Genomic DNA, 55,679 nt, shown 5'->3' with positions numbered 1-55,679 from the left:
CGCCGCCCACAACGGCCCGGCCGCCACGGTGATCTCCGGCCCGTTCGAGGAGATCACCACCGTCCTGACGGCCGCCAAGGCCCAGGGGGCGCGGACCCGCACCATCGACGTCGACTACGCCTCCCACAGTCCCCACGTCGACCGCATCCGGGAGGACATCCTCACGGCGCTGGACGGGCTGACCCCCACCGCGGCGGAGGTGGCGTTCTACTCCACCGTCACCACCGAACGCCTGGACACCACCGGCCTGGACGCCGACTACTGGTACACCAACCTCCGCCAGCCCGTCCGCCTCACCGACACCCTCACCACCCTCCTCACCGCCGGCCACCGCCACTTCATCGAAATCAGCCCCCACCCCGTCCTCCTCCCCGGCATCCAGGACACCATCGAAACCGCCAACACCACCACCGCCGCCACCATCCCCACTCTCCGCCGCGACCACGGCGGACCCCACGACTTCGTCCAAGCCCTCGCCCACGCCCACACCACCGGCCTGGCCGTCTCCTGGGCGTCCTGGTTCACCACCACGCCGCCCGCCGCCACCGACCTCCCCACCTACCCCTTCCAACACCAGCGGTACTGGCTGCCCGACGAGCTGGCGGACGCGCCGCCGCCGGAGGCGGACGAGGAGGAGGTCCGGTTCTGGAGCGCCGTCGAGGCGCAGGACCTCCCCGCCGTCTCCGAGACGCTGGGCATCGGTGAGGAGGACGAGCGCCGCTCGTCGCTCGACGCGATGCTGCCGACGCTGTCGCGCTGGCACCGGGAGCGCCACGAGCGGACGACGGTGAACTCCTGGCGCTACCGGATCGGCTGGCGTTCCGTGCCCGACCCCGGCCCGGCGGCCCTGGCGGGCCCGTGGCTGCTGGTCGTGCCGCCGGAGGGCGCCGAGGCGTGGGCAGACGCCTGCGAGCGGGCCCTCGCGGCCGGCGGCGGCGAGGTGCGGCGGCTGGTGACGGACGGGCGGGCCGATGCCGCCGAGCTGGCCGCCGAGTTGCGCGCGCTGGTCGACGGGGGCCCGTCCCCGGCCGGGGTGTTGTCCCTCCTGCCCCTGGACGAGCGCCCGCACGAGGCGTTCCCCGCCGTGGCCGGCGGCGCGACGGGCACCCTCCTGCTGCTGCGGGCCCTGCTCGCGGCCGAGTGGGAGGCGGCGCCCCTGTGGTGCGCCACCCGGGGCGCGGTGGCCGTCGCCGACGACGAACGGCCCGACGCACCCGCGCAGGCCCAGGTGTGGGGTCTCGGCCGGGTGGCCGCGCTGGAGCACCCGGCGGCCTGGGGCGGGCTGGTCGACCTGCCCGCCACGCCCGAGGACCTTGCCCCCGAGCTGCTCTGCGCAACGCTGGCGGGGCGGGACGGCGAGGACCAGGTGGCGCTGCGACCGCAGGGGGCGTTCGTACGCCGACTGCTGCCCGCGCCGCTGGACGCGGAGGCTCCGGCGGGCGCGTGGACGCCCCGGGAGGACGTCCTGGTCACCGGCGGCGGCGTCGCCGGTCCCGCGGCCCACGTCGCGCGGTGGCTGGCCGCGGGCGGCACGAAGCGCGTCGTGCTGCTGGCGCCGGGCGGCCCGGCCGCGCCCGGGGCCGCCGAGCTGGTGGCCGACCTGGCCGAGCTGGGCGCGGAGGCGACGGTGGTGGACGGAGTGCCGTCCGACCCGGCCGACCAACGCGCGCTGGCCGACCGGCTCGCGGAGGCGGGGGCCCGGATCCGCACGCTCATCCACACCGGCGGGCCGGGCGGCCTGGCGCCGCTGGCCGACCTCACGCCGGACCTGCTGGCCGAGGAGCTGTCGACCACCGTGAGCGGTGCCGACCGGCTCGCGGAGCTGTGCGGCCTGGAACCCGACGACTCCGTGGTGGTCTTCTCGTCCGCCTCCTCGGTCTGGGGTGCCGGCGACCACGGCGCCCGAGCCGCGGCCGACGCCTACCTGGACGCGGTGACGCGGCGGCGCGAGGCGGCCGGCGGGCGCGTCGTCCGGGTGGCGTGGGGCGTGTGGAAGGACGTGGCGGGCCAGGGGGCGGTGGAGCGCTCCGAGCGCCACGGCCTCCCGGTCCTCGACCCGGCGCTGGCGCTGTCCGCGCTGCGGCGGACGCTCGACCGTGCCGAGGACGGCGACGAGCACGCCCTGATCGCGGAGGTGGAGTGGGAGCGCTTCGTCCCGCTGTTCACCATGACGCGCGCCAGCCGCCTCTTCGACGAGATACCGGCGGCCCGGCGGGCGGGCCAGGCCGGGCCCGACGTCGTCCCCGACGCCGACGGAGCGGAGAGCCGGACGGCCCTGCGGGACCAGCTCGCGGCCCAGCGGCCCGAGGCGCGCGCCGGTACGCTGCTGGCGCTCGTCCGCACCCACGCGGCGAGCGCGCTGCGCCATCCGACGGCGGAGGCGGTCGATCCCGACCAGCCCTTCAGCGAGCTGGGCTTCGACTCCCTGACGGCCGTCGAGTTCCGCAACCGGCTCCGGAAGGCCACCGGCCTGAGCCTGTCCCCCACGCTGGTCTTCGACTACCCGACACCGACCGCGCTCGCCGGGTACCTGGTGTCGCAGGTGCTCCCCGAGGAGCTGGCCGCGGACCCGGCCGCGGCCCACCTCGACGGGATCGAGGAGGCGCTCGCCGCGCTGGACCCGGACGACCCGCGGCGTGACGGGCTGACGCACCGGCTGCGGGTGCTGCTGTGGCGGTACGCGGACGGGGACGGCGCCGCAGCCGAGCCCGGCGAGGGCGCGGGGACGAGTGAGGGGACGGACGAGGGGGACCTGGAGACGGCGTCCGCCGACGAGATGTTCGCCCTCATCGACCGCGAGTTCGGGCAGTCCTGACGACCCCGGAGGAAGCCCCGAGAAGCCCGGAGCCCTTGACCTGAAGGTCAAGGGCTCCGGGCTTTCTTCTCGGGCTTTCTTGTCGGGGTTTCTTCTCGGGGTTTCTTGTCGTCAGGGCGCCGGTCAGGACTTCCCGAACTCGGTGGTGATCAGGTCGAAGATCTCCTCCGCCGTCGCGCCTTCCAGGTCGTCGTGGGACCCGCCGCCGTTCGCGGAGCGCTCCGGGTCGGCCCACTTGTCGGCCAGCAGCCGCAGCCGCGCGGCGATCCGGGAACGGGCGGCCTCGTCCACGGCGTCCGGCGCGTGGGCGGCGTCCCAGCCGTCGAGCTGCGCCATCACCTGCTGTTCGCCCGAGGCCGCGTCGTCGACGAGCAGCCCGTGCAGGTGGCGGGCGAGCTCCTCGGCCGACGGGTAGTCGAACAGGACGGTCGTGGGCAGCCGCAGGCTGGTGCTGGCGTTGAGCCGGTCCCGCAGCTGGACGGCGGTGACCGAGTCGAAGCCGAGCTCCTGGAACGGCTTGGTGGGCGGCACGTCGTCGGCGGCGGCGTGGCCGAGGACGCCGGCGGCGTGCGCCTGCACGTGCCGCACGAGGATGTGGTGCTGTTCAGCCGGCGTGCCGCCGGCGAGCTTCCGTCTCAGCTGGTCCGTCTCCTCCGCCTCCGGGCCCGTCTCCTCGGCGCGCGCCTCGGCCGCCTCGGGCAGGTCGCCCAGCAGCGGGCTGGGGCGCAGCGCCGTGAAGCTCTCCAGGAAACGCCGCCAGTCGACGGCCGCGATCACGGTGCTGGTCTCGCCGCGTTCGATCACCTGCCGCAGGGAGGCGATGGCCAGCCGCGGGTCCAGGGCGTACAGGCCGCGGCGGCGGAAGAAGGCGAGGTCGTCGGAGTCGGTGGCCATGCCCACCTCACCCCACAGACCCCAGGCCACCGAGGTGGCGGGCAGGCCGAGGCCGCGGCGGTGGTCGGCGAGGGCGTCGAGGTAGGCGTTGGCGGCGGCGTAGCCGCCCTGTCCTCCGCTGCCCCAGGCGGCGGAGACGGAGGAGAACAGCACGAACGCCGAGAGGTCCAGATCCCGCGTCAGCTCGTGCAGGTGCCAGGCCGCCAGCGCCTTCGGCGTAAGCAGCCGGTTCAGGTGCGGGGCGTCCACGTCGGCGACGTAGTCGTGCTCGCTGACACCCGCGGCGTGGATGACGGTGGACAGCGGGTGCTCGGCGGGGATCGCCGCCAGCACGGCGCGCAGGGCCTCCCGGTCGGCCGCGTCGCAGGCCGCGATGGTCACGTCTGAGCCCAGCTCGCGCAGCTCGGCGGCGAGTTCCCCGGCGCCGGGCGCGTCGGGGCCGCGGCGGCTGGTGAGCACCAGGTGGGCGGCGCCCTGTTCGGCCGCCCAGCGGGCCAGCTTGCCGCCGATGCCGCCGGTGCCGCCGGTGATCAGCACGGTGCCACGGGGCCGCCAGTCCCGGCCGGGTCCGGCGTGCCCGGCGGGGGCGTGCGCGACGCGGCGAGCCAGCGTTCCGCTGTCCCGGATCGCCACCTGGTCCTCGGGCGGGCCACCCGCCGGCGTGCCCGCCAGCACGGCCGCCAGCCGGGCCGGGGTCCGCTCGTCGGGGGCGGTCGGCAGGTCCACCAGGCCGCCCCACCGCTGGGAGTGCTCCAGCGCGGCGACCCGGCCCAGGCCCCAACTCGGCGCCTGGAGGGGGTGCGGCAGCGGGTCGTCCCGCCCGGTGGACACCGCGCCCTGCGTGAGGCACCACAGCGGCGCGGTGAGGTCCGCGTCGCCGAGCGCCTGGATGGCGGCCGTGGTGGCGGCGAGCCCCGCGGGCACGGCGGGATGGTCGGGGTGGGGGTCCTCGGCGAGCGCCAGCAGGCTGAGCACGCCCGCGAACGCCCCGGACGGCGAGGCGCCGTCCGGGAGGAGGGCCGTCAGGGCTTCGGCGAGCGCCTGGCGGCCGGTGGCGGGGTCGACGAGACAGGTGGTGGCCTCGGCGCCGTGCCCGGTCAGGGCCCGCGTCGCCGTCCGCACCGCCGGGTGGTCCTCGTGGCCGGCGGGGACGAGCAGCAGCCAGGTGCCGCTCAGCGCCGGCGGTGCGGGCTCGGGCAGCCGCGTCCACTCGATCCGGTGGCGCCACGACGCCAGGGTGGCGTCCTCGCGGTGGCGGCGGCGCCAGGCGGCCAGCACGGGCAGGGCCGGCCGCAGCGCCTCGACGTCCTCCGCTCCGGCGGCGGGCTCCGGCCCCAGCAGCCGCGCGAGCGTCTCGGCGTCCTGCTCCTCGATGGCATCCCACAGCTCGGCCTCGGCCGGATCCTGCGCCCCGTCACCACCGGCCGGCCGGGCCGGCGTGAGCCAGTAGGGCTGGCGTTGGAAGGGGTAGGTGGGGAGGTCGAGGGTGGGAGGTGGGGGGGTGGGGTACCAGGGGGTCCAGTCGATGGAGGTGTGGGTGTGGAGGCGGGCCAGGGCGTGGGCCAGGGCCTCGGTTTCGGGCTGCTTGCGGGTGAGGGTGGGGATGAGCTGCGGCTGCTGGGACTGCCCTTCCAGGGCATCGAGGGTGTCGAGGGTGGTGCGGGCAGGGGGCAGCAGGACGGCGTCGGGGCCGATTTCGAGGTAGGTGGTGGTGTGAGGGGCGGTGTGGGCGATGGCGGGGTGGAAGTGGACGGCCTGGCGGATGTGCCGGGTCCAGTAGTCGGGAGTGGTGATCTCCTCGCCCGCCGGCCGGCCGGTGAGGTTGCTGATCAGAGGGGTGTGCGGGGCGTGGAAGGCGAGCTGGCCGATGGCCTGCTGGAAGCCGTCGAGGGCGGGCTCCATCAGCGGGGAGTGGAAGGCGTGGGAGACGGTGAGGGCCTTGGCCTTGCGGCCGGTGTCCTTCCAGGCGGTGGTGATCTCCGCCACCAGCTCGGCGGGGCCGGAGACGACGGTGGAGGTGGGGGCGTTCAGCGCGGCGATGGCGACCTGGCCCTCGTAGGGGGCGATGGCCTCGGCCGCTTCCTCGGCGGTGGCTTCCAGGGCGGTCATGGCGCCGCCGGGGGGCAGCGCGCCCAGTGCGGTGGCGCGGGCGGCGACCAGCCGGCAGGCGTCATCGAGGGAGAAGACGCCGGCGGTGTGGGCGGCGGCGATCTCGCCGATGGAGTGCCCGATGACCGCGTCGGGCCGCAGGCCGGAGGCGTTCAGCAGGCGGGCCAGGGCGACCTGGACGGCGAAGAGCCCGGCCTGGGTGTAGGTGGTGTGGTGGATCAGCTCGGCGGTCGCCGCGTCACCGGTGGCGAAGACGACCTCGCGCAGGGGATGCTCCAGGTGCGGGTCCAACGCCGCGCACACCTCGTCGAAGGCCTGCGCGAACACCGGGAACCGGGCGTACAACTCGGCGCCCATACCCGGCCGCTGACTCCCCTGACCCGAGAACAGCCACACCGTCTGACCGGCGCCGGACGAAGCGACGGTGGACCGCACGAGCGCCGGGTGCTCCTCACCGGCCGCCAGCGCGGCCAGGCCCGCCCGCAGCATGCCGGCGTCCCGGCCCACGACCACCGCCCGGTCGGGGAGCGCCGCGCGCGTGGTCGCCAGCGACCAGCCGACCGCCTCGGGATCGGGGTCCTGGGCCGTCGCGTGGAGCAGCCGCTGGGCCTGTGCGCGCAGCGCCGACGCGCCGCGCGCCGACACCACCCACGGCGTGGCCCGGGCCGCCGGCCGCTCCCCGGCCGCGTTGCCCTCCTGGGGGGCGGGTTCGGGCGCCTCCTCCAGGACGACGTGCGCGTTCGTCCCGGAGAAGCCGAAGGAGGACACGCCCGCGCGCCGGGGGTGCTCGGCGCGGGGCCAGGCGGCGGCGTCGTGCAGCAGGCGCAGGGCGCCGCCGCTCCAGTCCACGTGGGGGTTGGGCTCGCCGATGTGGAGGGAGCGCGGCAGCGTCTCGTGACGCATCGCCATGACCATCTTGATGACGCCCGCCACGCCGGCGGCCATCTGGGTGTGTCCGATGTTGGACTTGATCGAGCCCACGAGCACCGGCCGGTCCTCGGGCCGGTCCTGGCCGTAGGTGGCCAGCAGCGCCTGGGCCTCGATGGGGTCGCCGAGGCTGGTGCCGGTGCCGTGCGCCTCGACCGCGTCCACGTCGGCCGGCGCGAGGCGGGCGTCGGCCAGCGCCCGCTGGATGACGCGCTGCTGGGAGGGGCCGTTCGGCGCGGTCAGCCCGTTGGAGGCGCCGTCCTCGTTGACGGCGGAGCCGCGGATGACCGCCAGCACCCGGTGCCCGTTGCGGCGGGCGTCCGACAGGCGTTCCAGCAGGACGATCCCGGCGCCTTCGGAGAGGGTCATGCCGTCGGCGTCCGCCGAGAAGGGCTTCGACCGCCCGTCGGGGGCCACGGCGCCCATGTCGCTGAAGCCGACCAGCGGTGCCGGCGAGGACATGACGCACACCCCGCCGGCCAGCGCGAGCTCCAGCTCCCCGCGCCGCAGGGCCTGGCAGGCCAGGTGGATCGCGACGAGCGAGGAGGAGCACGCGGTGTCCAGCGTGACCGCGGCGCCCTCCAGGCCCAGGGTGTAGGCGACGCGACCGGAGGTCACGCTCGGCGAGTTGCCGGTCGTCAGGTGGCCGGCCGCGCCCTCGGGCACCTGGAGGGAGTTGAGGAAGTAGTCCAGGCCGTCGCAGCCGAGGTAGGTGCCGGTGGCGCTGCCGTGCAGGCTGTGCGGGTCGATGCGGGCGTGCTCGATCGCCTCCCAGGCCACCTCCAGCGCCAGCCGCTGCTGCGGGGCCATGGTGATCGCCTCGCGCGGGCTGATCCCGAAGAATCCGGCGTCGAACTGGTCGGCGTCGTAGAGGAAGCCGCCGCCGCGCACGTAGCTGGTGTCCGAACGGGCGCGATCGGGGTCGTAGACGGTGTCGAGGTCCCAGCCGCGGTTGGTGGGCAGCTCGCCGATGCCCTCGCGGCCGGCGTCGACCAGCTCCCACAGCTCCTGGGCGGATCGCACGCCGCCGGGGTACCGGCAGCCGATGCCGACGATCGCGATGGGCTCGTGGTGGGCGTACTCGACGTCCTTGAGCCGACGCTGCGCCTCGCGCAGGTCGGCCGTCACGCGCTTGAGGTAGTCAAGGAGTTTCTTGTCGTCATTCGCCATATCAGGACCGTTCCGACAGCGGCTTGTCGACGATGCGTGCCAGGTCGAGCAGGTCGTTGGCCACCCGCTCGGGCTGGTCGGCGTGGAGGCTGTGGTCGCCGCCGATGTACCAGCGGGACTCGGCCTGCGGCATGGCGGCCTCGGCCTCCTCGACCCAGGTTCGCGACGGCATGCCCAGGGTGGGGGCGTAGGGGGGCTGGGCGTTGAGCATCAGGACGGGCACCCTGATGGCGGGATACCAGCGCGCCGGCGGGTCGTTCCACATGCTGTCCGCCAGCGCCAGGTAGTACTCCTTCGGCAGCCGCTGCACGAGCAGCCCGTCGGGCCCCTCCTCCAGGTCGGCCATGCTCGCGGCGACGGCCGTCTCCGACCAGTGCGGGTGGATGGCCTGGTGGAGCTCCAGCATGGTCTCCTTGGTCATGCCCGTCTGGTCGGGGCGGAACCAGCCGAGGTTCGGCGCGCTCTTCTCCCCGTCGGAGGTGTGGACGGCGCGGATCCAGCCGCCGTCCACCAGCCCGAGGCCGGCGACCAGCCCGGCGTGCTCGGCCGTGAGCCGCACCGCGACGTTCCCTCCCCAGGAGTGGGCGGCGAGCAGCACGCCGCTCAGCCGCAGCTCGCGGCAGACGGTGACCGCGTCCGCCACGACGGTGGCGTGGTCGTAGCCGTGGTCCGGCAGGTCGGACTCGCCGTGCCCGCGCGCGTCGAGCGCGTAGACGGGGTGGCCGGCGGCCTGGAGCCGCTCGGCGACCTCGTCCCACATCCGGGCGTTGGACCCCAGCCCGTGAAACAGCAGGAACGGGCGGCCGTCGCCGCCCGGCCGGTGCCGCACGTTCAGCGTCACGCCGCCGGCTACCGCGATGGACAGCTTCATGACGTCTCGTAGGTCTCCGCGAGGAACTTGCCGAGCAGGGTCGGGGTGGGGTGTTCCACGATCGCCACGAGGGGCACCTCGAGCCCGGAGTTGTTCATGAGGCTCTTGGAGAGCTTCAGTGCGCTGAGCGAGCTCAGGCCGTTCTCCAGGAAGTTGCTCTCCTCGTCCAGCTCCGCGCTCTCGAGGATCTGGGACGCCTCCCGGACCACCAGGTCGGTGAGGATCTCCTGGCGTTCCTCCGGCGTCGCGGCGGCGAGGCTCGCGACCAGCTCTTCGTCCACGGCGGACGCGTCGATCGGGGATTCCTCGTTGGGGGATTCTGCGGTGGGTTCCACGGCTGGACCTTTCTCGGTGTCGTGTCGGCGGGTCAGTCGAGCACGCCCCTGGCGGCGACGCCGGACGGCTTGAGCCCGACCATCTCCAGCTCGCCGGGGCGGAACGGCGGTTCGACGAGCTCCGGGTAGGTGGTGTCGGTGCGCAGCAGCGACAGGAAGCCGGCCTCGCCGAGGGCCTTCTGGGGCGCGTTGAGGCTCAGCACGCGGGTGGCCACCTCGGAGACCTTCGGCGAGCGGATCGACTTGCCGGAGATGAAGTCGGCGAACCGCAGCATCTCCGCGGTGTCCGGGCCGGTGAGCCGCGGGTCGGTGGAGAGGTTGCGGCAGTTGACGAACTGGATGTCCTTCAGGCCGGCCATGATCCACGGGTCGTCGACGACCTCGCTCAGCGCCCGCTGGACCTGCCGGGTGCCGCCCTCGGCGAAGCCGTCGCGCGCCAGCTCGGCGTCGAGGGCCTCGGCGGCGCGGGCGGCTGCGCTCATGCCGTGGCCGTAGACCGGGTTGAACGCCGCCAGCGAGTCGCCGATGATCAGCAGGCCCTCCGGCCACTTCGCCATGCGCTCGGGGTAGAGGCGCCGGTTGGCGCCCGAGTGCGACTGGAAGATCGGGCTGACGGGCTCGGCGACGCCGATGAGGTCCCTGACGATGGGGTGCCGCAGCCCCTTGGCGAACGCCTCGAAGTCGCCCTCGTTGGTGGGCAGCGGGGCGCCGCGTGTGCAGGTCATGGTGATCAGCCAGCGGCCGCCCTCCTGGGGGTAGACGACGCCGAAGCGGCCGGGCTCCCGGGTGGTGTGGTCGGCGGCGACCTGGACGGCGGGGAAGGCGTCGCCCGCGCTCTCGGGCGCCTTGAACATGCGCGTGGCGTAGCCCACGCCGAGGTCGACCACGTCCTGCTGCACGGCCGGCAGGCCGAGGGCCGCCAGCCAGCGGCCCAGGCGCGAGGCCCGCCCGGTGGCGTCCACCACCAGGTCCGCCTCCAGCAGCCGGGGCTCGCCGCCGTCCGCGTCGCGCACCCGCACGCCCGTGACCCGCGAGCCGTCCCCGGCCAGGTCGACGACCTCGGTGCCCTGCTCCACCCGGATCCGGCCGCCCGCGAGGATCGCCTCCCGCACGGTGAAGTCCAGCAGGGGGCGCGTGCACATGATGGCGTACGCGGCCGCCGGGAAGCGGTGCTGCCAGCCCGCGGCCGTCAGGGTCACCAGGTCGCTCTGGAATCCGATCCGGCGCGCGCCGGCCTCCAGCAGCCGCTCGGTGGTGCCCGGCAGCAGGTCCTCGACGATGCCCGCGCCGCTGGACCACAGCACGTGGACGTGGCGCGCCTGGGGCTGTCCCTTGCGGTGGTCGGGCCCGTCGGGCAGAACGTCGCGCTCCACCACGGTCACGGATTCCAGGTGACGGGCCAGCACGTGGGCGGTCAGCATGCCGGCCCATCCGCCGCCCAGCACGACGGCACGCGTCGGTGTGGTCATAGCACGAAGTCCCTTCGAAACGGGCGCGCCCGAAATGGCATTTGGTCGTGGCCTTGGACACCCGTCGTCAGGGTGTCCCGAACGTCTTAAGTGCGTCTTTCGATGCCCGGCCGATCCACGGCGCCGGACGGGTGCCGGACGGCGATCAGGGATCCTTGTGGGCGTCGTCCCCGAAGGTCGTGTCCGTGATTCCCCAGAAGCCCTGGATGTGGACGCCCAGGCCTTCCTCGTTCAATTCGCAGATCGTGATCATGCGCATGCGCATCTTCTCCGGCACGAAGATCCGCGCGTCGCCCCGGATCACCACGAACCGTCCGTCCATCGACGAGACGGGCTTCGCGAGGATCTCGTTGACCTTGCCCGCCGAGCCGTGGCCCACGTGGGTGCGCAGGGCGTCCTTGCCCCGCAGCTTCATGCGGCCCACCGGGTCCTCGAAGACGACGTCCTCCGAGAACAGGGCGACGGTGCCCTCCACGTCGCCGGCCTCCAGCCGCCGCGCGTAGGTGTAGGGCAGCTGCCTGAGGGCCGCCTCCCGGGCGGGAAGGGTCTCCAGGCCGCGGAACGACCCCGCCCTGCCGTCGGTTGAGACCTCGAGGTCGGGCCGGCCCCAGAAGGCCCGCATGTCCTCGATGAGGCCCGACTCGCCGACGCGGAGGAGCAGCGCGTAGCGGCAGCGCATGCCGGCGGGCTCCGTGGCGTCCGAGGTGGGCAGCCACCCGCGGTCGGCGTACACCGGGCCGCGGGGGCGGTAGTCCATGACCGCGGTGATCTGGGCCAGCACCTGCTCGCCGTCCTGCGCGACGACCACGTCCTCCACGGTCTCGCCGGCGTTCCCGGCCACCGCGGTCGCGAGGTGCGCGCGCAGCGCCTCGTGCCCGGAGAGCGCGCCGGTGCCGACGGGGTCCTCGAACGTGGCGTCCTTCGCGTACAGCTCCAGAAGCGCCTCGATATCACCGGCGCTCAGGCGCTCGCTGTGTTCGCGTGCGATCTTCTTGCGGGTGCGCTCGCTGATCACGTTGTCCTCCCTCAGTGCGCCTCGACGACGACGGGGAACTGCTTCAGCGCGGCCACAAGGGGATTGGTGTAATACACCACCTCCCGGCCGGGGTCCGGTCGCAGCTCCGGGTACCGGGTCAGCAGCTGCTCCAGCATCACCCTGGTTTCGAGCCGGCTCAGCGCCGCGCCGATGCAGTAGTGGATGCCGAGTCCGAATGCGAGGTGTGCGTTGGGACGGCGGTGGATATCGAAGACGTCGGGGTCGGTGAAATGGCTCTCGTCCCGGTTGGCCGACCCGAGCCAGACGGTCACGAGCTGCCGTGCGGGAATCCGCTGCCCGGCCAACGTGACGTCGGTGGTCGTCATCCGGTGCAGCGAGGCGAGCGTCGGCTGATAGCGCAGGACCTCTTCTGTCACCTTCGGCAGCAGGCCCATGTCCTTGCGAATCTCCGCCATCGTCGCGGGGTGCTCGCAGAGCAGTCGCACGGTATGCGACATCACCATCGTCGTCGAGAACAGCCCTGCGCTGAACAGCAGGCGGGCGAAGCTCGTTATGTCGTCGTCGGACAAGGGCTGACCGTCGATGTCCAGGGTGGTCAGCCGGGTCAGGAGGTCGTCGCGCGGATCGGCCCGGCGAGCGGTCAGATGGCCGTGGAGATAATCCAGGATCTCCATCCCTCCCGAGACCGCCTTGGTTTCGTAGAACTTCTGCCCCGCCTCCGGGTCCAGGGACAGCAGGCTCTCCACCCACGCGTGAAAGCGGCCATGATCCTCGGCGGGAAGACCGAGTAACTCCAGAGTCACCATGATGGGGAACGGGTACAGAATGTCCGCCACGAGATCGGCACGCCCGTCGGTCGTGAGGGTGTCCAGCAGCTCGCCGGCGATTCGGGTGATCCGCGACTCCAGTCGCCCCACCGCGCGGCCGGTGAACTCCGTGCCGAGAACGCCGCGCAGCGCGCGATGGCGCGGCGGGTCCGTCGTGTCGAGCTGCCTGGCGTTCAGCACACCGGGCAGCATCTTCGACCAGTCCGAGGAGAAGGTCGCCGGATCCCTCAGGACCTTCGCCACGTCGGCATAGCGGTACACCATCCAGGCTCCCGTCACCGGATCCCGGTGCACCGGCTGTTCCTTCCGCATCAGCCGCCACCAGTCGATCACCGCGGGATCACTGACGGGCGGCTGGCGGTCGGCCGTTTTCAGTGGATCGCTCATGGCGAGGCTCTCCTGGTGCGTGGTGCCGGAACGGGCGGAATACCTGAGCGGGCCATCGGGCTATTCGGGCACGCCCTTCGCGGCGATGCTGGACGGCTCGAGCCCGACCATCTCCAGCTCGCCTGGGCGGAAGGGCGGTTCGAGCAGCTCCGGGTACGTCTCGTCGGTCCGCAGCAGCGACAGGAAGTGAGAGTCGCCCAGGGCCTTCTGGGGCGCGTTCAGGCTGAGGACGCGGGTGGCGACCTCGTTGATCTTCGGCGACCTGATCGACCTGTCGGCGATGAAGTCGGAAAACCGCAGCCGCTCCGCGGTGTCCGGGCCGGTGAGCCGCGGGTCGGTGGAGAGGTTGCGGCAGTTGACGAACTGGATGTCCTTCAGGCCGGCCATGATCCACGGGTCGTCGACGACCTCGCTCAGGGCTCGTTGTATCTGGCGGGTGCCGCCCTCGCCGAAGGCGCCGCCCGCCAGCATCCCGTTCAGGGCCTCGGCGGCGCGGGCGGCGGCGCTCATGCCGTGCCCGTAGACCGGGTTGAACGCCGCCAGTGCGTCGCCGATGACCAGCAGGCCCTCCGGCCACGTCGCCATGCGCTCGGGGTAGAGGCGCCGGTTGGCGCCGGAGTGCGACTGGGAGATCGGGCTGATGGGCTCGGCGACGCCGATGAGGTCCCTGACGATCGGGTGCCGCAGCGTCTCGGCGAAGCCGGTGAACTCGTCCTCGTGAGCGGGCAGCGGGACACCGCGCGTGGTGGTGAGGGTGATCAGCCAGCGGCCGCCCTCCTGGGGGTAGACGACGCCGAAGCGGGCGGGCTCCCGGGTGCGGTGGTCGGAGGCGACCATGACCGCGGGGAAGGTGCCGCTCGCGCCCTCGGGCGCCTTGAACATGCGCGTGGCGTAGCCCACGCCGGCGTCGACCACGTCCTGCTGCACGGCCGGCAGGCCGAGGGCCGCCAGCCAGCGGCCCAGGCGCGAGGCCCGCCCGGTGGCGTCCACCACCAGGTCCGCCTCCAGCAGCCGGGGCTCGCCGCCGTCCGCGTCGCGCACCCGCACGCCCGTGACCCGCGAGCCGTCCCCGGCCAGGTCGACGACCTCGGTGCCCTGCTCCACCCGGATCCGGCCGCCCGCGAGGATCGCCTCCCGCACGGTGAAGTCCAGCAGGGGGCGCGTGCACATGATGGCGTACGCGGCCGCCGGGAAGCGGTGCTGCCAGCCCGCGGCCGTCAGGGTCACCAGGTCGCTCTGGAATCCGATCCGGCGCGCGCCGGCCTCCAGCAGCCGCTCGGTGGTGCCCGGCAGCAGGTCCTCGACGATGCCCGCGCCGCTGGACCACAGCACGTGGACGTGGCGCGCCTGGGGCTGTCCCTTGCGGTGGTCGGGCCCGTCGGGCAGAACGTCGCGCTCCACCACGGTCACGGATTCCAGGTGACGGGCCAGCACGTGGGCGGTCAGCATGCCGGCCCATCCGCCGCCCAGCACGACGGCACGCGTCGGTGTGGTCATGGCTCGAAATCCCTCCCATCGTCTTCCGCCCAGGACACGGACAGGGTTTATGTGTCCGTGCCGGAGGCGTCGTCCCCGAAGGTCGTGTCCGTGAGCCCCCAGAAGCCCTGGATGTGAACTCCGCGGCATTCCTCGTTCAGTTCGCAGATCGTGATCATGCGCATGCGCATCTTTTCCGGGACGAAGATCCGCGCGTCCCCCCGGATCACCACGAACCGTTCGTCCATCGACGACACGGGCCGCGCCAGAATCTCGTTCACCTTGCCCGCGGATCCGTGGGCCACGTGCTTGCGCAGTGCGTCCTTCCCCCGCAGCTTCATGACGCCCACTGGGTCCTCGAAGACGACGTCGTCCGTGAAGAGGGCGACGGTCCCTTCCACGTCGCCGGCCTCCAGCCGCCGGGCGTAGGTGTAGGGCAGCTGCCTGACGGCCTCCTCCCGGGGAGAAAGGGCCTCACAGCCCCGGAAGGACCCCGCCGCGCCGTCGGCGGAGGTCTCGACGTCGGGCCGTCCCCAGTACGCCCGCATCTCCTCGATGAGACCGGACTCGCCGAGGCGGAGCAGCAGCGCGAAGCGCCGGCGCAGGACGGACGGCTCCTCGCCCTCCGGCGCGGGCAGCCAGCCGCGGTCGGCGTAGACCGGGCCGCAGGGCCGGTAGTCCATGACCGCGGTGATCTGGGCCAGCACCTGCTCGCCGTCCTGCGCGACGACCGAGTCCTCGATGGTCTCCCTGGCGTTCGCGGCCACCAGGGTCTCGAAGTGCGCGCGCAGCGCCTCGCGGCCTGCCTGGCCGCCGGCGCCGACGGGATCCTCGAACGTGGCGTCGTCCGCGTACAGTTCGAGAAGTCCGTCGATATCGCCCGCGCTCAGGCGCTCGCTGTGTTCGCGTGCGATCTTCTTGCGGGTGCGCTCGCTGATCACGTGCCCTCCCTGCGTCACCCTCGGCTTGTCTGTTTCGACGCCGCAAATTCCGGCTCAGTCTTGCCGGATGCTCTTAAGCAGACCTTTCCGGCGTTCGTCATTGCGGGACGGTTGCTCATCTCGATACGGTGCACGAGAACATTCGAGACAACGTGTATTCAGGTGCTTTGAAAGGCCCTCGCGATGGTGACGCACACCCTGGTGTTTTCGTTCCCAGAGACGATGTCCGGGCCGGACCGCGAGCGATTCTTCAGCGAATTGGCCGATACGATCCGCGGCACAGGTCTGGCAGAGTCGTTCGACCACCGACCGCACCTTCCGCTGCCGAGCGACACCCATGCTCCGGTGTTCGTCTCCTCGGCGATGGCGGAGGTGAGGTGTGCCGACCTGGCCGCGCTGAAAAAGCTGTCCGTCCATCCGCTGCTGGGCGAGTTCGTTCTCCGGTGGCACGACAGGTTTCCCTACCAGGTCGTGTGGATCAACTCCGACGCCACGTCACCCCTCGCGTAGCCGGCTCAGATCGAACTCCGCACGCCAGTAGCGTGCGCGCTGGAAGGCGTACGTGGGCAGCTCGACGCGGTGGGCGTCGGTGCCGGCGTAGACGGCCTGCCAGTTGACGGCGGTGCCGTGGGCGTGGACCTGGGCGAGGGCGGCGGCCATGGCGGTCACCTCCCCGGCGCCGGGCGGCAGCGCGGCCACCGCGTGCAGGCCCTCGCCGGCGAGGGTGGCGGCCACCTCGTGCCCGCCGAGTTCGAGGTAGACCGTGCCCTCGCGGGCCAGCGCGCGGGCCTCGGCGGCGACGTCGCGCGCGGCGTTGGCCGGGTCGGGCGGGCCGGTCAGCGCCGCGCAGGCGTCGGGCAGCGACAGCCGTCCGCCGACGTGGCCGGCGGCGAGCCCTCCGACGCCCTGGCCGCGCACCGCGCCGGGCCGCGCCCCCCACGACTCGACCAGGCGGAACAGCGCCACCTGGATCACGAAGTCCCTCGCCGGGCCGACGGCATCCGCCGAGGCGGGGCCGGCGCCGATGAGCATGGCGTCGCGGGGCGGGAAGCCCGGGTGGGCCTCGAGAGCCGCGCAGACGGCGTCGAAGGCGCCGGCGAACGCCGGGAAGGCGTCGTACAGCTGCTTGCCGGTGCCCGGCGGGAGGGCGTTGCCGGTGAGGAGGACGACGAGCCGGTGGCGGCGTCCCAGCGCGCCCCGCGCGAGGTGGGGCGAGGGCCGCCCCTCGGCCAGCGCCCGCAGGCCGTCCAGCAGTTCCTGCCGGCTGCCGCCGACGACCACGCCGCGGTGTCCCAGGGTGGCCCGGGACGTCGCCAGCGACCAGCCGACGTCGGCGGGCCGCAGCTCGCCGCGCCGGTCGAGGTGGTCCAGCAGCCTGGCCGCCTGCGCGCGCAGCGCGTCGGCGTCGCAGCCCGAGACCGGCCACAGCACCGCGCCGGCGGCCGCCGGCCCCCGGCCCGCCTCCGCCGGCGGGGAGGGGGCGGGCGGCGCGTCGTGCGGGGCCTGTTCGAGGATCACGTGCGCGTTGGTGCCGCCGAATCCGAAGGAGGACACGCCGGCCCGGCGCGGCCGGTCCGTGTCGGGCCAGGGGGTCGCCTCGCTCGCCAGCCGGATGCGGCCCTCCTCCCAGAGGATGTGCGGTGAGGGCGCCTCGGAGTGCAGGGAGCGCGGCACAACGCCGTGGCGCATGGCCTGCACCATCTTGATCAGCCCGGCCATGCCGCTGGCGGCCTGGCTGTGGCCGATGTTGGACTTCACCGACCCCAGCAGCAGCGGCCGGCCGGCGGGGCGGCCCTCGTGGTAGACGGCGGCGAGGGCCTTGGCCTCGATCGCGTCGCCGAGCATGCCGCCCGTGCCCTGGCCCTCGACGACGTCGACCTCGTGCGGCTTGAGGCCGGAGCTGACCACGGCCTGCCTGATCAGGCGTTCCTGGGCGGGCCCGTTGGGCGTGTTGGGGCCGCTGGCGCCGCCTTCCTGGCCGACCGCGCCGCCCCGCACGACGGCGAGCACCGGGTGCCCCTGTGCGCGGGCGGTGGACAGGCGCTCCAGGAGCACCACGCCGGCTCCCTCGGCGAAGGCGATCCCGGCCGCCTCGTCGGCGAAGGAGCGGCAGCGGGCGGCGACGGGCAGCCCGATGCCCTGGCCCGATCCGACGAACCGGTTCGGGCTGGCCATCACGGCGACGCCGCCGGCCAGCGCCATGCCGCACTCGCCGTCGCGCAGCGCCCGGCATGCCAGGTGCAGCGCGACCATCGAGCTGGAGCAGGCGGTGTCGATGGTGGCGGTGGGCCCTTCGAGGCCGAAGGTGGCCGCGATGCGGCCGGAGAGCGCGGCGGCGGTGCTGCCGGCGCCCATGTCCTCCAGCAGCTCGTCGGGGACGCTGGTGATGTTCTGCGTGTAGTCCTGGCCGCTGGTGCCCATGAAGACGCCGTACCGGCTGCCGCGCACCGACCGCGGGTCGATGCCGCCGCGTTCGAACGCCTCCCACGCGGTCTCCAGCAGCAGCCGCTGCTGGGGGTCCATCACCGACGCCTGCCCCGGCGAGATCCCGAAGGGCGCCGGGTCGAACGCGCCGGCGTCGCCGAGGAATCCGCCCTCCGAGACGGCGCTGCGCAGCACCGGGTCGGCGTCCGGCCCGCAGATGGCGTCCAGGTCCCAGCCCCGGTCGTCGGGGAAGGCGGTGATGGCGTCCCGCTCCTCGGACACCAGCGTCCACAGGTCCTCCGGCGACGCGACGCCGCCGGGGTAGCGGCAGGCCATCGCGACGATCGCGACGGGGTCGCGGGACGCCGCGCGCAGCTCGTCGTTCTCCTTGCGCAGCCGGTCGAGCTCCAGCAGCGAGGTGCGCAGGGCCTCGACGACCCGGTCGTCGGCCACGGTCATGACTCTCCTCCGAGGGGGTGGCGCACGTCAGGACTCATCGCTTCGCAGGGCCACGTTCACCAGCTGCTCCAGGTCCATCGAGGCGATGTCGGCCGCGTCCTCGCCCGGGGCGGCCCCGGCGTCCTCGGCCGTCGCCTCGCCCAGCCGCAGCAACGCCTCCAGCAGGCCGGCCTGCTCCAGGCGCCGCAGCGGGATGGTCGCCAGCATCTGCCGGACCTGGCTCTCGTCGGCCTGACCGGCGGATCCCGCCTCCGTGGGCTCGGAGGGCTCCGGGGGAGCCGTGGGCCTCGTGGGCTCCGTGGGCTCCGTGGACTGCGCGGAGTCCGTCGGCTCCGGGGCTCCGGCGGGCGGCGCGAGCTGCGCGCGCAGGTGCTGGGCGAGCGCCTGCGGGTGGGGGAAGTCGAAGACGAGCGTGGCGGGCAGCCGCAGGCCGGTCGCGGCGGCGAGCCGGTTGCGCAGCTCGACGGCGGTGAGCGAGTCGAAGCCCAGCTCCTTGAACGTCCGGTCGGGCGCGATCTCGTCGGCCGAGTCGTGACCGAGGACGGCCGCCATCTGCGCGCACACCGCGTCCAGCACGTAGCCGTCGCGCTCGGCCTCCGGCAGGGCGGCGATCCGCTCCGCCAGCGACGGGCCGCCCGAGGCGGCGGCGCCGCTGTCGGCCACCCGCCGGCTCCTGGCGCGGCCGGCCGCCGCCCCGCCCCGGGACGCGGCTGCCTGCCGGATCGGGATCAGCAGCGCCTCGCCGAGGGCGTGCGAGCGGTCGAGGAGCGCCAGGGCCTGCTCGGTGGACAGCGGGAGCATGCCGGCCTGGGCGATGCGCTTGAGGTCGCCGTCGTCCAGCTGACCGGTGAGGCGGCTGGTCTCCTCCCACATGCCCCAGGCCAGGGACTGGCCGGGCAGCCCGTGGGCCTGGCGGTGCTGGGCCAGGGCGTCCACGAAGGCGCTGGCGGCGGCATAGTTGGCCTGCGCCGGGTTGCCGTTCACGCCGACGACGGAGGAGAACAGGACGAACATCGCCAGGTCGGCGTCCCGGGTGAGCTCGTGGAGGTTCCAGGCCGCGTCGGCCTTCGGGCGCAGCACCACGGCCAGCCGCTCGTCGGTCAGCGCGTCGACCATGCCGTTGTCGAGGACACCGGCGCAGTGCACCACGCCGGTCAGCGGGTGTGCCGCGGGGATCCCGGCCAGCACCTCGGCGAGCCGGCCGCGGTCGGCGACGTCGCAGGCCTCGATGGTCACGTCCGAGCCCAGCTCGGCGAGGTCGTCCCGCAGGGCGGCGGCGCCTGGGGCCTCGATGCCCTGGCGGCTGGTCAGCAGCAGGTGGCGTACTCCGTGGCGGGTCACGAGGTGGCGGGCGACCAGGGCGCCCAGGGTGCCGGTGCCGCCGGTGACCAGGACCGTGCCGTCCGGGTCGAGGGTCCGGGGGTGGGTCAGCACGATCTTCCCGACGTGCGCGGCCCGGCTCATGAGGCGGAACGCGTCGCGCGCCCGGCGTATGTCGAAGACGCGCGCCGCCGGGTGGCTCAGCCCGCCGTCCCCGAAGCGGCCCAGGATCTCGGTCAGCATGCGGCCGATGCCGTCCTCGCCCGGTGCTCCCAGGTCCAGGACGTGGTAGCGGACACCGGAGGCCGTCGCGGCGAGCTGTTCGGGATCGCGGAGGTCGGTCAGCCCCAGCTCGATGAACCGGCCGCCCTCGCCGAGGAGGCGGAGGGACGCGTCGGTGAACTCGCCGGTGAGGCTGTTGAGGACGACGTCGACGGCGGGGAAGGCCTCCTCGAAGGCGAGGTCGCGGGAGGAGGCGCGGTGGTCGGCGTCGATGCCCATGGCCTCCAGCACGTGGTGCTTGCCGGGGCTGGCGGTGGCGTACACCTCGGCGCCGAGGTGGCGGGCGATCTGCACGGCCGCCGTGCCCACGCCGCCGGCCGCGGCGTGGATGAGGACCTTCTCGCCCGCCGTGAGGCCGGCGAGGTCCACCAGCCCGTGCCAGGCGGTCACGAACGCGATGGGCACGGCCGCGGCCTGCTCGTCGCTCCAGCCGGGCGGGACGGGCACGAGGGTGCGGGCGTCCGCCACGGCGGTCGAGCCGAAGGCGCCCTGGAACAGGCCCATCACGCGGTCGCCGACGGCCACCGAGGTCACGTCCCCGGCCGCCTCGACCACCACGCCCGCGCCCTCGCTGCCGCGGAACGCCGCGTCGCCCGGGTACATGCCGAGCACGATCAGCACGTCGCGGAAGTTGACGCCCGCGGCGCGGACGGCGAGGCGGACCTGGCCGGGCGCCAGTGGCTCCGGCTCCTCCTCCGCCGCCGCCAGGCCCACGTTGTCCAGCGTGCCGGGGCCGGTGACGTCCAGCCGCCACCGGGGCCCGTCGGGGAGGGCCAGGGTGGCGTCGCCGGGGGTGACGGGGACCAGGCCGGGGGCGCGGACGGTCCCGTCGCGGACGACGATCCGCGCCTCGCCGGATGCCACCGCGGCGGCGGCGGCATCCGGCAGCTCGTCCCCGTCCAGGTCCACCAGCGCGAGCCGGTCGGGGTGTTCGGACTGTGCGGAGCGGATCAGGCCCCACACGGGGGCGTTCACCAGGTCGGCGACGTCCTCGCCCTCGGCGGCGGCGACCGCGCCCCGGGTGACCACCGCCAGCCGCGAGGCGGCGAACCGGTCGTCGGCCAGCCACCGCTGCACGGTGTGCAGCACCTCCCCCAGCCGGCGGCGCACCGCGCCGGGGATGCCGGCGGCGTCGGCGGCGTCCGTGGAGGAGTCCTCGGAGGCGGCCTCGGGCGCCGGGTCGCACGGCAGCAGGGTCACCGGCGGGAGGGGGAAGCCCTCGTCCACGGCGGCGGCCAGCGCGTCCAGGTCGCGGAAGCCGCGCGCGCCGTAGCGGGTGGGTGCGGCGCCCGCGCCGACCGCGGCCCACGCGGCGGCGAGGCCGGCGCCGGCGTCCGGCTCGGTCCCGGGGCGGGTCAGGGGGGCGTACGCCACGCGCAGCAGCGAGGCGCCGCCCTGGCCGGCGGCGTCGTGGAGCTGTGAGGCGTCGAACGGCCGCGCCACCAGGGAGTCGATGGCGAGCACCGGGTGTCCCGAGGCGTCGGTGGCGCGGACGGACAGCGCGTCGTCGCCGGCGGGGGCGAGCCGCACGCGCAGCAGTTCGGCGCCGGAGGCGGCCAGCGACACGCCGTTCCAGGCGAACGGCAGCGCCATCCGGCCCTGGCCGCCGCGCACCTCGGGCAGGCCGCTGGGGTGCAGCGCGGCGTCCAGCAGGGCCGGGTGGATGCCGAACGCGGCGGCCTGGCCGCGCTGTTCCTCCGGGAGGACGACCTCGGCGAAGATCTCGGTCTCGCGGCGGTAGACCGCGCGCAGGCCGCGGAAGGAGGGGCCGTAGCCGTAGCCGCCCTCGGCGAGCCGGTCGTAGCAGCCTTCCACGGACACCGGCTCGGCGCCCGCGGGCGGCCACTGGGCGAGGTCGAACGGCTCGCCGGCCGGGCCGGGCGCCAGCGTGCCGCTGACGTGCAGCACCCACGGCTCGTCGGTCCCGGCGGGGCGGGCGTACACGCTCAGCTCGCGGCGGCCGTCCGCGTCGGGGCGGCCCACCACGAGCTGGAGGTGGACGCCGCCCTGCTCGGGGAGGACCAGCGGGCTGGCCAGCACCAGTTCCTCCAGCAGCTCGCAGCCCACCTCGTCGCCGGCCCTGATGGCCAGCTCCACGAACACGGCGCCGGGCACCAGCACCGCGCCCGCGACCGCGTGGTCGGCCAGCCACGGGTGGCTGTCCAGGCCGAGCCGGCCGGTCAGGACGACCTCGTCGCCTTCGGCGAGGACGGTGACGGCCCCCAGCAGCGGGTGGGCGGCCGGCGCGAGGCCGAGCCCCTCGGGGTCGCCGGCGCCGTCGTCGGTGGCGTACAGCCAGAAACGCCTGCGCTGGAAGGCGTAGGTGGGCAGGTCGGCGGGGGTGGTGCCGTCGGGGAACACCCGGTCCCAGGCGACCGGGACGCCGTGGACGTGGGCCTGCGCCAGCGCCGTGAGGAAGCGGTCCCAGCCGCCCTCGTCGCGGCGCAGGGTGCCCAGCGCGGTGGCGTTGACGCCCGACTCCTCCATGGTCTCCTGCAGGCCGATGGTGAGGACGGGGTGCGGGCTGCACTCGATGAACACGCTGTGCCCGTCGTCGAGCAGCGCCTGGGTGGCCTGGTCGAGCCTCACCTGCCGGCGGAGGTTGGTGAACCAGTAGGTGGCGTCCATCTCGGTGCCGTCGATGCGGCGCCCGGTGACGGTCGAGTACACCGGGACGGAGCCGGTCCGCGGCTCGATGCCCGACAGGGCCTGGAGCAGCGTGTCGCGCAGCGCGTCGACGTGGGCGCAGTGCGAGGCGTAGTCCACGGGGACGCGCTTGGCGCGCACGCCGTCGGCCTCGTAGCCCGCGAGCAGCTCGTCGAGGGCGTCGGCGTCGCCGGAGACGACGGTCGAGGAGGGGCCGTTGACGGCGGCCACGCTCAGGCGGCCGTCCCAGCGCTCCAGGTGCTTCTCGACCCGTTCGGCGGGCTGCGGCACGGAGGCCATGCCGCCGCGTCCCGACAGCTCGCGCAGGGCCTGCGAGCGCAGCGCCACGACGCGGGCCGCGTCCTCGACCGACAGCACGCCCGCGACGCAGGCGGCCGCGATCTCGCCCTGGGAGTGGCCCACGACGGCCGCCGGTTCCACGCCGTGGGAGCGCCACAGCTCGGCCAGGGCCACCATCACGACCCACAGCACGGGCTGCACGACGTCCACCCGCTCCAGGGCCGGGGCGCCCGGCTCGGCGCGCAGCACCGACTCCACGCTGTAGTCGGTGTACTGCTCCACGGCGTCGGCGCAGCGGCGGAAGTGCTCGGCGAACACCGGGGAGGCGTCGGCGAGCGCGAGGGCCATGCCGAGCCACTGCGAGCCCTGGCCGGGGAAGACGAACGCCGTCTCGCCGGGGCACGGCGCGCCGGTGACGACGTGGCCGGCGGGGTTGCCCTCGGCCAGCGAGTCCAGCCCGGCGAGGAGGGCGTCGCGGTCGGTGGCGACGACGGCGGCGCGGTGCGACTGCGGGGCGCGCGTGCCGGCCAGGGCGTATCCGACGCGGGTCGGGCTGGTGTCCGGCCGCTCGGCGAGGAAGTCCCGCAGCCGGGCGGCCTGTGCCCGCAGCGCCGCCTCGCCGCGCCCGGAGACCAGCCACGGGATCACCGGCGCCTCGGCGGTGCCGGGCCCCTCGGCCTGCTCCCCGGCCTGCTCTCCGGCCTGCTCTCCGGCCTGCTCTCCGGCTGCGGGCGGCGGGGCCTGTTCGAGGATGACGTGGGTGTTGGTGCCGCTCATGCCGAAGGAGGAGACGCCGACCCGGCGCGGGTTGCCCGTCTCCGGCCAGGGCCGCTCCTCGGTCAGCACCCGCACGGTGCCCTCGGACCAGTCCACCTTGGGCGTTGGCTCGTCCACGTGCAGGGTGCGCGGCAGCACGCCCTCCCGCAGGGCGTGCACCATCTTGATCACCCCGGCCATGCCGGCGGCGGCCTGGGTGTGCCCGATGTTGGACTTGACCGAGCCGAGCCACAGCGGGCGGCCGTCCGCGCGCCTGCTGCCGTAGGCGGCGATCAGCGCCTGCGCCTCGATGGGGTCGCCCAGCGAGGTGCCGGTGCCGTGCCCCTCGACCACGTCGATGTCGCGGGGGGTCAGCTGGGCGTCGGCCAGCGCCTGGTGGATGACGCGTTCCTGGGCGGGTCCGTGCGGCGCGGTCAGGCCGTTGGAGGCGCCGTCCTGGTTGATCGCGGTGCCGCGGATGACGGCCAGCACCGGGTGGCCGTGGCGTTCGGCGTCCGCCAGGCGTTCCACGAGCAGGACGCCCGCGCCCTCGCCGGGGCCGAAGCCGTCGGCGGCGGCCGCGTACGCCTTGCACCGGCCGTCCGCGGCCAGGCCGTTCAGCTTGCTGAACTCCAGGAAGGTGCCGGGCGTCGGCATCGCGCACACGCCGCCGACCAGCGCCAGGGAGCACTCGCCCTTGCGCAGCGCCTGGACCCCCAGGTGCAGGGCGACCAGGGAGGAGGAGCAGGCGGTGTCGACGGTGAAGGAGGGGCCTTCGAGGCCGAAGGTGTAGGAGATGCGGCCCGACATGGAGCTCGACCCCAGGCCGGTGGCCAGGTAGCCGGCGACGTCCTCGGGCGCGTGGGCGGCGTTGCCGCCGTAGTAGACCGTGCTGCCGCCGACGTAGACGCCGGTCTGGCTGCCGCGCAGGGTGGATATGTCGATGCGGGCGCGCTCGACGGCCTCCCAGGAGGTCTCCAGCAGCAGGCGCTGCTGGGGGTCCATCGCCAGCGCCTCGCGCGGGTTGATGTCGAAGAAGTCGGCGTCGAAGTCGGCGAGTTCGTGCACGAAGCCGCCCTCGCGCACGTGGCTGGTGCCGACCTCCCTGGAGTCGTTGAACATGCTCAGGTCCCAGCCCCGGTCGTCGGGGACGGGGGAGACCACGTCGCGGCCCTCGGCCACCAGCTCCCACAGGGCCTCCGGCGTGTCAGCCCCGCCCGGGTACCGGCAGGCCATGCCGACGATCGCGATCGGTTGCCGGTCCCTGGCCTCCACCTCTCGGAGGCGCTGCTGGGTGTCGTGCAGGTCGGTCGCCACCCGCTTGAGGTAGTCGACCAGTTGTTCCTGGTTCGCCATGGCGGTCCTCTTTCAGGCCATTCCCAGGTGGGAGTCGATGAACTGCAGCACTTCGTCGGCCGAGGCGTCCTGGAGCCGGTCCCCGACGCCGTTGCCGTTCCCGGCGGCGGGGTTCTGGCGGCACCGCGCCAGCAGCGCCTCCAGCCGGGCCGTCACGGCGTTCCGCTCCTCTTCGTCGGCGAGCAGGTCAACGTGGTCCTCCAGCCGGTCGAGCTCCCGGATCAGGACCTCGGACCCGCTCGGTCCCTGGGAGACCAGCTGCTCCCGCAGGTGCTCGGCGAGCAGCGCGGGGGTGGGGATGTCGAAGACGAGGGTGGGGGGGAGCTTGATGCCGGTGGCCTGGCTGAGCCGGTTGCGCAGCTCCACCGCGGTCAGCGAGTCGAACCCGATCTCCTTGAAGGGCCGCGCCGGGTCGACCGCGCGGGAGTCGCCGAGCCCGATCACGGCCGCCACGTTGCGGCGTACGAGCTCCAGCAGGGTGCGGCTCTGCTCGGCGGCGGACATGCCCGCCAGGCGCTCCGCCATCGACGAGGCGCCGCCGGATTCGGGCCGCGCCGCCGCGGTGGCGCGGCGGGCGGGTGCCGTCCTCACCAGGCCGCTGAGGATGCGCGGCAGCATCTGGGCGCCGGCGAGGTTCCGCAGCGCCTCCAGGTCGAGGTGGGCGGGGAACAGCAGGCTCTCGGGCCGCTGCCCGGCCGCGTCGAACAGGGCCAGGCCCTCCTCGGACGACATGCCCCGGACGCCGGAACGCTCCATGCGGGCGATGTCGCGCTCCTCCAGGGCGCCGGTGATGCCGGTGGTCCGCTCCCAGTGGCCCCAGGCGAGCGACTGGGCGGGCAGCCCGGCGGCGCGCCGGTCCTGGGCGAGGGCGTCGAGGAAGGCGTTCGACGCCGCGTAGTTGCCCTGGCCGGCGGCGCCGGCCGGGCCGCCCGTCGAGGAGAACAGCACGAACGCCGCGAGATCCTCGCCGAGGGTCATCTGGTGCAGGTTGACCGCCGCGTCCACCTTGGGCCGCAGCACGGCGTGCAGCTGTTCGGCCGTCAGGGAGGGCACGGTGCCGTCGTCCACCACGCCGGCGGCGTGGATGACGGCCGTCAGCGGGTGCTCGGCGGGGACGCCCGCCAGCAGCGCCGCCAGGGACTCGCGGTCGGCGGCGTCGGCGGCGGCGATGGTCACCTCCGCCCCCAGGGCGGCCAGTTCCTCGCGCAGCGCGGCCGCGCCGGGCGCGTCGGCGCCCCGCCGGCTGGTCAGCAGCAGGTGGCGGACGCCGTGGGTGCTGATGAGGTGGCGGGCCAGCATGCCGCCGATCGTGCCGGTGCCGCCGGTGACCAGCACCGTGCCCTCGGGGTCGAGGGGCGCCGGCAGGGTCAGCACGACCTTGCCGGCGTGCCGGGCCTGGCTCACGTGCCGGAAGGCCTCGGGGGCGAACCGCAGGTCCCAGGTGCGGAGGGGGAGGTGACGCAGCTCGCCCCGCCGCAGGAGGTCCACGACCTCGGCGAGGACGGCGCCCGGCCGCTGCGGGCCGGTGCCGGTGAACGCCTGGTAGCTGACGCCCGGGTGGGCGGCGGCCACCTGTCCGGGATCGCGGATGTCGGCGCCGCCCAGTTCCACGAACCGGCCGCCGTCGCGCAGCAGGCGCAGCGAGGCGTCCACGAACTCCCCGGCGAGGGAGGCGTGGGCGTTCAGCACCACGTCGACGCCCCGGCCCCCGGTGGCGGCGCGCACCCGCTCCTCGATGTCGGGGGCGTGGGAGGGGGCGAGGTGGTCGTCGTCGAGGCCGAGGGCGCGCAGGGCGTTCCACTCGCTCTCGCCGGCGGTGGCGAAGACCTCCGCCCCCCGGTGCCGGGCCACCTGCACGGCGGCCATGCCGACGCCGCCGGCGCCCGCGTGGACGAGCACCACGTCGCCCTCGCGGAGCCGGGCCAGCTCGGTGAGGCAGTGGGAGGCGGTGAGGAACGCCAGGGGCACGGCGGCGGCGCGGGCGTAGGACCAGCCGTCGGGGACGGGAACGACGCTGCCCTGGTCGGCGACGGCGAGCGGTCCGAACGCGCCGGGGAAGACGCCCATCACGCGGTCGCCGGGCGCGAGCCCGGTGACGCCGGGTCCGGTCTCGACGACGACGCCGGCTCCCTCGCCGCCCAGGGCCTCGCGCTCCGGGCCGGCAACCGGGCCGGTAAGGCTGCCCTGGTGGGCGAGGACGTCCTGGAGGGTGAGGCCGGCGGCCCGCACCGCGATGCGGACCTGGCCGTGCTCCAGCGGCCCGGTCGCCTCGGGACGGGGCACCGGGGCGAGGCCGTGCGCGGAGTCGGGGCCGGTGGCCTCCAGGCGCCAGCCGGGCAGGTCCGGCGGGGTGAGGGCGGTGTCCCGGCCGATGCGGGCCACGCGCGGGACGACCACGCGGCCGTCGCGCACCGCCATCTGCGGCTCGCCGTCCCCGAGCGCGACGGCGAGCGCGCCGGGCAGCGGCGCCGCCGCCTGGCCGGAGCCTGCGGCACCGTCCAGGTCGACCAGCACGAGCCGGTCCAGGCTCTCGATCTGCGCGGAGCGCACCAGGCCCCACACCGGGGCGTGCACCAGGTCGGTGACGCCCTCCCCGGCGGCCGTCGACTGGGCGCCGCGGGTCACCAGCGCCAGCCGGGAGTCGGCGAACCGCTCGTCCGTGAGCCAGCGCTGGATGACGCCGAGGAGCCGCTCGGTCTCGTCGTGGACCGCTTCGGCGAGTGCGGGGTCGGCCTCGCCGGGTCCGTCGGCGAGGGGTGCGCAGGGCAGCACCAGCAGGTCGGCCAGGGGCGTGCCGTCGTCGACCGACCGGGCCACCTCGTCGAGGTCCGCCATGGTGCGGACGGGGTGCCCGGCGCGCTCCAGCGCGTCCGCGATGCCCAGGCCGTCCGCGCCCACCACGCTCCAGGAGCGGCCGGCGAGCACCTCCGTCCTGGGCTCGGCGGAGGTCCACTCGATGCGGTAGAGCGAGTCGTGCTCGGCGCCGGCCCGGCGCAGCTGCTCCGGTGAGACCGGGCGGGAGACCACGGCCTCGGCTGAGGCGACGAGGTAGCCCGAGGAGTCCGCGACGCTCAGGGACACCCCGTCGCCGTGGGGCGCCATGCGGACGCGGAGCGCGGAGGCGCCGGTGGCGTACAGCGACACGCCGCTCCAGGCGAACGGCAGCAGCATCTGCCCGCCGCCCCTCCCGACGCCGCCGGCCTGGAGCGCGGCGTCCAGCAGGGCGGGGTGCAGGCCGTACCTCTCGGCGTCGCCTGCGAGTTCGTCGGCGAGCGCCACCTCGGCGTACATCTCGTCGCCGCGCCGCCAGGCGGCCCGCAGGCCGCGGAACGCCGGGCCGTAGGCGTAGCCCGCCTCCTCCAGCGCGTCGTAGTGGCCCTCCAGGGGCAGCGGCTCGGCGTTGGCCGGGGGCCACTGGGCGAAGTCGACGTCGGAGTCGTCCGGGCGGGCGCCGGTGGTGAGGGTGCCGCTCGCGTGCCGCGTCCACGGCCGGTCGGCGTCGTCGCCGCCGGCGGCGGGACGCGCGTGGAGGGAGAAGGCGCGGCTGCCGTCCTCGCCCGGCGCGGAGACGACGAGCTGGAGCTGGAGGGCGCCGTCCTCGGGGAGGACGAGGGGGGCTTCGAGTACCAGCTCCTCGACGCGGTCGCAGCCGACCTCGTCGCCCGCGCGCACGGCCAGGTCCACGAACGCGGTGCCGGGCAGGAACACAGCGCCGGCCACGGAGTGGTCGGCCAGCCAGGGCTGGCTGGTGGTGGAGATCAGGCCCGTCAGCACGACCTCCTCGCTCTCGGCGACCCGCACGGCGGCGCCGAGCAGCGGGTGGCCGGCGGAGGCCAGGCCCAGGCCCCGGACGTCGGCGATGCCGCCGAGGGTGGCGGGGTCGATCCAGAAGTGCTGGTGCTGGAACGGGTAGGTGGGCAGGTCGACCAGGGGCGGGCGGGTGGCGTCGGCGTCGATGCCGAACCACGCCTTCCAGTCCACCGGCAGCCCGGCGGCGAACGCCTGGGCCAGGGCCCGCGCCAGCTGGCCCGGGCCGCCCTGGTCGCGCTGCAGGGTGGGCACGGTGGCCACCGGAACGCCCGTCGCCTGCGCGGTGTCCTGCATCCCCAGGCTCAGCACCGGATGGGGGCTGGCCTCGACCAGCACCCGGTACCCGTCGGTCAGCAGCGCCTCCACCGCGGCGGCGAACCGCACCTGGCTGCGCAGGTTGGTCACCCAGTACGCCGCGTCCAGCGTGGTGGTCTCCACGCGGCCGCCGGTCACCGCCGAGTAGAACGCCACGCCGGTGCCGAGGGGCTTGATCTCCCCCAGCAGCGCGAGGATGTCCTCGGCGATGTCGTCGACCTGCGGGCCGTGGGAGGCGTAGTCCACGTCGATCCTCCGCGCCCGCCCACCGGACGCCTCCACGGCCGCGACCACCTCGGCCACCGCCTCGGGCGGGCCCGAGATCACCGTGGCACCCGGCCCGTTGACCGCCGCGACCACGACGCCCTCGCGGCCGTCGATGGCCTCCTCGGCCTCCTCCAGGCCCACGGCCAGCGACGCCATCGCGCCCCGGCCCGACAGCACCCGCAGCGCCTGGGAGCGCAGCGCCACGACGCGGGCGCCGTCCTCGAGCGAGAGGGCGCCCGACACGACGGCCGCGGCGATCTCGCCCTGGGAGTGCCCCACCACCGCGGCGGGCCGCACCCCGTACGCCTCCCACACGGCGGCCAGGGAGACCATCACCGCCCACAGCACCGGCTGCACCACGTCCACCCGCGCCGGGTCCGCCGGGTCCTCGCCCCGCAGCACACCGGTCAGCGACCAGTCCACGAACGGCCCCAGCGCCGCCTCGCACTCCGCGATCCGCGCCCCGAACACCGGCGAGGCGTCGAGCAACTCCACACCCATGCCCAGCCACTGGCCGCCCTGGCCGGGGAAGACCAGCACCGGGCCGGCTCCGTCGCCCACCGGCTCGCCGCTGACCACGGCGCCGGACGGCTCGTCATCCGCCAGCGCCCGCAGTCCGGCGACCAGGTCCTCCCGGTCCTCGCCCACGACCACGGCCCGGTGCTCCAGGGCCGCCCGGCCGGCCACCAGCGACCAGCCGACCTCCGCAACGCCGGCGCCGGACTCCGGGGCGTACTCCGCCAGCCGCCCGGCCTGCGCCCGCAGCGCCTCGGCCGACCGCGCCGACACCACCCACGGCACCACGCCGCCCACCGGTGCCGGAGCGGGCTCGGTCGCCGGGGCCTCCGGCTCCGGCTCCGGCTCCTCGGGAACCTGCTCCACGATCACGTGGGCGTTGGTGCCGGAGATGCCGAACGCCGAGACGCCCGCCCGCCGGGGACGGTCCGCCTCCGGCCACGGCACCGCGTCGGCGAGCAGTTCGACGGCGCCGCTGTTCCAGTCCACGTGCGGCGTCGGCTCGTCGACGTGCAGCGTCCTCGGCAGCACGCCGTGCCGCATCGCCATCACCATCTTGATGACGCCCGCCACACCGGCGGCGGCCTGGGTGTGGGAGATGTTCGACTTGATCGACCCCAGCCACAGCGGCCGCTCCGCCGGGCGCCCCTGGCCGTAGGTCGCGAGCACCGCCTGGGCCTCGATCGGGTCTCCGAGGGTGGTGCCCGTGCCGTGCGCCTCCACGGCGTCCACGTCCAGCGGCGACAGGCTCGCGCTGGCCAGCGCCTGCCGGATCACCCGCTGCTGCGAGGGGCCGTTCGGCGCGGTGAGCCCGTTGCTGGCGCCGTCCTGGTTGATCGCCGAGCCGCGCACCACCGCGAGCACCCGGTGCCCGTTGCGCCGCGCGTCCGACAGCCGCTCCAGCAGCACCAGCCCGACGCCCTCGCCCCAGCCCGTGCCGTCCGCGCTCGCCGCGAACGACTTGCACCGGCCGTCCGCCGCCAGTCCCCGCTGCCGCGAGAACTCCACGAACGCGCCCGGGGTGGCCATCACCGTCACGCCGCCGGCCAGCGCCAGCGAGCACTCGCCGCCGCGCAGGGCCTGCATCGCCGAGTGCATCGCCACCAGCGAGGAGGAGCACCCGGTGTCCACCGTCACCGCCGGGCCCTCGAGCCCCAGCACGTACGACACCCGTCCCGAGGCCACGCACCCGAGGTTGCCGGTGCCGGTGTACCCCTCCATGTCGGCGCTGGAGATCCCGATGATCGACAGGTAGTCGTAGAGCGTCGCGCCGACGTACACGCCGGTGTCGGTGCCGCGCAGCGAGCCGTGGTCGATGCCGGCGCGTTCGAACAGCTCCCAGGCGGTCTCCAGCAGCAGCCGCTGCTGCGGGTCGGTCGCCACCGCCTCGCGCGGCGAGATCCCGAAGAATTCGGCGTCGAACTCCCCGGCGTCGTGGATGAATCCGCCCTCGCGCACGTAGCTGGTGCCGGGGCGGTCGGGGTCGGGGTCGTAGAGCGTGTCGAGGCGCCAGCCGCGGTCGGCCGGGAACGCCGAGATCGCGTCGCGGCCCTCGGCCACGAGGTCCCAGAGCTCCTCGGGGCTGTTCACGCCGCCCGGGTAGCGGCACGCCATCCCGACGATCGCGATCGGCTCGTCCGGCTCCCCGGCCCGGGGGGCGGCGCTCGCGCCGGCGGTGCCGGTGGCGGCCACCTCCACGCCGGAGATCTCCCCCAGCACGTAGCGGGCCAGGTCGTCCGCGGTCGGATAGTCGAAGATCAGGGTGGTGGGCAGCGGCATCCCGGCGCTGGAGCTGAGCTTGTTGCGCAGCTCGACGGCGGTGAGCGAGTCGAAGCCCATCTCGAAGAAGGGCTGCGTCGCGGGGACCGCGTCCGGCCCGGCGTGACCGAGCACGCTGGCGGCCAGGGCGCGGACGTGCTGGGTGAGTATCTGGTGCCGCTGCTCGGGGGCGGCCGCCGCCAGCTGCTGGCGCAGCGGGCTGTTCTCGGAGGGCGTCTCCCCCTCCAGCGCCTCGGCGGCCTGGGGGATCTCGGCGAGCAGCCGGCTGCGGCGCCGCCCGGCGAACGTCGCGGCGAACCGCCGCCAGTCGAAGTCGGCCACCGTCAGCGTCGTCTCGCCACGGCCGAGGGCGTCGCCCAGCACCCGCAGCGCCAGCCCGGGCGCCATGGCCGTCAGGCCCTGGTTGCGGAAGAAGGACGCCACCGCGTCGCCGGACGCCAGGCCCGTCTCGCCCCACGGCCCCCACGCCACGGACAGCGCCGGCAGGCCCTCGGCCCGGCGGCGTTCGGCCAGGGCGTCGAGATGCGCGTTGGCGGCGGCGTACGCGCCCTGCTGGCCGCTGCCCCAGCTCGCCGCGCCGGAGGAGAACATCACGAACGCCGACAGCCCGGCGTCACGCGTCAGCTCGTCCAGCCACCGCGCGCCGCCCACCTTCGCCGCCGTGACCTGCGCCATCCGGTCCGGGTCCAGGTCGCCCAGCGGCGTGTAGTCCCCGACGCCGGCCGCGTGGAAGATCCCGCGCAGCGGCTGCTCGTCCGGGACCCGCGCCAGCAGCCCGGCCACCTCGTCGCGGTCCGTGACGTCGCAGGCCACCACGTCCAGCGAGGCGCCCAGTTCCTCGATCTCCGCCGTCAGCGCCTCGGCATCCGGCGCGGCGGGGCCGCGGCGGCTGGCCACGATCACGTGGCGCGCGCCCCGCTCCGCCACCCAGCGTGCGACGCGGGCGCCGACGCCGCTGGTGCCGCCGGTGACCACGACCGTCCCGTCGATCCGCCACTCCTCGGGCGGCGCGCCCTCCGGCGCCGGGCGCAGCCGGCGCCCCAGCGCGCCCTCCGCGCGCAGCGCCACCTGGTCCTCGGTGCCGTCGGCCACCACCGCGGCCAGCCGGCCCGCGATCTCCGCGTCCATCCCCGCCTCCGCCGGGAGGTCGACGAGGCCGCCCCATCGCTTCGGGTACTCCAGCGCCGCGACCCGGCCCAGACCCCACACCTGCGCCTGGAGCGGGCTCACCGGGCCGTCGCCGCCGGCGGAGACACCGCCGCGCGTGACGCACCACACGCGGCCGCCGAAGCCCACGTCCTCCAGCGCCTGCACCAGGGCGAGCGTGCCGGCCAGCCCGGCCGGCACGTGCGGGTACTCGGGGTGTGCGGCCTCGTCGAGGCCCAGCGCGCTGATCACGCCGGCGGCCTCGGGCCAGCCCTCCGCCTCCCCCAGCCGCTCGGCGAGCGGGCCGCGCGCCAGATCGCCCGCCGCCAGGGGGAGGATCGCGCACGCCGCCCCGTGGCTTTCGAGCGCCTGGGCGACCATCGTGACCGCCGGGTCCTCGACGAGCGTCTCGGGCACGGCCAGCAGCCACCTGCCGCTCAGCCGGGGTGTCGCGTCCAGGCCGGTGACGGCGGACCAGGCGGTGCGGTAGCGCCAGGCGTCGAGCCGGGCCTGGTCCCGCGTGCGCTGGCGCCACTCCGCCAGCACCGGCAACGCCGGGCCGAGCATCCGCTGCGCGGCTTCCTCGCCCACGCCCATCGACGCTCCGAGTCCGGCGAGGTCTCCCGCCTCAACGGCCTTCCAGAAGCGCTCGTCGTCCTCGGAGCCCTTCTCCTGGGAGCCCGGCCACGTCCCGGGCTTCAGCCAGTAGTGCTGGTGCTGGAAGGCGTAGGTGGGCAGTTCCAGCACGGGCGGGGCCGGCGTGTCGGAGCCCGTGCCGGTGCCGGTGCCGGTGCCGGTGCCGTACCAGGCCTTCCAGTCCACCGGCAGCCCGGCGGCGAACGCCTGCGCCAGGGCCCGCGCCAGCTGGCCCGGGCTCCCCTGGTCCCGCTGGAGCGTCGGCACCGTCGCCACCGCGATCCCGGCCGCCTGCGCGGTCTCCTGCATCCCCAGGCTCAGCACCGGATGAGGGCTCGCCTCCACCAGCACCCGGAAGCCGTCCGCCAGCAGCGCCGCCACGGCCTCGGCGAACTTCACCTGACGCCGCAGGTTCGTCACCCAGTACGCCGCGTCCAGCGTGGTGGGCTCCACCCGGCCGCCGGTCACCGCCGAGTAGAACGCCACGTTCGTCTCGACCGGCCGCACCTGCCCCAGCAGGTCGATCAGGTCCTCGGCGATGTCGTCGACCTGCGGGCCGTGGGAGGCGTAGTCCACGTCGATCCTCCGCGCCCGCCTCCCGGACGCCTCGACTCCCGCGACCACCTCGGCCACGGCCTCCGGCGGACCCGAGATCACGGTGGAGCCCGGCCCGTTGACCGCCGCGACCACGACGCCCTCGCGGCCGTCGATGGCCTCCTCGGCCTCCTCCAGGCCCACGGCCAGCGACGCCATCGCGCCCCGGCCCGACAGCACCCGCAGCGCCTGGGAGCGCAGCGCCACGATCCGGGCGCCGTCCTCGAGCGAGAGCGCCCCGGCGACCACGGCGGCGGCGATCTCGCCCTGCGAGTGCCCCACCACGGCCGCGGGCTCGACGCCGTGGGAACGCCACAGCTCCGCCAGCGACACCATCACCGCCCACAGCACCGGCTGCACCACGTCCACCCGCGCCGGGTCCGCCGGGTCCTCGCCCCGCAGCACACCGGTCAGCGACCAGTCCACGAACGGCCCCAGCGCCGCCTCGCACTCCGCGATCCGCGCCGCGAACACCGGCGAGGCGTCGAGCAACTCCACACCCATGCCCAGCCACTGGCCGCCCTGGCCGGGGAAGACCAGCACCGGGCCCGCACCACCGGCGACCGGCTCACCGCTCACCACACCGGCCGACGGCACACTCTGGGCCACGTCCCTCAGGCCGGCCAGCAGCTCCTCACGGCTCCGGCCGACGACGACGGCACGCTGGTCGAGCATGGCCCGGCCGGCCACCAGCGACCAGCCGACCTCCGCGACGCCGGCGGCGGACTCGGCCGCGTGCTCCGCCAGTCGCCCGGCCTGCGCCCGCAGCGCCTCGGCCGACCGCGCCGACACCACCCACGGCACCACGCCGCCCAGCGGCGCCGGCTCGGCGGCGTCCACGTCCTCCGGGGGCGGGGGCGCCTCCTCCAGGATCACGTGGGCGTTGGTGCCGGAGATGCCGAACGCCGAGACGCCCGCCCGCCGGGGACGGTCTCCCTCCGGCCAGGCGGTCGCCTCCGTGAGCAGTTCGACGGCGCCGCTGTTCCAGTCCACGTGCGGCGTCGGCTCGTCGACGTGCAGCGTCCTCGGCAGCACGCCGTGCCGCATCGCCATCACCATCTTGATGACGCCCGCCACACCGGCGGCGGCCTGGGTATGGGAGATGTTCGACTTCACCGACCCCAGCAGCAGGGGCCTGTCCTGCGGCCGTCCCTGACCGTAGGTGGCCAGCAGCGCCTGGGCCTCGATCGGGTCGCCCAGCGTCGTGCCCGTGCCGTGCGCCTCCACCGCGTCCACGTCCGACGGCGAGAGTTGGGCGTTGGCCAGCGCCTGCCGGATCACCCGCTGCTGCGAGGGACCGTTCGGCGCGGTGAGCCCGTTGCTCGCGCCGTCCTGGTTGATCGCCGAACCCCGCACCACCGCGAGCACCCGGTGCCCGTTGCGCCGCGCGTCCGACAGCCGCTCCAGCAGCAGCAACCCCACGCCCTCGCCCCAGCCGGCGCCGTCGGCCGCGCCCGCGAACGACTTGCACCGCCCGTCCGCCGCCATCCCCCGCTGCCGCGAGAACTCCACGAACGCGCCCGGCGTGGCCATCACCGTCACGCCGCCGGCCAGCGCCAGCGAGCACTCGCCGCCGCGCAGGGCCTGCACCGCCGAATGAATCGCCACCAGCGAGGAGGAACACGCCGTGTCGACCGTCACCGCCGGGCCCTCGGCCCCCAGCACGTACGACACCCGCCCCGACACCACGCAGGCGAGATTGCCCGTGAGCGCATAGCCCTCCACCTCGCTGCCGGCGAGGGCGCTGAGCACCGAATAGTCCTGCGCGGTCACGCCGGCATAGACGCCCGTGTTGCTGCCCGCGAGGCTGTGAGGGTCGATCCCGGCGTTTTCGAGGGTTTCCCAGGCGGTTTCCAGCAGCAGCCGCTGCTGGGGGTCCATCGCCACCGCCTCACGCGGCGAAATGCCGAAGAAGCCCGCGTCGAACTCCCCGGCCCCGTGCAGGAAACCGCCGTGCCGCACATAACTGGTGCCCGGGCTGTCCGGGTCGGGATCGAAGAGATTCTCCAGATCCCAGCCGCGGTTGTCCGGAAACTCGCTGAGCCCCTCGCCTTCGGCCGCCACCAGATCCCACAGGTCGTCCGGGCTCTGCACCCCGCCGGGGAAACGGCATGCCATACCGACGATCGCGATCGGCTCGGGTTCCGCGGACTCCGCTTCGCGCAGACGCTGGCGGGTGTCACGCAGTTCTGCCGTCACCCACTTCAGGTGTTCGAGAAGCTTCGCCTCGTCCTTCGCCATCGCTGGCGCCTCCTCATCTTCTCAACAAACAGGTGCCTGACTGGGCCGCCGTCGGCGTCAGAACGTCAGAACGTGCAGTGCAGCCGGTCGTAGCCCTCGAAGAAGCTCGATGACAGCTTGCTGGGCTCCCCGTCGACACGGATGTCCGGCAGCGAGGCGAGGAGTTCGCGGTACATGGCGGTGATTTCGATCCGGGCGAGATGAGCGCCCAGGCAGAAGTGCGGCCCCAGGGATCCGAAGGACAGCTGGGGGTTGGGGTCGCGCGTGATGTCGAACCGGTACGGGTCGGCGAAGACCTTCTCGTCGTGATTGCCCGACCAGTAGAGGAGGAAGAGCAGGTCGCCCTTGCGGAACCGGTGGCCGTTCATCTCGCAGTCGCGGGTCGTGATCCGGCGCATCCAGTTGATGGGCGTGCCCACGCGAAGGACCTCCTCGACGGCGCCCTGCGCGTGGCGCTCGAAGTCCGACAGGAGGAGCCGCCGCTGGTCGGGGTTCTCCGTCAGCAGCACCAGGGCCTGGACGATCGAGTTCCGGGTCGTCTCCATGCCGGCGATGATGAGGAGGACGAAGAAGGACGCCAGCTCCTGACGGGTCAGCTGCTCGCCGTCGTGCTGCACCTGGACCAGCTTGGTGATGACGTCCTTGCGCGGGTGGGTGAGCCGTTCCTCGCGGAGCCGCCCGATGTAGTCCGCGAGCTCCCGCAGGGCGGTCAGCACCGCCGTGGTCGCCTCCTCGGGCGAGGTGGCCCTGCTGACCCTGGGGTCGAGCCCCACGATCGTGTTCGTCCGCTGGTAGAGGAAATCGTGGTCCTCGCCCGGAATGCCCATCATGGCGCTGAGGACGGCGATCGGCATCTCCGCCGCCGGGCGGATGAAGTCACCGGGCCCGCGCTCGATGAGTTCCGCCACGATCCGCTTGGCCACCTGCCGCGCCATGGCGTCGAACTGCGGGGCCATGCCACGGCCGAACGAGCGGGCGACAATGCGCCGCAGCCTGGCGTGCTCCGGATTGTCCATGTTGATCATGGAGCCGTAGAACTCGTCCATCGAGGGCGGCAGAATCTCGGTGGCGCCCTCCGAGGAGAAGTCCTGAGGACGGCGGCTCACCTCGACGATGTCCGCGTGCTTCGCCACCGCGTAATATCCGGACGCCAGCGGTCCCCACGGCAGACGCGGCGGAACGAACGCCGGGTGCGGCAGTGCCCGCACCCTCTCGAATTCCGCCCTCCGCTCCTCCATCGGCCGCGACCAGAAGGAGGGGTCGTGGAAATCGGGAGGCGCGGCTTCGGTGGTCGATGACGTGGACGTGGCTTCCGTGGACACAAGGCCTCGATTCACGCTCGGACAGGTGCGAAAGCGTTCCGAAGGAGCCTGGCAGGCGCCCCTTAAGCAGGGCTTTCCACTCCGGGCCTCGCGGGCGGCGCCGAGTGCGACGGAGACGCCGGGACGCCGGGGGACGCCAGGGACGCCGGGGTGCCCCGCACCGGCGCGCCGCCGGCGCACGGGAGCGCGATGGTCGCGTTCGCTCAGCCTCGGCTCTCTCGTTCGCCCGGCTGCGGGGCGAGGCGGGCCCCCGGCAGCGAAAGGCGGCCATGACCAGGGAGGAAACGCTGGTCATGACCGGTCTGTGACGGCGGACGAGTCGGTCATACGCCGGGTTCTGTCCCCCCGCGCCTCGCGGCGGCGGGGGTGGCGACCATCCATCTAGGGCCGGTGTCACCACCGGTCTCCAGCGGTCTACCCGCGGACTCGGGCGGGCCGCCCTCAGTCGTCCGCGCAGGGCCACCGTGGCGGCCCCTCTTGACCTTGCTCCGGGTGGGGTTTACCTAGCCGCCCAGGTCACCCTGGGCGCTGGTGGTCTCTTACACCACCGTTTCACCCTTACCGGCGGCTTGCACCGCCGGCGGTTTGTTTTCTGTGGCACTTTCCCGTGGGTCACCCCAGGTAGGTGTTACCTACCACCCTGCCCTGCGGAGCCCGGACGTTCCTCGGCGGGATCCCTCTCGAGACCCCGACGCGGCCGCCGGGCCGGCTCGTCCGCCGTGCTTTCCATTTTAGTACCCGTGGCGAGAAAGCTTCCGCCCAGGATGAGGGTGAAGGCGGCCACGACGGTCAGGGACAGGGGTTCGCCCAGGAAGAGAACGCCGGCGGCGACCGCGACGGCGGGGCTGACGTAGGCGAAGACCATGGCGCGGGAGGTGCCCACCTCGCGGATCAGCTCGAAGAAGACGACGAAGCCCAGGGCGGTGCAGATCACGCCGAGGCCGGCCAGGGCGGCGAGCGCCTCCCCGGACGGGGCGTCGTCGGGCCAGGTGAGGGCGGCGGCCGGGGTGTAGAGGACGGCCGCGACGGCGAGGCAGGTGACGGTGAGCGCCAGCGTGGGCACCTCGCGCAGCCTGCGGGCGGCGATCAGCGGCGCGGCGGCGTAGCCGACGGCGACCAGCAGCACCTCCGTCACCGACCAGGCGCTGCCGCCGCCGAGTTGCGGCGCGGCCAGCACCGCGACCCCGGCCAGGCCCACGACCAGGCCGGTCCAGCGGCGGGCGCCGAGGCGTTCCCGGCCCAGCACCACGGCGAGGATCGGCACGGCCGCGATGAGCAGTCCGGTGGTGGAGCTGTCGAGGCGGCGTTCGGCGTCGGACAGCAGCCACCACGGGCCGATGATCTCGGCGGCGGCGAAGGCCGCGATGGGCAGGGCGTGGGCGCGCAGCAGCGCGAGCTGCCCGGGGCGGGCGGCGCGCAGGGCGACGGGCAGCAGCAGGGCGGCGCCGAGCGCGGTGCGGGCGAAGACGACGACGGGGGCCGACACCTCGTCCACGGCCACCTTGATCATCAGGTAGGGGACGCCCCAGATCACGGACATCAGGGAGAACAGGAACCAGCCACGTGCCGACATGGCGGCCATGGTGCGGCGGCTCAGCGGGCGTTGTCTTGAACGCCGTTGCGCACGCTGGCACGGTACGCGCCCGGGGTGACGCCGAGCACGCGGCGGAACCAGCGGGTGAGGTGGGCCTGGTCGGCGAAGCCCACCAGGCCGGCGGCCTCGGCGGGCCGGTGCCCGGCCTCCAGCAGCGCCCGGGCCCTGTCGACCCGGTGCTGGGCCAGCCAGGCGTACGGCGGCATGCCGACGGAGGCGCGGAAGGCGCGCAGCACCTGGTAGCGGGAGAGCCCGAGCTCGGCGCCGACCTCGGCCAGGCTCGGCGGCCTGCGCGGCTGGTCGCCCAGGCGCTCGCGCACGGCGCGGGCGATGCGGTCGGCGCCCGGCACCGGGCGGCACGGGCGGGCGCTGCCGGGCGCGGCGTGGCGGCGGACGAGGGCGGCCAGCAGCCAGGGCAGCTCGGACTCGGCGCGCAGGGGGTCGGGCGCGCGGACGGCGGCGCGGTGGACCCGGTGCAGCGCGGCCGCCAGTTCGGGGTCGTACACGACGCCGTCGCGGAAGTACGGGCGCGAGCCCGGGGCGGCGCCCTCGGCCAGCAGCGCGGCCTCGGGGTAGAAGGCGCGGTAGGCGTAGACGGCGCCGGGGCGGGCGCTGGCGCCGGTGTGGGGCTCGCCGGGCTCCAGCACGACGATGCTGCCGGGGCCGGAGACGACGCGCCCGCGGCGGTAGTCGATGGTCTCCACGCCCTCGAAGATGACGCCTATGGAGAACTCCTCGTGCGTGTGCGGCGCGTAGCGGTGCCGGTCGAACCGGGCGGTGAGGAGGCGGAGGGGGCCGGCGCCGGAGGTGAGGGAGACCCGCGACCAGACCGCCCGCTCCCCCGGGCCGCGGCCCGGGGTGCCGGGCGTGGTCGGCGTGGTCGGCGTGGTCGGCGTGCCGGTCATGGCGGGATCGTAACCGCACGGTGCCGTAGCCTGCCGCCATGCTTGTGCTGCTGCCACCGTCCGAAGGGAAGCGAGCGGGGACCCGGAGCGCCCCCGTCGACCTGGCGAGGCTGTCGCTGCCCGCCCTCACCGCCGCCCGGGAGGCGGTGATGGGCGAGCTGGTCGCGCTCTGCCAGGGCGACCCCGAGACCAACGCCAAGGCGCGCGAGGTGCTGGGCCTCAGCGAGGGGCAGCGCGAGGAGGTGGCGCGCAACGCCGCGCTGCCGACCGCGCCCGCCCGCCCCGCCGGCGAGGTCTACGCCGGGGTGCTGTACGAGGCGCTGGGCCTGTCCTCGCTCGACGCGGCGGCACGGCGGCGGGCGCGGCAGTCGCTGCTGGTCTTCTCCGCCCTGTGGGGCGCGGTGCGCGTCGGCGACCGGATTCCGGCGTACCGCTGCTCGGCCGGGGTGCGGCTGCCGGGGCTCGGGCAGCTCGCGGCGTACTGGCGCGGGCCGATGGCGGAGGCCATGGCCGAGGCGGCCGGCTCGGGCCCGGTGCTCGACCTGCGCTCGTCGGCGTACGCCGTCATGTGGCGGCCCACGGGCGAGGCGGCGCGGCGCACCGTCACGCTGCGGGTGCTGCACGCGCGCGTCGAGGACGGGGTGGAGCGGCGCACGGTGGTCAGCCACTTCAACAAGGCCGTCAAGGGCCGCATCGTGCGGGACCTGCTGACGGCCGGGGCGCTGCCGAGGACGCCGCGGCGGCTGGTGGACGCGCTGCGGGATCTCGGCTACGCCGTGGAGCCGGGCGGCGCGGACGGGCTGCGGCTCGACGTGGTGGTCACCGAGGTGTGACGGGCGGCCTGGCTCGCTACGCCGTCTCGATCGGCGTGACGTCGTTGACGCGGCGGATGGTGGCGTTCCCGTCCGGGTAGTAGGCCACCTCGCAGAGCGAGGCCGGGGACAGCTCGATCCGGAACATCGCGGCGGGCGGCGCGTCGAGCGCCTGGCGCAGCAGGCACTTGACGGGCGTGACGTGGGTGACGACCAGGACGGTGCGGCCCGGGTAGCGGGCGATGGTCTTGTCGCGGGCGAGGGCGACGCGACGGGTGACGGCGGTGAAGCTCTCGCCGCCGCCGGTGGGGCGGGCGTCCGGGGAGGCCAGCCAGGCGTCGAGGTCGCGGGGGTGGCGTTCGCGCACCTCGGCGAAGGTGAGGCCCTCCCAGGCGCCGAAGTCCGTCTCGCGCCAGGCGTCGTCGACGCGGACGTCGAGCCCGAGCCGGGCGGCGGCGGTCTGCGCCGTCTGGCGGCAGCGGGCGAGCGGGGAGCTGACGATCGCGTCGACGCGCAGGCCCGTCGGGACCGCGCCCGCGACGCGGGCGGCCACGGCCTCGGCCTGGCGGCGGCCGGTGGGCGACAGCTCGGGGTCGGTGCCGCCGCTGCCGGAGAAGCGCTTGTGGGGGGTGAGGGCGGTCTCGCCGTGGCGCAGCAGCAGGAAGGTGGTGGCCTGGCCGGAGGGCGGGGACCAGCCGCGGGCCGGGGGCTCCTCGGCGTCGACGTCCTCCGGCTCGGGCCCGGGCTGGGCCTCGGGGTCGATGCGGGTGCCGGTGCCGTTCGGGCGCCACTGCTCGCCGCGGGCGCTGGCGTCCATGGCCTCGTTGGCCAGCCGGTCGGCGTGGCGGTTGCGCTCGCGCGGCACCCACTCGTAGCGGACGGCGTCCGGCGGGAAGACCGCCGCGGCCTGGCGGGCGAGCGGCATCAGGTCGGGGTGCTTGATGCGCCAGCGGCCGGACATCTGCTCCACGACCAGCTTGGAGTCCATGCGAACGAGCACCCGCGCGCCCGGGTCGAGGGCGTGGGCGGCCTGGAGGCCGGCGATCAGGCCCCGGTACTCGGCCACGTTGTTGGTGGCGGTGCCGATGCCGGCGGCGGTCTCGGCCACCGGCCGGCCGGAGGCGGCCTCGCGCACCACGGCCCCGTACCCGGCCGGTCCGGGGTTGCCGCGCGAGCCGCCGTCGGCCTCGACGACGAACGATCTGGTCGCGCTGGTCGCGCTGGTCGTGCTCGTCGTGCCGGTCATGCCGCGTTCACTGCCCCTCACAGCCCGGACTTCGGCGTGCGCACGAGGATGCGGCGGCAGTTCTCGCAGCGCACCACCGTGTCGGGGTCGGCGGAGCGCACCTCGCCGAGTTCGGTGATGTTCAGCTCCAGGCGGCAGCCCTCGCAGCGGCGCTGGTAGAGGCGGGCGGCGCCGACGCCGCCGTGCTGCTCGCGCAGCTTGTCGTAGAGGGCGACGAGGTCGGCGGGGAGCGTGGCGGCCAGCTCCGCCCGCTCCTCGCGGACCGTCCCGGCCTCGGCGTCGATCTCGCGGAGGGCGGCGTCGCGGCGCTCGGCGGTCTGGCCGGCCTTCGCCTCCAGCTCCTCCAGCTTGGCGGCCAGCTCCTTGGCGCGGGCCTGGGCGGCCTCCTGGCGTTCCATGATCTCCAGGACGATGGTCTCCAGGTCGTCCTGGCGCTTGGCGAGCGAGGCGATCTCGCTCTGCAGGCTCTCCAGATCCTTCGGGCTGGTCACCAGGCCCGAGTCGAGCCGCTGCTGGTCGCGGGCGGCGCGCTGGCGTACCTGCTCGACGTCCTGCTCGGCCTTGGTCTGCTCGCGGGCGGTGTCGCTCTCCTCGGTCTGCGCGGCCACCAGCAGGTCGCGCTGCTGGGCGATCTCGCCGTCCAGCGAACGGATCTCGGCGTGCTCGGGCAGGTTCTCGCGCCGGTGGGCGAGCTGGGTGAGCCTGACGTCCAGGGCCTGGACGTCGAGCAGACGGATCTGATCGGCGGGCGCGGCTTTCAGTTGGGGGCTCCTTGGGAGGGTCGGTGGGTGATCCACGGGTCGGTCACGCGGCGGGAGACGTGCGTGCGCAGGCCCCAGCCGTGGCGTTCGGACACGGCGTCGAGCTGGGCGGCGGCCTGCTCCAGCCAGGGCCACTCGGTGGCCCAGTGGGCGGCGTCCAGCAGCGCGAGGCCGCCGGGCCCGGCGTGTTCGCGGGCCTCGGAGGCGGGGTGGTGGCGCAGGTCGGCGGTGAGGTACGCGTCCACGCCGGCGGCTCGGACGGCGTCGAACAGACCGTCACCGGAGCCGCCGCAGACGGCGACGGTGCGGATCTCGCGCTGGGTGTCGCCGGCGACGCGGATTCCCTGGGCGGTGGCGGGCAGCCGGGCGGCGGCCCGTTCGGCCAGCTCGGTCAGGGTCAGCGGCCAGTCCAGCTCGCAGATCCGGCCCAGGCCACGGCGCCCGGAGGGGTCGTCGGGATCGGGCACGAGCGGCCCGGTGACGCGCAGGTCCAACGCCCCGGCCAGGGCGTCGGACACGCCGGGGTCGGCGCGGTCGGCGTTGGTGTGGGCGACGTACAGCGCGATGTCATGCCGGATGAGGGTGTGCACGACGCGGCCCTTGAAGGTGCCGGCCGCGACCGTCGTCGTGCCGCGCAGGTACAGCGGATGATGGGTGATCAGCAGCTGGGCACCGAGGGCCACCGCCTCCTCGGCGATCTCGCGCACCGGATCGACGGCGAACAGCACGGTGCTGACCTTGGTCTCCGGATCTCCGCACACCGTCCCCACCGCGTCCCATCCCTCGGCCCGCTCGGGAGGCCATAGGGTGTCGAGCGCGATGATCACTTCGGAGAGTACGGGCACGGGCCCAGGCTACCTGCCCACCGCCCGCGCGAAACCGCCCCTGTGGTGCGGCTGGGGAGGCCGCGCCGGGCACCGTGGCCGCGGTGCCGAACGCGAGGGGATCCGCCGGGAGATCCGGGCGATGCACACCCGACCGCCACTCATCCGCCGAATCGGACAATCATCACCCTTATGCGTGAAGCCCCTTGAGCCAGGTTGTCCGGCAGCCAGTACGAACCTAGCGTCCTCGTTGGAGGTGAGGCCCTGATGACAGCGATGACAGCCCCCACACCCGCCACACCGGACCCGGCTCCCGGGCCGGCCGCCACGCCGCTGGTCATCGCGGCCGACGGCTCGTACGCCGCGCGGCTCGTCGAGGCCACGGTGGGCGATGCGACGGGGTGGTGTCCGGAGCGCTGGACGCTGGACGGGCCGGAGCCGTACGCCGTGCGGCTGCCGGGCGGTCAGCCGGAGGAGCCGGACAGCCCGGTGGCGCCGCTGTCGGACGGGCGGGTGCTGATCGGCCGCCGGGCGGACGGGCGTTACCACTTCTCGCTGCTGTACCCCTCGGGGCCGGACACGGGCGAGCTGCCGCTGGGTGCGGTGGAGTGCGAGCGGCTGACGCTGCTGCCGCCGGCGCCCGACGGGGTCCGGGTGTACGCCCTGGTGTACGCCGGGGACTCGGCGGAGTCCGCGGAGTCCGAAGAGGCGGCCGGGGACGCCGCTGACGAGGCGGAGACGGCCGAGACCGGCGACATGACCGAGCTGTGGCAGGTGTGCGGCGGCGCGTTCGGCCCGGAGCTGGTGGCGCGGATCGACGGCCGGTGCGGCGGCGGCGCGTGGCTGGACCGGGACGGGCGGCTGCTGGCGTTGGACCGCACGGACGACGCGGGCCAGACCCGCGCCATCGCGGTGACCGTGGACGCGCCGCTGGGCGGCCCGCCGAGCGAGCTGCTGCGGATCGCGGAGGACAGCAACGACCGCCTGCTGCTGGCCGACCCGGACAGCGGGCTGCTGCTCGTGTCCTCCGACGCACCGGGGCAGGAACGCATCGGCTGGGGCGTGCTCGGCAGCCACCGCCCGGTGCGGTTCCCCGAGGCGCTGCACCAGCCGGGCGCGAGTGTCGTGCCGATCGCCGTGCAGCCCGGGCAGGTGCTGCTGCCGGAGAGCTGCGGGATCGCGCTGCGGATGACGACGGCGGAGGCGGACTGGGTGGTGGTGTGGCGGCCGCAGCAGCGGGAGTTGCAGCACCTGGCGGCGCCGGAGGGCTGGCTGGCCGGGGCCGGGCTGTGGACGGCCGAGGGCGAGCTGCTGCTGCCGTACGCCTCGGCGGAGGCGGCCTGCGGCCTGGCGCGCGTCACCGTGCCGGTGCCGGAGCCGAGCGCGGGGTCGCCTGCGGGATCGCCTGCGCCGGGCCGGGCCGGGGGAACGGGCGCGGACGCGGCGTCGCCTACGGCCGAGACGGCAGCGGGCGCGTCGCCAGCCCCGGGCCCGGCTGCGGGAACGGGCTGGGCGTCCGGGACAACAACGGAACTCGGGACGAGCCCGGAGCCGGGGGCGGGGACGGAGCCGGGGACCGGCCAGGGGCTGGCGACAGGACCAGCGCCGGGATCCGGGACCGGACAAGGGACGGCGACGGGCCCGGCGACAGAGACAGACCCGGCGACGGGGATTGGCACGGGGACAGGGACCGACCCGGGACCAGAAACGAGCCTGATCCCGGAAACGAGCGTGATCCCGGAAAGTGGCCTGGATCCGGGGACGGGCCCGGAGCCAGCGCCGGGGCCGGGGCCGGGGCCAGGGCCGGGGATGGAAGCCGCGCCGCGATCCGGGACGGGACAAGGGACGGCGACAGGACCAGGGACAGGTACGGAGCCGGGAACCGGGACAGGGCTGGGGACGGATACCGGGCCACAACGGGAGATGGGCGCGGTAACAGGACCGGGCCCGGAGCCAGCGCCGGGACCGGGAGCGGAGATGGGGCCCGCACCAGGATTCGCGCCGGAACCCGGAGTGGGCCCGAGTGTGGAGGCTGCGGCCAGTGGGCTGGTGCCGGAGCCGGTCACCGGCCCACCGGCGACCGGCCCAGTGGCCGAGCAGGCTGCGAGGCCGACCACGGAGCCCATCGCCGAGCCGGTCACGGCACCCACCCAAGACTCCGCCGCCTCCGAAAGGCCCCGGCCGCCGACCGAGGTGGCCAAGCCCGTCCCGCTCTCGCAGGCCCCGCTGGCGCGTGTGGGCTGAGCCGGGGCCGGACCCGGCCGCGCGGTTGTCCGAGGTATAGGGCAGCATGTTGGGAACGACGGGGAACGCAGGGGGACGCGTGGGGAAGTCAGAAGCCGTGATGTCGGCGGCGCCGGAGGCGGAGATCGCAGAGATCGACGCCGTGGTGTTCGCCGCCTTCGACGCGGCCAAGGGCTTCATGCCGGTCGACGAGGGTCTGGCGCTCTATGCGGCGGCGGTTGAGGCGGCGCGGCTGGGGCTGCCGCTGCTGGAGATCGGCAGCTATTGCGGGCGTTCCACGCTGCTGCTGGCCGACGCCGCGCGGCGGACGGGCACGGTCGCGGTCACGGTGGACCACCACCGGGGCAGCGAGGAGCAGCAGCCGGGCGAGGAGTTCCACGATCCGGAGCTGGCCGACGCGGCGGACCCCGCGCGGATGGACACGCTTCCGGCGTTCCGCCGTACGCTGGCCGATGCCGGCCTGGAGGAGCACGTGGTCGCCGTGGTCGGGCGTTCGCCGCAGGCCGCGGCGGCGCTCGGCGGGGGCGGGCGTTTCAGCCTGGTCTTCATCGACGGCGGCCACACCGACGCGCACGCCACGGCCGACTACGAGAGCTGGGTTCCGCAGCTCGCGGTGGGCGGACTGCTGGTGATCCACGACGTGTTCCCCGACCCGGCGGACGGCGGCCAGGCGCCGTACCGGATATGGCGGCGGGCGGTGGACAGCGGGGCCTTCACTGAGGTCTCCGGGCGCGGTTCGCTGCGCGTGCTCAGACGCACCGGCCCGGGAACACCCGGGACCTGACCAGCGGCGCGCCCGGAGCGCCGCGCAAGGTAACGGCGGCATCACAAGCGTGTCGCCTGAGAAACAGATAAGCCGACCTGCCGGGTCGGGGCGACACTTCATCCGTACGATGGGGCGCGGCCCGTCCCGTCTGACCAGACCATGACGACAAGACCGACAAAGGACCTGACGTGAACAACCGCTCGCTCCGTCGAGGCGATCTAGTAGTGGGCGGAGCAGCGCTTCTGCTCTTGATCGCCTCGTTCCTCGATGTCCGCAAGGTTGATGAGCAAGGCTTCACCCAGAGCTGGGGAGGCTGGACCATGGACCTCTTCCCCGTGCTGCCGTCGGTCTTCCTCGCGGGTATCTTCGGCGCGGCAGCCATCATCGGATCGCGCTTCGCGCCGCAGCCCGACCGGCTGTTCCTCGGGCTGAAGCTGGACCAGTGGGGCATCGCGCTCTCGGCGACCTCCCTCTGGGCCGCGTTCTGGTCGCTCGTCGGCGGGCCGGATGGCTACGACATCGGCGTGGGGCTGATCCTCGGCTTCATCGCCGCGCTGGCGCTGGCGGGGGCTGCGGCGGCCACGCCCATGGTTCCCGCGCTCCAGGTGCCGCTGAGCAGCGGCGGCCCGAGGCCGCAGCCCGGCGTGGGCCAGCAGCCCTACGGCGCCCAGCAGCCCGGCTACGGGTACCCGGGCCCGGGCGGCGCCGCTCAGCCGCAGCCGCAGGCACAGGCCTACGGTGGCGCGACCCCGCAGCAGCAGGCGGCGGCGTACCAGCCGACCGCGATGGCGCCCGCCATGGGTGCCAGCCAGCCGCAGGCCCAGGCGCAGCCTCAGCCGCAGGGCGGTTCGGACCCGAACTTCCAGCCGTTCTGGTTCGCGGTGCCCGCCTCCCGTCCGCTGTACGGCGAGGACGGCTCCCCGACGCCAGTGGCCGAGCTGGCGCCAGGCACCTGGTACCTGGCGGTCGAACAGCGCGGCCAGGCCCTGGTGGCCCAGACGCAGGACGGCCGCAAGGGCGTGCTGCAGGACACCTCCGGCATCCAGCGGGGCTGATCGCGCGCCTGATCCTCACGTTCCCTCACCGCGAGCGGTGGTGGCCCTTCGGGGCCGCCGCCGCTTCGTCGTTTCGTGGTCTCAGGCGCAGCAGTCGGTGGCGGGGGCGGCGTCCGGATCGGCGTCCGGGTCGAGGCCGCGGGGCAGGGTTGTCCCGGCGAAGACGGTACGGGTGGGGCGGTCGCCGGTGAGGGCGGCGTTCGCCAGGAGGACGGAGCCGGCGGTCCAGGTGGTGAGTTCGCGCGGCCAGATCCGGCCGGTGGCGTAGTCCAGGCCCGTCCAGTACAGGCCGTCGGCGGCGCGCAGGTGGCCGATCCAGCGCAGCACGCGCGCCGCGCGCCCGGGCTGGCCCGCCGCCCAGAGGGCCAGGGCGAGTTCGGCGCTCTCGCCGCCGGTGACCCAGGGGTTGGGCAGCACGCAGCGCACGCCGAGGCCAGGGGCGACGAAGTCGTCCCAGTGGTCGGCGAGCCGCCGGGTGGCGGCGGGTCCGCGCAGCACGCCGGTGAGGACCGGGTAGTACCAGTCCATGGAATAGCGGGACTTGTCGAGGAAGCGTTCGGGGTGGCGCCGCAGGGCGTGGGCGAGGCGGCCGGTGGCCAGCTCCCAGCCGGGCTGCGGCTCGCCCTGTGCCTCGGCGAGGGCGAGGGCGCAGCGCAGCGCCTGGTAGATGGAGGAGCAGCCGGTGAGCAGGGCGTCGGCGAGCGGCGTGCCGTCCGCGTCGCGGCGCCAGCCGATCTCGCCGCCGGGCTGCTGGAGCGCGAGCACGAACTCGACGGCGGCGCGGACGTGCGGCCACATGCGGCGGCGGAACGCCTCGTCGCCGGTGGCGAGGTAGTGGTGGAGCACGCCGACGGCCGGGTAGGCGCAGAAGTTACTCTCCTTGCCCCGGTCGGTGGGGCGGTCGGGGTCGCCGTCGGCGTAGGCGGCGTACCACGAGCCGTCGGCGTTCTGGTGCTCGGCGAGCCAGGCGTACGCGGCGGCGGCGGGGGCGTGGCGGCCCGCGCTGTCCAGGGCCATGGCGGCCTCGACGTGGTCCCACGGGTCGAGGTGGTGGCCCCGGAACCAGGGGATGGCGCCATCCGGCCGCTGCACGGCGGCGATCGCGGCGGCGGTGACGGTGACGTCAGGAGGCGCGAGAACGCCGGGCAGCGTGGCGCGTACGCCCTGCCGCGCCGGGAGCGCGGTGGCCGGGGTCGCGCTCGCCGCGCGGCGGGAAGGGGGGTGGCGCTCGCCGGCCTCGGGGAGCGACGGCCCGGTGGGGTCCTCCGGTGCCAGGCCGTCGGCCTCCTCGTCGCGGAGCGACGGCGCCGGGCGCCCTGTCCGGGCGGAATCCTGCGGCTGATCGGGATCGTCCTCGCCCATCGCGCGGGGAGCCGACTGGGCCGGGCCGTCCCCGTCGGGGCGGGCGGCGGGCCGCGTGCGGCGCGGCGGAGACGGAGGGACAGCACCGCCGACCGCGTCATCGACCGGTGTTCGGCGGCCGGGAGCGGGGTCCGGGATGCGCTCCGGGCCCGTCACGCGGTTGCCCGGCCCGAGGGGGGCAGCACATCGACATGTGGCTTCGTCGCGTAGGCGACAAAGCTCTTGCCGAGCAGCGGATCGAGGGCGCGCTCGGCGAGGCGGGTCGCCAGGGGGCGCTTGGTGATGTCCCAGACCAGCAGCTTGTGGTAGGCGCGGACGGGCAGCGCGGTGTCGTTGTCGACACCGAGCGCGCACTTCAGCCACCAGTACGGGGAGTGCAGCGCGTGCGCGTGGTGGGTGCCATACGGGCGCAGACCCGCCTCGGCCAGGCGGGTCAGCAGCTCCTCGCCGCGGTAGATGCGCACGTGCCCGCCCTCGACCTCGTGGTAGGCGTCCGAGAGCGCCCAGCAGACGCGCTCGGGCCCGTAGCGCGGCACAGTGACGGCGATGCGGCCGCCGGGGCGCAGCACGCGCACGGCCTCGGCCAGGGCGCCCTTGTCGTCGGGGATGTGCTCCAGGACCTCGGCGGCGATGACGGCGTCGAAGCTGCCGTCGGGGAAGGGAAGATTGAGCGCGTCGCCCGCCACCACGGCGGCGCTGGCCTCCGTCGGCGCCTCGCCCGCCTCGCGCATGGCGGCCAGCCAACCGGTGACCTGCCGCAGCTCACCCTTGTCGTGGTCGAGGGCGACGACGTGGGCGCCGCGCCGGTAGCACTCGAAGGCGTGGCGGCCCGCGCCGCAGCCGAGGTCCAGGACCCGGTCGCCGGGGGCGATGGGGAAGCGGGAGAAGTCGACGGTCAGCACGGTGCGTTCCCCCCTAGCGCGGCGCGGTAGTGCTCGGCGGTGCCGCGCGCCGCCTGTTCCCAGGTGAAACGCCGCAGCACGCGGGCGCGCCCGGCCGCGGCGATGCGGCGGCGCAGGCCCTCGTCCTCCAGCAGCCGCTTCAGGGCGGCGGCCAGCGCCCCTGCGTCGCCGGGCGGCACGGCCAGGCAGGTCTCGCCGTCGGGCCCCGCGACCTCGGGTATCGCGCCGCCGGTGGTGGCCACCAGCGGCGTCCCGGTCGCCATGGCCTCGGCGGCCGGGAGGCAGAACCCCTCGTAGAGGGAGGGCACGCACGCGATCTCGGCGCCGCGGATCAGGCCGGCCAGCTCGCCGTCGCTGATGCCCCTGACGAACTCCACCGCCCCCGGCGAGGCCGCCAGCCCGTAGGCGTCGAGGGCGGCGGCGACCGGGCCGCGCGCGGGGCGGGTGCCGACCACCACGAGGTGGGCGTCGGGGCGTTCGGTGCGCACCTTGGCCAGCGCCTCCACCAGGTACGCCAGCCCTTTCAGCGGCGCGTCGGCGCTGGCGGTGGTGACGATGCGGCCGGGCACGCGGGGCGTTGCCGGGTCGGGGTGGAAGACGCGGGTGTCGGCGCCGATGGGCACCACGTGCACCCGGTGCGGTGGCACCGCGAAGTCCTCGACGATCTCGCGGCGGGAGGCGGCGGAGACGGTCAGCACGCGCGGCAGGCGGCGGGCGACCCGGCGTTGCATGCGGGTGAAGGCGTACCAGCGCCGCAGCGACAGGCGCCGCCCCCGGCCGGGCGCGGCGGCCAGGTCCAGGCGGCGGTCGACGGTGATGGGGTGGTGGATCGTGGTGACCAGCGGCGCGCCCAGGCGGCGCGCACCACCCAGCAGGCCGTAGCCGAGGGTCTGGTTGTCGTGGATGACGTCGAACGCCCCGCGCCGGTCGCCGAGATGGCGGCGTGCCCGCAGCGAGAACGTCAGCGGCTCGGGGAAGCCGCCACTGCGCATGGTGGCGAACTCCAGGACGTCGACGGAGTCCCGGAACTCCCGCAGGCGGGGGGTGCGGAACGGGTCGGGCTCCCGGTAGAGGTCGAGGCTGGGCAGCCGGGTCAGGGTCACGCCGGGCTCGGGGTCCAGCTCGGGGTAGGGCTGGGCGCCGATGACCTCGACGCGGTGGCCGAGGCGGGCGAGTTCGCGGGAGAGGTGGCGGACGTAGACGCCCTGGCCGCCGGAGTGGGGGTTGCCCTTGTAGCTGAGGAACGCGATGCGGAGCGGGCGATCAACACCGACCTCCGTGGCCAATCCCGGCTCCTGTTCCCAGCTACTGGCAGGTATCGCAGATGAGACTGAACGATATCCCGCGCGCGGCTCCGCCGGTCGGGCCGGTCGGGGTGATTCCCGCCACGCGGCGAGGACTTCGGCCCCGTGCGCCTCACGGCACCGGCCACCCGCGGGGCAGGCATGGGCGGGTGGGCGGGAAGGGGCGGCTTGGGGGACAATGCGCCCGGCATGAGTAGGAGTACGGGAAGCACGAGCGGCACGAGCAGCGCGAGCGGCACGAACGGCACGACACCTCAGGGGATCTCGTCGCCCGCGCCGGCCCTCACCGAGCGGCAGCGGGCCCGCCGGCGTCGCATCCTCGACGCCAGCACCGAGCTCGCCTCGGCCGGCGGCTTCGACGCGGTGCAGATGCGGGAGGTCTCCGAGGCCGCCGGGGTCGCCCTGGGCACGCTCTACCGCTACTTCCCCTCCAAGATCCACCTGCTGGTGGCCGTCCTGCAGGACCAGCTCGAACGCTTCCACGCCGACCTGCGCGCGCGCCCGCTGCCCGAGGCCGATCCGGCCGAACGCCTCGCGCACACGCTGCGGCGGGCGTTCCGCGCCCACCGCCGCCAGCCGCGCCTGGCCGAGGCCATGATGCGCGCCCTGCTCTTCGCCGACGCCTCCGCGCGGGCGGAGGTCGCCGCGGTCTCCCGGCTCACCAGCCAGATCCTGCTCGAGGCGGCCGGGCTGGCCGGACAGCAGACCGAGGACGGCCCCGGCGAGCTGCCCGGCGAACACCTCAGCGCCATACGGGTCATTCAGCACACCTGGCAGTCGACGCTGATCTACTGGCTCGCCGGCAACATCACCCTTGAGGAGGCCCATGCCGACCTTGAGACCGCCTGCCGCCTGGTGAGCCGTTAGAGTGACCCCACAGTCCGTCCGCGCGCGGGGGAAGTCCGGTGGGATTCCGGCGCTGACCCGCAACCGTGAGCGAGCGCGCCCGCAGGGGCGTGACCGCGAGCCGGGATGCCCGAGCGTGGACCGCACTGGCCATCGGTCACCGCACCACGTCGGTGACCGGCCCGTCGAGGTTATACGGAGCTGAGCCCGGTGCCCCCGCAGCGCAGAGCCGCGCCGTGGTGGTCCGCCGTGCCCGGCGGCCGACCAGCACAGCGAAAGGCATCCCCGTGTCCGTGCCCCTCCGCCGCGGCGCCGTCGCCGTGGCCATCTCCCTGGCCGCCGTCGCGCCGGGCGTGGCGGCGTCGCCGACCGCCCTGGCCGCCGCGGCCCCCGCCTCGGCCGCGGCCCAGTCTCCCATCTTGGATGAGCAGGGCCTGTTCGGGGACGCCGATCCCACCACCGACGGCGTGTGGCGGCAGTCCCTGGCGCTGCTGGCGCAGACCGCGGCCGGCGTCGACCCGGGCGGCGAGGCCATCGGCTGGCTGCGCGGGCAGCAGTGCGATGACGGCTCGTTCCTCGCCTACCGGGCGGACGTCGGCCGGCCGTGCGCCGACGTCACCGCGGCCGACACCAACGCCACCGCGCTCGCCGCCCAGGCCCTGGCCGCCGTCGGAGGCCAGGGCGAGGCCGTCGACGCCGCCCTGACGTGGCTGCGCGGCGTGCAGAACGAGGACGGCGGCTGGAGCTTCATGCCCGGCGACGCCAGCGACGCCAACTCCACGGCCGTCGTCGCCGGCGCCTTCGCCGCCGCGGGCGAGGATCCGGCGGAGGTGCGGCGCGAGGACGCGTCGCCGTACGACGCGCTGGCCGGGATGCAGCTGGGGTGCGAGGCCGCGGAGGAGCAGCGCGGGGCGTTCGCCTGGCAGCCGGACGCGGAGACGGGCGAGCTGTTCGCCAACGACGCCGCCACCGTGGACGCGGTGCTCGCGGCGCACGGCAGCGGCCTGCTGGTCGACCCCGAGCGGGCCGAGTCCGCCGAGCCCGGCACCCCGCCGTCCTGCGACGCGGCGGCGGGCGGCGGCGAGGGCGCGTCGGAGGACGGCGCGCAGACCGCCGCCGCCCAGGCCGGGGCGGCGGGCGCGGCGTACCTGACCGGTGTGCTGGAGGAGAACGACCAGCACCTGGTGATGCTCACGCAGGACGGCGAGGAGCTGCCGGACTTCGGCTCCACCGCCGACGCCGTGCTCGCCCTGGTCGTCGCCGGCGACGCCGAGGCGGCGCAGGGCCCGCTCGGGTGGCTCCAGGAGAACCTGGGGTCCTGGGCGGGATACGCCAAGAGCCCCGCCGCGCTCTCCACGCTCGTGCTGGCCGCGCACGCCGCCGGGGCGTCGCCGGAGGACTTCGGCGGCACCGACCTGGTCGCGGCGCTGAGCCTGCTGGATCCGACGCAGAGCGAGGACGCCGACGGCGCCGCCACGGATGAGGCGGCGGCGGGCGAGGACGACGGCGCGGGCGCGGTGTCGTGGATCCTGGCGCTGGTCGCGGTCGTCGTGGTCGTCGGCGTGCTGCTGGCGGTGGTGCAGCGGCGTTCGCGCAACGCCGGTGAGGCGGCGGGCGCGGACCCCGCGGACCCCGCGGACGGCGACCACGAGCAGGAGCAGGGGGAGCAGGGGCGGCAGCGCGAGGGGCGGGCGGAGTGAGCCCCGGCCGGGTGGCCGGTGCGCTGCTGGCCGCCGCGCTGCTGGCCTGCGCGGGCGCGGCGCCCGCGCGGGCGGACGACACCGGATACCGCTACTGGTCGTTCTGGGAGGGGCGGGACGCGGAGGACGGCGGCGGCTGGGAGTACGCCACGCAGGGGCCGGGGACGCTGCGGACCGGGGACGGCGACGTCCTCGGCTTCCGGTTCGGCGTCAGCGCCGAGGCGTCCGACATCCACCGGCCGCGCGACGAGCCGGACTTCGACCTCATCTGCCCGCCGACCGAGGCACCGGTGGAGGGCAGCCGGGTGGCGCTGGTCATCGACTACGGCACCGCCGCCCACGCGCCAAGGGGCGAACGCCCGCCCGAGCCCGCGACGCGCACCGCCTGCGCCGAGGTCCCGGACGGCGCCACCGCCGCCGAGGCGCTGGCCGAGGCCGCCGAGCCGCTGCGCTACAACGCCGACGGGCTGCTGTGCGCGATCGACGGCTACCCGGCGCAGGGCTGCGGCGAGCAGGTGTCGGACTCCGGCGACGCCGCGCCGGAGGAGGCAGAGGACGGAGACGGGTCCGGAGACGGGTCCGGGTCCGGAGACGGGTCCGGGTCCGGGTCCGGGTCCGGCGGCAGCGCCGTCGCCCTGCTCGCCGGCGTCGGCGTGGTGGGCGGGCTCGCCGTGGCGGCCGTCCTGCGCTCGCGCCGGCGCCGGGGCTGAGTGCCGGGGCAGGCCGCATGACGATCAGCCCCGTCCCCCTTCCCGTGCCGGCCGTTGCCTCCGCGCGCACGCTGGCGCGCGCGCTCCGCCCGCCGGAGGCGAGCCGTGGCAACGCGCTGCACGCCGGGGCCTGGTGGCTGTGGGCCCTGGGCCTGGCCACCGCCGCCTCCCGCACCACCAACCCGCTGCTGCTCGCCCTCGTCATCGCCGTCGCCGGGTACGTGGTGGCCGCCCGCCGCACCGAGGCGCCGTGGGCGCACGCCTTCGGCGTCTTCCTCCTGCTCGGCGCGCTGGTGGTCGTCGTCCGCGTCTTCTTCGCCGTCGCCCTCGGCTCCCCCATCGGCGGCACCCAGGTGCTGTTCACGCTCCCCGAGGTGCCGCTGCCGGACTGGATGGCGGGGGTGCGGCTCGGCGGCCGGGTCGCGGCCGAGGCGGTGGTCTTCGCGGCGTACGACGGGCTGAAGCTGGCGACGCTGCTGATCTGCCTGGGCGCGGCCAACTCCCTGGCCAACCCCGCCCGTCTGCTGAAGTCGCTGCCCGGCGCGCTGTACGAGGTGGGGGTGGCCGTCGTCGTCGCCATGACCTTCTCGCCGCGCCTCGTCGCCGACCTGCTGCGGAGGCGCGAGGCCCGGCGGCTGCGCGGGCGCCGCGACACCGGCGTGCGCGCGGTGATGGGCGTCGCCCGGCCCGTGCTGGAGGGGGCGCTCGAACGCTCGGTCGCGCTGGCCGCCGCGATGGACGCGCGGGGGTACGGCCGCACCGCGAGCGTGCCGCCCGCCGTACGCCACGTCACGACCGCGCTGACGCTCGGCGGGCTGCTGGGCGTGTGCGCCGGGTCGTACGGGCTGCTGGCGGCCGAGGGGGCGGCGTTCGGGATGCCGCTGCTGGGTGCGGGGGTGGTGGCCGCGATGGGCGGGCTGTGGCTGGGGGGCAGGCGCAGCCCTCGTACGCGCTACCGGCCGGACCGGTGGGGCGTTCGGGCGTGGCTGGTGTCGGCGTCGGGTGCGGCGGTGGCGGCGGGACTCGCCGCGGCGGAGCCGGCGGCGTTGCACCCGCCGGTGGTGCCGCTGGCGGCGCCCGCCTTCCCGGCGTGGCCGGCGGTGGCCATCCTGCTCGGCCTGCTCCCGGCGGTGGTCGCGCCGCGACCCGCCCCGGCGGTGGCTGACGACGGCGCTCAACGCCGGGCGGGGCGCCGGCGTGTGGGCGGCGAACGGGGCCCGGTGCGGGGCCCCGAGGGGCGGGCGGGCGGGGAATGATCACC

At 75.1% G+C, this 55,679-nt stretch carries 29 protein-coding genes, 1 other RNA gene, 1 pseudogene and 1 riboswitch; of the genes and pseudogenes, 10 read left to right on the top strand and 21 right to left on the bottom strand.

What is annotated here, in order from left to right; genetic code table 11:
* On the top strand, positions 1 to 2,815 hold a 2,815-nt coding region (locus ACTWQH_RS25495), incomplete at its 5' end, for an acyltransferase domain-containing protein (protein WP_443289077.1).
* Between the two features lie 123 nt (positions 2,816 to 2,938).
* Here ACTWQH_RS25495 and ACTWQH_RS25490 read toward each other — a convergent pair.
* From ACTWQH_RS25490 to ACTWQH_RS25455, 8 genes are all read right to left on the bottom strand, one after another.
* Positions 2,939 to 7,915, bottom strand: a complete 4,977-nt coding sequence (locus ACTWQH_RS25490) for a type I polyketide synthase (protein ID WP_443289076.1) — start codon at positions 7,913 to 7,915, stop codon at positions 2,939 to 2,941.
* Position 7,916: 1 nt separating this feature from the next.
* Positions 7,917 to 8,786, bottom strand: coding sequence for an alpha/beta fold hydrolase (locus tag ACTWQH_RS25485; RefSeq protein ID WP_443289075.1), 870 nt, complete (start codon positions 8,784 to 8,786; stop codon positions 7,917 to 7,919).
* Complete coding sequence (locus ACTWQH_RS25480) at positions 8,783 to 9,121, bottom strand: acyl carrier protein (RefSeq protein WP_443289074.1); 339 nt, start codon at positions 9,119 to 9,121, stop codon at positions 8,783 to 8,785. The genes ACTWQH_RS25485 and ACTWQH_RS25480 overlap by 4 nt, the downstream gene beginning before the upstream one ends.
* A 32-nt stretch (positions 9,122 to 9,153) precedes the next feature.
* Complete coding sequence (locus ACTWQH_RS25475; RefSeq protein WP_443289073.1) at positions 9,154 to 10,590, bottom strand: NAD(P)/FAD-dependent oxidoreductase; 1,437 nt, start codon at positions 10,588 to 10,590, stop codon at positions 9,154 to 9,156.
* Between the two features lie 145 nt (positions 10,591 to 10,735).
* Positions 10,736 to 11,605: a nuclear transport factor 2 family protein gene (locus ACTWQH_RS25470; protein WP_443289072.1), complete on the bottom strand. Its 870-nt coding sequence runs from the start codon at positions 11,603 to 11,605 to the stop codon at positions 10,736 to 10,738.
* 11 nt (positions 11,606 to 11,616) lie between these two features.
* On the bottom strand, positions 11,617 to 12,801 hold the full coding sequence (locus tag ACTWQH_RS25465; RefSeq protein ID WP_443289071.1) for a cytochrome P450: 1,185 nt from the start codon (positions 12,799 to 12,801) through the stop codon (positions 11,617 to 11,619).
* Positions 12,802 to 12,861: 60 nt separating this feature from the next.
* On the bottom strand, positions 12,862 to 14,298 hold the full coding sequence (locus tag ACTWQH_RS25460; RefSeq protein WP_443289070.1) for an NAD(P)/FAD-dependent oxidoreductase: 1,437 nt from the start codon (positions 14,296 to 14,298) through the stop codon (positions 12,862 to 12,864).
* A gap of 47 nt (positions 14,299 to 14,345) precedes the next feature.
* Entirely contained in the window at positions 14,346 to 15,218 is an 873-nt protein-coding gene (locus ACTWQH_RS25455; protein ID WP_443289069.1) for a nuclear transport factor 2 family protein, read from the bottom strand.
* Positions 15,219 to 15,401: 183 nt separating this feature from the next.
* Here ACTWQH_RS25455 and ACTWQH_RS25450 point away from each other — a divergent pair, with 183 nt between their 5' ends.
* Entirely contained in the window at positions 15,402 to 15,728 is a 327-nt protein-coding gene (locus tag ACTWQH_RS25450; protein WP_443289068.1) for a hypothetical protein, read from the top strand.
* Here the strand turns inward: ACTWQH_RS25450 and ACTWQH_RS25445 are convergent.
* The 7 genes and pseudogenes from ACTWQH_RS25445 to ACTWQH_RS25415 all read right to left on the bottom strand — a co-directional run bounded on the left by ACTWQH_RS25445 (position 15,714) and on the right by ACTWQH_RS25415 (position 39,886).
* Positions 15,714 to 18,101, bottom strand: coding sequence for a type I polyketide synthase (locus ACTWQH_RS25445; RefSeq protein ID WP_443289067.1), 2,388 nt, complete (start codon positions 18,099 to 18,101; stop codon positions 15,714 to 15,716). The two genes, ACTWQH_RS25450 and ACTWQH_RS25445, sit on opposite strands and share 15 nt — an antisense overlap.
* A 27-nt stretch (positions 18,102 to 18,128) precedes the next feature.
* The gene (locus ACTWQH_RS25440; protein ID WP_443289066.1) at positions 18,129 to 24,761 is read right to left on the bottom strand and encodes an SDR family NAD(P)-dependent oxidoreductase; all 6,633 of its coding nucleotides are present in this window, start codon (positions 24,759 to 24,761) and stop codon (positions 18,129 to 18,131) included.
* Positions 24,762 to 24,773: 12 nt separating this feature from the next.
* Positions 24,774 to 36,023 carry a type I polyketide synthase gene (locus ACTWQH_RS25435; RefSeq protein ID WP_443289080.1) on the bottom strand — a complete coding sequence of 3,750 codons (11,250 nt, stop codon included), beginning with the start codon at positions 36,021 to 36,023 and terminating at the stop codon, positions 24,774 to 24,776.
* A 107-nt stretch (positions 36,024 to 36,130) separates the two neighbouring features.
* Positions 36,131 to 37,198 (bottom strand): cytochrome P450, encoded by a 1,068-nt coding sequence (locus ACTWQH_RS25430; RefSeq protein ID WP_443289065.1) that lies wholly within the window; start codon positions 37,196 to 37,198, stop codon positions 36,131 to 36,133.
* A gap of 500 nt (positions 37,199 to 37,698) precedes the next feature.
* An RNA gene (gene rnpB / locus ACTWQH_RS25425) (RNase P RNA component class A) lies at positions 37,699 to 38,100 on the bottom strand.
* A gap of 89 nt (positions 38,101 to 38,189) precedes the next feature.
* Positions 38,190 to 38,897, bottom strand: a pseudogene (locus tag ACTWQH_RS25420) (DMT family transporter); the annotation flags it as partial.
* 83 nt (positions 38,898 to 38,980) lie between these two features.
* Entirely contained in the window at positions 38,981 to 39,886 is a 906-nt protein-coding gene (locus ACTWQH_RS25415; protein WP_443289064.1) for an AraC family transcriptional regulator, read from the bottom strand.
* Positions 39,887 to 39,924: 38 nt separating this feature from the next.
* Between ACTWQH_RS25415 and yaaA the strand changes: the two genes are divergently transcribed.
* Positions 39,925 to 40,719 carry a peroxide stress protein YaaA gene (yaaA, locus tag ACTWQH_RS25410; protein ID WP_443289063.1) on the top strand — a complete coding sequence of 265 codons (795 nt, stop codon included), beginning with the start codon at positions 39,925 to 39,927 and terminating at the stop codon, positions 40,717 to 40,719.
* Positions 40,720 to 40,735: 16 nt separating this feature from the next.
* Here yaaA and ACTWQH_RS25405 read toward each other — a convergent pair whose 3' ends face one another.
* Genes ACTWQH_RS25405 through ACTWQH_RS25395 form a run of 3 tightly spaced genes read right to left on the bottom strand, consistent with a single transcriptional unit; the run spans position 40,736 to position 43,550 of the window.
* Positions 40,736 to 41,944: a bifunctional RNase H/acid phosphatase gene (locus ACTWQH_RS25405; protein ID WP_443289062.1), complete on the bottom strand. Its 1,209-nt coding sequence runs from the start codon at positions 41,942 to 41,944 to the stop codon at positions 40,736 to 40,738.
* 17 nt (positions 41,945 to 41,961) lie between these two features.
* Positions 41,962 to 42,705, bottom strand: coding sequence for a zinc ribbon domain-containing protein (locus tag ACTWQH_RS25400; protein WP_443289079.1), 744 nt, complete (start codon positions 42,703 to 42,705; stop codon positions 41,962 to 41,964).
* Positions 42,702 to 43,550: a Nif3-like dinuclear metal center hexameric protein gene (locus tag ACTWQH_RS25395; protein ID WP_443289061.1), complete on the bottom strand. Its 849-nt coding sequence runs from the start codon at positions 43,548 to 43,550 to the stop codon at positions 42,702 to 42,704. Before ACTWQH_RS25395 ends, ACTWQH_RS25400 begins: the two co-directional genes overlap by 4 nt.
* A 246-nt stretch (positions 43,551 to 43,796) precedes the next feature.
* Between ACTWQH_RS25395 and ACTWQH_RS25390 the strand changes: the two genes are divergently transcribed.
* From ACTWQH_RS25390 to ACTWQH_RS25380, 3 genes are all read left to right on the top strand, one after another.
* Positions 43,797 to 45,773, top strand: coding sequence for a hypothetical protein (locus ACTWQH_RS25390; protein WP_443289060.1), 1,977 nt, complete (start codon positions 43,797 to 43,799; stop codon positions 45,771 to 45,773).
* Between the two features lie 100 nt (positions 45,774 to 45,873).
* Positions 45,874 to 46,557 (top strand): class I SAM-dependent methyltransferase, encoded by a 684-nt coding sequence (locus ACTWQH_RS25385; protein ID WP_443289078.1) that lies wholly within the window; start codon positions 45,874 to 45,876, stop codon positions 46,555 to 46,557.
* Between the two features lie 170 nt (positions 46,558 to 46,727).
* Positions 46,728 to 47,594: a hypothetical protein gene (locus ACTWQH_RS25380; RefSeq protein WP_443289059.1), complete on the top strand. Its 867-nt coding sequence runs from the start codon at positions 46,728 to 46,730 to the stop codon at positions 47,592 to 47,594.
* Between the two features lie 81 nt (positions 47,595 to 47,675).
* Here the strand turns inward: ACTWQH_RS25380 and ACTWQH_RS25375 are convergent, their stop codons facing one another.
* From ACTWQH_RS25375 to ACTWQH_RS25365, 3 genes are all read right to left on the bottom strand, one after another.
* Positions 47,676 to 48,956 carry a prenyltransferase gene (locus tag ACTWQH_RS25375; protein ID WP_443289058.1) on the bottom strand — a complete coding sequence of 427 codons (1,281 nt, stop codon included), beginning with the start codon at positions 48,954 to 48,956 and terminating at the stop codon, positions 47,676 to 47,678.
* A 152-nt stretch (positions 48,957 to 49,108) separates the two neighbouring features.
* A complete protein-coding gene (locus ACTWQH_RS25370) occupies positions 49,109 to 49,858 on the bottom strand; it encodes a class I SAM-dependent methyltransferase (RefSeq protein ID WP_443289057.1) in 750 nt (249 codons plus the stop codon).
* On the bottom strand, positions 49,852 to 51,144 hold the full coding sequence (locus tag ACTWQH_RS25365) for a glycosyltransferase family 4 protein (protein ID WP_443289056.1): 1,293 nt from the start codon (positions 51,142 to 51,144) through the stop codon (positions 49,852 to 49,854). Before ACTWQH_RS25365 ends, ACTWQH_RS25370 begins: the two co-directional genes overlap by 7 nt.
* A 207-nt stretch (positions 51,145 to 51,351) precedes the next feature.
* Here ACTWQH_RS25365 and ACTWQH_RS25360 point away from each other — a divergent pair, with 207 nt between their 5' ends.
* The 4 genes from ACTWQH_RS25360 to ACTWQH_RS25345 all read left to right on the top strand — a co-directional run bounded on the left by ACTWQH_RS25360 (position 51,352) and on the right by ACTWQH_RS25345 (position 55,674).
* Positions 51,352 to 52,029, top strand: coding sequence for a TetR family transcriptional regulator (locus ACTWQH_RS25360; RefSeq protein WP_443289055.1), 678 nt, complete (start codon positions 51,352 to 51,354; stop codon positions 52,027 to 52,029).
* A gap of 27 nt (positions 52,030 to 52,056) precedes the next feature.
* Positions 52,057 to 52,140: riboswitch (cobalamin riboswitch) on the top strand.
* A gap of 155 nt (positions 52,141 to 52,295) precedes the next feature.
* The gene (locus tag ACTWQH_RS25355; protein WP_443289054.1) at positions 52,296 to 53,708 is read left to right on the top strand and encodes a hypothetical protein; all 1,413 of its coding nucleotides are present in this window, start codon (positions 52,296 to 52,298) and stop codon (positions 53,706 to 53,708) included.
* Complete coding sequence (locus ACTWQH_RS25350; RefSeq protein ID WP_443289053.1) at positions 53,705 to 54,418, top strand: SCO2322 family protein; 714 nt, start codon at positions 53,705 to 53,707, stop codon at positions 54,416 to 54,418. The genes ACTWQH_RS25355 and ACTWQH_RS25350 overlap by 4 nt, the downstream gene beginning before the upstream one ends.
* Positions 54,419 to 54,435: 17 nt before the next feature.
* Positions 54,436 to 55,674, top strand: coding sequence for an energy-coupling factor transporter transmembrane protein EcfT (locus tag ACTWQH_RS25345; RefSeq protein WP_443289052.1), 1,239 nt, complete (start codon positions 54,436 to 54,438; stop codon positions 55,672 to 55,674).
* Positions 55,675 to 55,679: the final 5 nt, after the last annotated feature.

It is taken from the genome of Streptomyces sp. 6N223 (assembly GCF_052246635.1).
Lineage (GTDB): Bacteria > Actinomycetota > Actinomycetes > Streptomycetales > Streptomycetaceae > Streptomyces.
This window is presented reverse-complemented; position numbering and strand designations above follow the sequence as displayed.

Bases quoted from the DNA above. Each gene is read 5' to 3' on its own strand.
- ACTWQH_RS25440 (WP_443289066.1), bottom strand. From the start codon at position 24,761: ATGGCGAACCAGGAACAACTGGTCGACTACCTCAAGCGGGTGGCGACC.
- ACTWQH_RS25345 (WP_443289052.1), top strand. From the start codon at position 54,436: ATGACGATCAGCCCCGTCCCCCTTCCCGTGCCGGCCGTTGCCTCCGCG.
- ACTWQH_RS25450 (WP_443289068.1), top strand. From the start codon at position 15,402: ATGGTGACGCACACCCTGGTGTTTTCGTTCCCAGAGACGATGTCCGGG.
- ACTWQH_RS25390 (WP_443289060.1), top strand. From the start codon at position 43,797: ATGACAGCGATGACAGCCCCCACACCCGCCACACCGGACCCGGCTCCC.
- ACTWQH_RS25360 (WP_443289055.1), top strand. From the start codon at position 51,352: ATGAGTAGGAGTACGGGAAGCACGAGCGGCACGAGCAGCGCGAGCGGC.
- ACTWQH_RS25460 (WP_443289070.1), bottom strand. From the start codon at position 14,298: ATGACCACACCGACGCGTGCCGTCGTGCTGGGCGGCGGATGGGCCGGC.
- ACTWQH_RS25490 (WP_443289076.1), bottom strand. From the start codon at position 7,915: ATGGCGAATGACGACAAGAAACTCCTTGACTACCTCAAGCGCGTGACG.
- ACTWQH_RS25405 (WP_443289062.1), bottom strand. From the start codon at position 41,944: ATGACCGGCACGACGAGCACGACCAGCGCGACCAGCGCGACCAGATCG.
- ACTWQH_RS25475 (WP_443289073.1), bottom strand. From the start codon at position 10,590: ATGACCACACCGACGCGTGCCGTCGTGCTGGGCGGCGGATGGGCCGGC.
- ACTWQH_RS25375 (WP_443289058.1), bottom strand. From the start codon at position 48,956: ATGGGCGAGGACGATCCCGATCAGCCGCAGGATTCCGCCCGGACAGGG.
- ACTWQH_RS25385 (WP_443289078.1), top strand. From the start codon at position 45,874: ATGTCGGCGGCGCCGGAGGCGGAGATCGCAGAGATCGACGCCGTGGTG.
- yaaA (WP_443289063.1), top strand. From the start codon at position 39,925: ATGCTTGTGCTGCTGCCACCGTCCGAAGGGAAGCGAGCGGGGACCCGG.
- ACTWQH_RS25445 (WP_443289067.1), bottom strand. From the start codon at position 18,101: ATGACCGTGGCCGACGACCGGGTCGTCGAGGCCCTGCGCACCTCGCTG.
- ACTWQH_RS25415 (WP_443289064.1), bottom strand. From the start codon at position 39,886: ATGACCGGCACGCCGACCACGCCGACCACGCCGACCACGCCCGGCACC.
- ACTWQH_RS25485 (WP_443289075.1), bottom strand. From the start codon at position 8,786: ATGAAGCTGTCCATCGCGGTAGCCGGCGGCGTGACGCTGAACGTGCGG.
- ACTWQH_RS25465 (WP_443289071.1), bottom strand. From the start codon at position 12,801: ATGAGCGATCCACTGAAAACGGCCGACCGCCAGCCGCCCGTCAGTGAT.